Annotated in this window: 54 protein-coding genes and 1 pseudogene (2 of these 55 running past the window's edge); 19 read left to right on the top strand and 36 right to left on the bottom strand. The window is 71.5% G+C overall.

Annotated features, from left to right (window positions below; translation table 11 throughout):
* On the top strand, positions 1-1,837 hold the end of the coding sequence (locus AC0665_RS18240; RefSeq protein ID WP_478705341.1) for a glycosyl hydrolase. The gene continues 2,123 nt to the left of window position 1, outside the view; 1,837 of the gene's 3,960 nt are visible here — the last part of the coding sequence; its start codon lies beyond the left edge, outside the window; it ends in the stop codon at positions 1,835-1,837.
* A 43-nt stretch (positions 1,838-1,880) separates the two neighbouring features.
* Here AC0665_RS18240 and AC0665_RS18245 read toward each other — a convergent pair whose 3' ends face one another.
* Positions 1,881-2,909, bottom strand: coding sequence for a LacI family DNA-binding transcriptional regulator (locus AC0665_RS18245; protein WP_478610361.1), 1,029 nt, complete (start codon positions 2,907-2,909; stop codon positions 1,881-1,883).
* Between the two features lie 177 nt (positions 2,910-3,086).
* On the bottom strand, positions 3,087-3,518 hold the full coding sequence (locus AC0665_RS18250) for a helix-turn-helix domain-containing protein (RefSeq protein ID WP_478705342.1): 432 nt from the start codon (positions 3,516-3,518) through the stop codon (positions 3,087-3,089).
* A 77-nt stretch (positions 3,519-3,595) separates the two neighbouring features.
* Between AC0665_RS18250 and AC0665_RS18255 the strand changes: the two genes are divergently transcribed.
* Genes AC0665_RS18255 through AC0665_RS18265 form a run of 3 tightly spaced genes read left to right on the top strand, consistent with a single transcriptional unit; the run spans position 3,596 to position 6,288 of the window.
* Positions 3,596-4,447: a class I SAM-dependent methyltransferase gene (locus AC0665_RS18255; RefSeq protein WP_478705343.1), complete on the top strand. Its 852-nt coding sequence runs from the start codon at positions 3,596-3,598 to the stop codon at positions 4,445-4,447.
* A 51-nt stretch (positions 4,448-4,498) separates the two neighbouring features.
* Positions 4,499-5,209, top strand: a complete 711-nt coding sequence (locus tag AC0665_RS18260; protein WP_478705344.1) for a ThuA domain-containing protein — start codon at positions 4,499-4,501, stop codon at positions 5,207-5,209.
* The gene (locus tag AC0665_RS18265) at positions 5,179-6,288 is read left to right on the top strand and encodes a Gfo/Idh/MocA family protein (protein ID WP_478705345.1); all 1,110 of its coding nucleotides are present in this window, start codon (positions 5,179-5,181) and stop codon (positions 6,286-6,288) included. Before AC0665_RS18260 ends, AC0665_RS18265 begins: the two co-directional genes overlap by 31 nt.
* Positions 6,289-6,290: 2 nt before the next feature.
* Here AC0665_RS18265 and AC0665_RS18270 read toward each other — a convergent pair whose 3' ends face one another.
* On the bottom strand, positions 6,291-7,769 hold the full coding sequence (locus tag AC0665_RS18270) for a glutamate-cysteine ligase family protein (protein WP_468405642.1): 1,479 nt from the start codon (positions 7,767-7,769) through the stop codon (positions 6,291-6,293).
* 265 nt (positions 7,770-8,034) lie between these two features.
* Here AC0665_RS18270 and AC0665_RS18275 point away from each other — a divergent pair, with 265 nt between their 5' ends.
* Together AC0665_RS18275 and AC0665_RS18280 are read left to right on the top strand one after the other, a co-directional pair.
* A complete protein-coding gene (locus AC0665_RS18275) occupies positions 8,035-8,913 on the top strand; it encodes an SDR family oxidoreductase (RefSeq protein ID WP_478610365.1) in 879 nt (292 codons plus the stop codon).
* Positions 8,914-8,978: 65 nt separating this feature from the next.
* Positions 8,979-9,707: a maleylpyruvate isomerase family mycothiol-dependent enzyme gene (locus AC0665_RS18280; RefSeq protein WP_478705346.1), complete on the top strand. Its 729-nt coding sequence runs from the start codon at positions 8,979-8,981 to the stop codon at positions 9,705-9,707.
* Between the two features lie 31 nt (positions 9,708-9,738).
* Here AC0665_RS18280 and AC0665_RS18285 read toward each other — a convergent pair whose 3' ends face one another.
* Entirely contained in the window at positions 9,739-10,134 is a 396-nt protein-coding gene (locus AC0665_RS18285; RefSeq protein ID WP_468405636.1) for a MarR family winged helix-turn-helix transcriptional regulator, read from the bottom strand.
* An 86-nt stretch (positions 10,135-10,220) separates the two neighbouring features.
* Between AC0665_RS18285 and AC0665_RS18290 the strand changes: the two genes are divergently transcribed.
* Both AC0665_RS18290 and AC0665_RS18295 read left to right on the top strand, forming a co-directional pair.
* Positions 10,221-11,702, top strand: coding sequence for an MFS transporter (locus AC0665_RS18290; protein WP_478705347.1), 1,482 nt, complete (start codon positions 10,221-10,223; stop codon positions 11,700-11,702).
* Positions 11,703-11,900: 198 nt separating this feature from the next.
* The gene (locus AC0665_RS18295; RefSeq protein WP_478705348.1) at positions 11,901-13,148 is read left to right on the top strand and encodes an ABC transporter substrate-binding protein; all 1,248 of its coding nucleotides are present in this window, start codon (positions 11,901-11,903) and stop codon (positions 13,146-13,148) included.
* A 22-nt stretch (positions 13,149-13,170) separates the two neighbouring features.
* Here the strand turns inward: AC0665_RS18295 and AC0665_RS18300 are convergent, their stop codons facing one another.
* From AC0665_RS18300 to AC0665_RS18315, 4 genes are read right to left on the bottom strand one after another with little or no spacing between them, the layout of a single operon-like run.
* The gene (locus tag AC0665_RS18300; protein WP_478705349.1) at positions 13,171-13,911 is read right to left on the bottom strand and encodes an ABC transporter ATP-binding protein; all 741 of its coding nucleotides are present in this window, start codon (positions 13,909-13,911) and stop codon (positions 13,171-13,173) included.
* 2 nt (positions 13,912-13,913) lie between these two features.
* Positions 13,914-14,792, bottom strand: a complete 879-nt coding sequence (locus AC0665_RS18305) for an ABC transporter ATP-binding protein (RefSeq protein WP_478705350.1) — start codon at positions 14,790-14,792, stop codon at positions 13,914-13,916.
* On the bottom strand, positions 14,782-15,774 hold the full coding sequence (locus AC0665_RS18310) for a branched-chain amino acid ABC transporter permease (protein ID WP_478705351.1): 993 nt from the start codon (positions 15,772-15,774) through the stop codon (positions 14,782-14,784). The genes AC0665_RS18305 and AC0665_RS18310 overlap by 11 nt, the downstream gene beginning before the upstream one ends.
* Positions 15,775-15,784: 10 nt before the next feature.
* Complete coding sequence (locus tag AC0665_RS18315; RefSeq protein ID WP_478509092.1) at positions 15,785-16,780, bottom strand: branched-chain amino acid ABC transporter permease; 996 nt, start codon at positions 16,778-16,780, stop codon at positions 15,785-15,787.
* A gap of 112 nt (positions 16,781-16,892) precedes the next feature.
* Here AC0665_RS18315 and AC0665_RS18320 point away from each other — a divergent pair, with 112 nt between their 5' ends.
* Positions 16,893-17,813 (top strand): SAM-dependent methyltransferase, encoded by a 921-nt coding sequence (locus AC0665_RS18320; RefSeq protein WP_478705352.1) that lies wholly within the window; start codon positions 16,893-16,895, stop codon positions 17,811-17,813.
* A gap of 97 nt (positions 17,814-17,910) precedes the next feature.
* Here the strand turns inward: AC0665_RS18320 and AC0665_RS18325 are convergent, their stop codons facing one another.
* From AC0665_RS18325 to AC0665_RS18335, 3 genes and pseudogenes are all read right to left on the bottom strand, one after another.
* A complete protein-coding gene (locus AC0665_RS18325; RefSeq protein ID WP_363117799.1) occupies positions 17,911-18,576 on the bottom strand; it encodes a response regulator transcription factor in 666 nt (221 codons plus the stop codon).
* Between the two features lie 169 nt (positions 18,577-18,745).
* Positions 18,746-19,989: pseudogene (locus AC0665_RS18330) on the bottom strand (sensor histidine kinase).
* Between the two features lie 94 nt (positions 19,990-20,083).
* Positions 20,084-20,779 carry a TetR/AcrR family transcriptional regulator gene (locus tag AC0665_RS18335; RefSeq protein ID WP_478610374.1) on the bottom strand — a complete coding sequence of 232 codons (696 nt, stop codon included), beginning with the start codon at positions 20,777-20,779 and terminating at the stop codon, positions 20,084-20,086.
* Between the two features lie 171 nt (positions 20,780-20,950).
* On the opposite strand from AC0665_RS18335, the gene AC0665_RS18340 reads away from it, so the two are divergent.
* Positions 20,951-21,400: a nitroreductase family deazaflavin-dependent oxidoreductase gene (locus AC0665_RS18340; RefSeq protein WP_468405614.1), complete on the top strand. Its 450-nt coding sequence runs from the start codon at positions 20,951-20,953 to the stop codon at positions 21,398-21,400.
* On the opposite strand, the gene AC0665_RS18345 is transcribed toward AC0665_RS18340, so the two are convergent.
* Positions 21,401-22,642: a geranylgeranyl reductase family protein gene (locus AC0665_RS18345; RefSeq protein WP_468405612.1), complete on the bottom strand. Its 1,242-nt coding sequence runs from the start codon at positions 22,640-22,642 to the stop codon at positions 21,401-21,403.
* A gap of 190 nt (positions 22,643-22,832) precedes the next feature.
* Here AC0665_RS18345 and AC0665_RS18350 point away from each other — a divergent pair, with 190 nt between their 5' ends.
* Both AC0665_RS18350 and AC0665_RS18355 read left to right on the top strand, forming a co-directional pair.
* On the top strand, positions 22,833-24,188 hold the full coding sequence (locus tag AC0665_RS18350; protein ID WP_468405610.1) for a M20/M25/M40 family metallo-hydrolase: 1,356 nt from the start codon (positions 22,833-22,835) through the stop codon (positions 24,186-24,188).
* A gap of 60 nt (positions 24,189-24,248) precedes the next feature.
* Positions 24,249-24,953, top strand: a complete 705-nt coding sequence (locus AC0665_RS18355; protein WP_468637733.1) for an MBL fold metallo-hydrolase — start codon at positions 24,249-24,251, stop codon at positions 24,951-24,953.
* A 132-nt stretch (positions 24,954-25,085) separates the two neighbouring features.
* Here AC0665_RS18355 and AC0665_RS18360 read toward each other — a convergent pair whose 3' ends face one another.
* The 12 genes from AC0665_RS18360 to AC0665_RS18415 form a co-directional block, all read right to left on the bottom strand.
* On the bottom strand, positions 25,086-26,171 hold the full coding sequence (locus AC0665_RS18360) for an ABC transporter ATP-binding protein (protein ID WP_478509100.1): 1,086 nt from the start codon (positions 26,169-26,171) through the stop codon (positions 25,086-25,088).
* 26 nt (positions 26,172-26,197) lie between these two features.
* Entirely contained in the window at positions 26,198-27,298 is a 1,101-nt protein-coding gene (locus AC0665_RS18365; RefSeq protein WP_478705353.1) for an ABC transporter ATP-binding protein, read from the bottom strand.
* Between the two features lie 26 nt (positions 27,299-27,324).
* Positions 27,325-28,317 carry an ABC transporter permease gene (locus AC0665_RS18370; protein ID WP_478705354.1) on the bottom strand — a complete coding sequence of 331 codons (993 nt, stop codon included), beginning with the start codon at positions 28,315-28,317 and terminating at the stop codon, positions 27,325-27,327.
* A gap of 78 nt (positions 28,318-28,395) precedes the next feature.
* Positions 28,396-30,072, bottom strand: a complete 1,677-nt coding sequence (locus AC0665_RS18375) for an ABC transporter substrate-binding protein (RefSeq protein ID WP_478705355.1) — start codon at positions 30,070-30,072, stop codon at positions 28,396-28,398.
* Between the two features lie 76 nt (positions 30,073-30,148).
* Entirely contained in the window at positions 30,149-31,180 is a 1,032-nt protein-coding gene (locus AC0665_RS18380; RefSeq protein WP_478509104.1) for an ABC transporter permease, read from the bottom strand.
* A 307-nt stretch (positions 31,181-31,487) separates the two neighbouring features.
* The gene (locus tag AC0665_RS18385; RefSeq protein ID WP_468405596.1) at positions 31,488-32,531 is read right to left on the bottom strand and encodes an NUDIX hydrolase; all 1,044 of its coding nucleotides are present in this window, start codon (positions 32,529-32,531) and stop codon (positions 31,488-31,490) included.
* A gap of 142 nt (positions 32,532-32,673) precedes the next feature.
* On the bottom strand, positions 32,674-32,874 hold the full coding sequence (locus AC0665_RS18390) for a hypothetical protein (protein WP_363117786.1): 201 nt from the start codon (positions 32,872-32,874) through the stop codon (positions 32,674-32,676).
* Between the two features lie 72 nt (positions 32,875-32,946).
* The gene (locus AC0665_RS18395; RefSeq protein WP_468405594.1) at positions 32,947-33,177 is read right to left on the bottom strand and encodes a hypothetical protein; all 231 of its coding nucleotides are present in this window, start codon (positions 33,175-33,177) and stop codon (positions 32,947-32,949) included.
* Positions 33,178-33,328: 151 nt separating this feature from the next.
* The gene (locus AC0665_RS18400) at positions 33,329-35,722 is read right to left on the bottom strand and encodes an ATP-binding cassette domain-containing protein (protein ID WP_478509107.1); all 2,394 of its coding nucleotides are present in this window, start codon (positions 35,720-35,722) and stop codon (positions 33,329-33,331) included.
* A 98-nt stretch (positions 35,723-35,820) separates the two neighbouring features.
* Positions 35,821-36,237, bottom strand: coding sequence for a VOC family protein (locus AC0665_RS18405; protein WP_468405590.1), 417 nt, complete (start codon positions 36,235-36,237; stop codon positions 35,821-35,823).
* A gap of 10 nt (positions 36,238-36,247) precedes the next feature.
* Positions 36,248-36,691, bottom strand: a complete 444-nt coding sequence (locus tag AC0665_RS18410) for a helix-turn-helix transcriptional regulator (protein ID WP_468405588.1) — start codon at positions 36,689-36,691, stop codon at positions 36,248-36,250.
* Between the two features lie 249 nt (positions 36,692-36,940).
* Complete coding sequence (locus AC0665_RS18415; protein WP_478610380.1) at positions 36,941-37,894, bottom strand: ROK family protein; 954 nt, start codon at positions 37,892-37,894, stop codon at positions 36,941-36,943.
* Positions 37,895-38,092: 198 nt separating this feature from the next.
* On the opposite strand from AC0665_RS18415, the gene AC0665_RS18420 reads away from it, so the two are divergent.
* Both AC0665_RS18420 and AC0665_RS18425 read left to right on the top strand, forming a co-directional pair.
* The gene (locus tag AC0665_RS18420; RefSeq protein ID WP_468637743.1) at positions 38,093-39,157 is read left to right on the top strand and encodes a LacI family DNA-binding transcriptional regulator; all 1,065 of its coding nucleotides are present in this window, start codon (positions 38,093-38,095) and stop codon (positions 39,155-39,157) included.
* Between the two features lie 7 nt (positions 39,158-39,164).
* Entirely contained in the window at positions 39,165-39,980 is an 816-nt protein-coding gene (locus AC0665_RS18425; protein ID WP_478610381.1) for a hypothetical protein, read from the top strand.
* On the opposite strand, the gene AC0665_RS18430 is transcribed toward AC0665_RS18425, so the two are convergent.
* Positions 39,926-41,836: a serine/threonine-protein kinase gene (locus AC0665_RS18430; RefSeq protein WP_478610382.1), complete on the bottom strand. Its 1,911-nt coding sequence runs from the start codon at positions 41,834-41,836 to the stop codon at positions 39,926-39,928. The two genes, AC0665_RS18425 and AC0665_RS18430, sit on opposite strands and share 55 nt — an antisense overlap.
* Before the next feature lie 161 nt (positions 41,837-41,997).
* Positions 41,998-43,299: a DUF6986 family protein gene (locus AC0665_RS18435; protein ID WP_468405578.1), complete on the bottom strand. Its 1,302-nt coding sequence runs from the start codon at positions 43,297-43,299 to the stop codon at positions 41,998-42,000.
* A 193-nt stretch (positions 43,300-43,492) separates the two neighbouring features.
* Here AC0665_RS18435 and AC0665_RS18440 point away from each other — a divergent pair, with 193 nt between their 5' ends.
* On the top strand, positions 43,493-44,398 hold the full coding sequence (locus AC0665_RS18440; RefSeq protein ID WP_478610383.1) for an endonuclease/exonuclease/phosphatase family protein: 906 nt from the start codon (positions 43,493-43,495) through the stop codon (positions 44,396-44,398).
* A gap of 54 nt (positions 44,399-44,452) precedes the next feature.
* On the opposite strand, the gene AC0665_RS18445 is transcribed toward AC0665_RS18440, so the two are convergent.
* The 4 genes from AC0665_RS18445 to AC0665_RS18460 all read right to left on the bottom strand — a co-directional run bounded on the left by AC0665_RS18445 (position 44,453) and on the right by AC0665_RS18460 (position 47,463).
* Positions 44,453-45,415, bottom strand: a complete 963-nt coding sequence (locus tag AC0665_RS18445) for an electron transfer flavoprotein subunit alpha/FixB family protein (protein WP_478610384.1) — start codon at positions 45,413-45,415, stop codon at positions 44,453-44,455.
* A gap of 52 nt (positions 45,416-45,467) precedes the next feature.
* A complete protein-coding gene (locus AC0665_RS18450) occupies positions 45,468-46,256 on the bottom strand; it encodes an electron transfer flavoprotein subunit beta/FixA family protein (protein ID WP_468405572.1) in 789 nt (262 codons plus the stop codon).
* Between the two features lie 219 nt (positions 46,257-46,475).
* Positions 46,476-46,967 (bottom strand): flavin reductase family protein, encoded by a 492-nt coding sequence (locus AC0665_RS18455; RefSeq protein WP_468637746.1) that lies wholly within the window; start codon positions 46,965-46,967, stop codon positions 46,476-46,478.
* Between the two features lie 82 nt (positions 46,968-47,049).
* Positions 47,050-47,463: a TlpA family protein disulfide reductase gene (locus tag AC0665_RS18460; RefSeq protein ID WP_478509331.1), complete on the bottom strand. Its 414-nt coding sequence runs from the start codon at positions 47,461-47,463 to the stop codon at positions 47,050-47,052.
* Between the two features lie 78 nt (positions 47,464-47,541).
* On the opposite strand from AC0665_RS18460, the gene AC0665_RS18465 reads away from it, so the two are divergent.
* Entirely contained in the window at positions 47,542-47,958 is a 417-nt protein-coding gene (locus AC0665_RS18465) for a DUF4395 domain-containing protein (RefSeq protein ID WP_478610385.1), read from the top strand.
* 188 nt (positions 47,959-48,146) lie between these two features.
* Positions 48,147-48,875, top strand: coding sequence for a lysophospholipid acyltransferase family protein (locus tag AC0665_RS18470; protein ID WP_468637748.1), 729 nt, complete (start codon positions 48,147-48,149; stop codon positions 48,873-48,875).
* A gap of 18 nt (positions 48,876-48,893) precedes the next feature.
* Here AC0665_RS18470 and AC0665_RS18475 read toward each other — a convergent pair whose 3' ends face one another.
* The 5 genes from AC0665_RS18475 to AC0665_RS18495 form a co-directional block, all read right to left on the bottom strand.
* Positions 48,894-49,595 carry a B3/B4 domain-containing protein gene (locus AC0665_RS18475; protein ID WP_478610386.1) on the bottom strand — a complete coding sequence of 234 codons (702 nt, stop codon included), beginning with the start codon at positions 49,593-49,595 and terminating at the stop codon, positions 48,894-48,896.
* A 12-nt stretch (positions 49,596-49,607) separates the two neighbouring features.
* Complete coding sequence (locus tag AC0665_RS18480) at positions 49,608-50,180, bottom strand: transglutaminase-like domain-containing protein (RefSeq protein ID WP_468405562.1); 573 nt, start codon at positions 50,178-50,180, stop codon at positions 49,608-49,610.
* 99 nt (positions 50,181-50,279) lie between these two features.
* Positions 50,280-51,350 carry a threonine aldolase family protein gene (locus AC0665_RS18485; RefSeq protein ID WP_468637974.1) on the bottom strand — a complete coding sequence of 357 codons (1,071 nt, stop codon included), beginning with the start codon at positions 51,348-51,350 and terminating at the stop codon, positions 50,280-50,282.
* Positions 51,347-52,093 carry an SDR family NAD(P)-dependent oxidoreductase gene (locus tag AC0665_RS18490; RefSeq protein WP_468406369.1) on the bottom strand — a complete coding sequence of 249 codons (747 nt, stop codon included), beginning with the start codon at positions 52,091-52,093 and terminating at the stop codon, positions 51,347-51,349. Before AC0665_RS18490 ends, AC0665_RS18485 begins: the two co-directional genes overlap by 4 nt.
* A 41-nt stretch (positions 52,094-52,134) precedes the next feature.
* A complete protein-coding gene (locus AC0665_RS18495; protein ID WP_478610387.1) occupies positions 52,135-53,532 on the bottom strand; it encodes a DUF6421 family protein in 1,398 nt (465 codons plus the stop codon).
* Positions 53,533-53,782: 250 nt separating this feature from the next.
* On the opposite strand from AC0665_RS18495, the gene AC0665_RS18500 reads away from it, so the two are divergent.
* The gene (locus AC0665_RS18500) at positions 53,783-54,466 is read left to right on the top strand and encodes a glycerophosphodiester phosphodiesterase (protein WP_478705356.1); all 684 of its coding nucleotides are present in this window, start codon (positions 53,783-53,785) and stop codon (positions 54,464-54,466) included.
* Here AC0665_RS18500 and AC0665_RS18505 read toward each other — a convergent pair.
* On the bottom strand, positions 54,463-55,002 hold the full coding sequence (locus AC0665_RS18505) for a GNAT family N-acetyltransferase (protein WP_478509115.1): 540 nt from the start codon (positions 55,000-55,002) through the stop codon (positions 54,463-54,465). The genes AC0665_RS18500 and AC0665_RS18505 overlap by 4 nt on opposite strands.
* 71 nt (positions 55,003-55,073) lie before the next feature.
* Here AC0665_RS18505 and AC0665_RS18510 point away from each other — a divergent pair, with 71 nt between their 5' ends.
* On the top strand, positions 55,074-55,168 hold the start of the coding sequence (locus AC0665_RS18510) for a VOC family protein (protein WP_478610388.1). Its footprint extends 298 nt past the window's final position; 95 of the gene's 393 nt are visible here — the first part of the coding sequence; it begins with the start codon at positions 55,074-55,076; its stop codon lies off the right edge, out of view.

The raw sequence follows: 55,168 nt of genomic DNA on the forward strand, positions 1-55,168 counted from the left end.
TGGGACGGCGGCCCGGGTGCTCGACCTCTCGACCGGCTGGCAGGGCCGGCTGGTCCCCACGATGGACAACACCTGGGGCGATCTGGCCCTCCCGCCCGCGTCGTCCGTGGCGGAGCCGCAGCTCTGGACCATGCGGTGGAGCGAGGGCGGGGCGTGGGAGCGGTCCCGGGTCACGTACGGCAACCGGGTCCGGATTCTGCCCCCGGTGCCGCTGGCCCGGCTGCCCGAGCCGCTGGACGCGGCGGCTGCCCAGCGGGTCCTGGCCGGTGACCTGCCCCTCGTGCCGCCGGACTCGGCCTGGGAGGCCGCGGTGTACTCGTCGAGCCGTGGGCACCCGGACCAGGGCGGGTTGCTGGGCACGAAGGGCCTGGTGGGCGAGGAGTTCGTACGCGTCCCAGTGCCGGTCGGCGCGACGGCCGCCCGGGTCCGGACGATCGTCGCGACCGGCCGTCGGGGTCCGGCCTCGCTGCATGTCGGCGCGGAGGCGGTCAAGCGGGTGTGGTGGAACGGGCAGCCGCTGAAGCCGGACGGTGGCGGCTGTGTGGCATCCGCCGCGGTCGTGGTCCACGACCGCGATGTCCTGGAGTACGAGCTGTCGGACGCCCAGGACCGGCCCTCGACGATCTCGGCCACCGCCGCCACGGCGCTCGGCAGCTTCTTCTGCCTGACCGGGCTGGGAGGTCCGGGGCCGCGCCCCCGGTTCATGCGCCCGCCCGGCGGGGTCCGGGCCGACGGCCGGGTGACCTGCCGCGCACGGTTCGCGGTCCGGCCCGGCGACGCACGCGCCGTGCTCGTCGTGGGTGCCGCCTGTGCCGTGACCGTGCTGCTCGACGGGGAGGTGCTGGCGCGGCAGGAGAAGGCGGAGTACTACGAGGCGGACTGGGGAGCCGTGCCGGTGTTCTTCCGTCACGAGACCCAACTCGGGGCGGGCGAACACACGCTGGAGGTCGTGACCGACAGCGATGACGCCCGGGACGCCGTGTTCGTCGACCTGGTGGCCTACTCGGGGTCCGGGGCGACGACGGCTCTGGTCAGTGGGGCCGGCTGGGAGGCCGAGACGGGGGCGTGGCGGGGCCGGACCGTCGAGGACGACCGCAGGCGGGGCGAGTTGCAGCACTGCCACGCCGCCGTACGGCCGCATCCGCTGCCGGACACCGCTTGGCTCAACGGCCGTCCGGAGCTGGGAGCTCCCGTGTGGCCGTCGCGCTGCACCGATGACGTCCACGAGGTGCCGCAGCGTTTCCGGTTCACCGTCCCGCCCGGAACGGTGTCGCTGGAGCTGCCGTTGGCATTGCCCGCGCGGGTGCGGGTCGGAGACGACGAGGAACGGTCCTTGTCCCATGGACGGTTGGCGCTTCGGGCGCCGCTCCCGGCAGCCACGGCGGTCGAGGTCGTCACCGAGCCCACGGCGTTCCTGCGGGGTGGTTCGGCCTGGCGTGGGCCGGTGCGGGTGCGGACCGTGCCGGCACCGCTGCGGCTGGGCGACTGGCGCGAGCAGGGCCTGGGCGGCTGGAGCGGGGGCGTGACGTACACGCGGGTGGTGGAGGTGCCTGCCGGGTGTGATCCGGTGCTGGATCTCGGGCGGGTGCGGGGCAGTGTGGAGGTGGCGGTCGACGGGGACTTCGCCGGTGAGGCGTTCTGCGCGCCCTACCGCTTCCCGTTGCGCGGTGCCGCCGGGCGGACGGTCCGGCTGGAGGTGACGGTACGGGGGACGCTGGCGCCGTATCTCGCCGAGGCCACTCCGACCGCCTGGGCCTTCCCGTCCCAGTTGCCTTCGGGTCTGTTCGGGCCGGTGACGCTGGAGATTCCGGCCCGGGGCCGGGATCTGCCGTCCTAGGAGGACCGGTGGTGAGGCGTCCGCGACGCCATCACCGTCCGCGCTACGGGGTCTGGTTGCCGGCAGGGGGCCGGGTGGAGTCGCGCCGGACGAGGCCCGGGGCGAAGACGCGGGTCTCGTGCAGGTGGTCCGCGCGGGCCTCGATCTCGTCGAGCAGCATCTCCACGGCCGCACGGCCGAGTTCCTCGACGGGCTGCCGGACCGTCGTCAGCGTCGTCGCCCCGAAGGTCGCCACGTCGAGGTCGCCGTAGCCGACTACCTGCACGTCCTCGGGGATGCGCACGCCCCGCTCGGTGAGTCCCCGGCACAGGCCCGCGGCGAGGAAGTCGTTGGTGCAGAACACCCCGTCGGGCAGTTCCTTCAGGCCGCGGGCGATCTCCGTGCCGTGGGCGACGGTCATCCGCTCGGCGACGACCTGGCCGAGCCGGGCCTCGCGCCGGCTGCGCACGGCCTGCCGGGCGCCCTGGTAGCGGTCGGCGCACTGCCGTATGCCGCGCTCGCCGTTGACGACGAGCAGGTCGCGGGCACCGCTGTCGAGGAGGTGCTGGACGGCGATGCGGCCGCCGGCGATGTCGTCGACGGAGGCCGAACAGCCTTCCCGGTCGGGCATCGCGCGGTCGGCCAGGACGAGCGGGATGCCCCGCTCGCGCAGCCGGGCCAGCCGGCCGGGGTCGGCGCTGAGCGGCACGACCACGACACCGACGGCCCGCTGCTCGACGAGCATGCTGAAGTAGCCCTGCTCCCGTTCCGGGTCGTCCCCGCTGTGGCACAGCACGAGGGAGTAGCCGTGGTCGTAGGCCGCGTCGGCGGCGCCTCGCGCGATGCGCGCGTAGAAGGAGTTGGTGACGTCGGGCAGCACCAGCCCGATCGCGGAGGCGCGCCCGGTGCGCAGGCCGGCTGCTCCCGGGTGGGGGACGTAGTCGAGCGCGGCGACGGCGACGCGGACACGCTCGGCGGTGCGGGCGTTGACCCGCTCGGGCCGGTTGAGCACGTTCGAGACCGTGGACACCGAGACACCGGCGGCGGCCGCGACGTCCTGGATGCGAGCGGGGCGTACCGGAACGGCGTCCACCCCCTCGCTGTTGCAGCCGTGCGACCAGGCACGACGGTGACCTTCTCGGGCGCCGAAAGTATAACGCGGCCGGGTGTGGAACGTTTTTTGCACGGCCGGCGCAGGGGCCGGCAGACGAACGGTCGGCGATCAGGACTGCGCCATCCCGGTCACCGCGCCGCTCGGCGCCGGCGGCCGTCAGCGCCGCTCGGGAACCCGCCGTTCCGGCGCCGCGACCGTGCCGGAGGCCGCCGCGTCGAGCAGACGCCGGAAGGTGGGGCACTCGAGGTGGCGCGGTGCCGGGCAGGCGGCGGCGTGCCGCAGGGAGTCCCGCAGGACGCCCAGTTCGCGGATCCTGCGGTCCAGTTCGTCCGCCTTGGCCGACAGCATCCGCCGGTCGATGTACGGCTGCCCGTCCGGCGCGAACATCCGCGCGATCTCGTCGAGCGAGAACCCGGCCGTCCGTCCCAGCGCTATCAGCGCCAGCCGCTCCAGGACACCGGGGTCGTACTGACGCCGCAGGCCGCGCCGGCCGGTCGGGGTGATCAGCCCTTTCTCCTCGTAGAACCGCAGCGTCGAGGCGGGCGCTCCGGCGCGGTGCGCCACTTCCGCGATGTCCAGATCTGTCATTGTCTTGACCTCAAGTCGACTTGAAGTAGAACGCTGTCATCCCGTCCCGACGAAGGCAAGCAGAGGGAGAGACCACGATGGATGCCTCACGCAGGTCCTACGACGAGCAGGCCGCCCGCTGGAACGGGCCCGCCGGCCATGCCTGGGTGGATCTCCAGGGGCTGCTGCACGGCATGTTCAGGCCCTTGGAGGAGTTGCTCGTCGACGCGGTGGCCACCGAGCACCCGGCACGTGTGCTGGACGTGGGCTGCGGTACGGGCAGCATCACCCGGGCCGTCGCGCGCCGGACCGGTCACTGCGTCGGGGTCGACATCTCCGGCCCGATGATCGGGGAAGCCCGGGCGCGTGCCGAGCGGGAGGGCGTCGCGGCGTCCTTCATCCAGGCCGACGCGCAGGAGTACGCGTTCGGGCCCGCCGCGTTCGACGCGGTCATCTCGCGCTTCGGGGTGATGTTCTTCAGCGACTCGGTGCGGGCCTTCACCAATATCCGGAGCGCGGTCGAGGACGGGGCGGGGCTGCGGTGCCTCGTGTGGCGGGGCGCCGAGGAGAACCCGTTCATGACAACGGCCGAGCGGGCCGCGGCCCCGTTCCTGCCGGAGCTTCCCGCCCGGCGGCCGGACCAGCCGGGCCAGTTCGCCTTCGCCGACCCGGAGCGCGTGCACCGCGTCCTGTCGGACAGTGGCTGGTCTGGGATCGACATCCAGCCGGTCGACGCGGTCTGCACCCTGCCCGAGCGGGACCTCGTCACGTACTTCACCCGGCTCGGTCCGCTCGGCACGGTCCTGCCCGAGGCCGACGCGCGGACCCGGGCGGAGATCGTCGAGGTGGTCCGGCCCGCCTTCGACCCGTTCGTGGAGGGCACGGAGGTCCGCTACACCGCGGCCTGTTGGATGGTCTCCGCACGGGCCGCCGACGCGAAACTTTCGTGACGTCCTGGCCCCTTCTCCGGGCGCGTGCGACCGGCGCATAGTGAGATCACGATGACGCAGAAGAGAGCGCTGGTGGTCCGGGGCGGCTGGGAGGGGCACGAGCCGGTCGAGGCCACGAACCTGTTCCTGCCCTTCCTCCGGAGCCAGGGGTACGCCGTCCGGGTCGAGGAGTCGACCGCGGTCTACGCGGACGCCGCCGAGATGGCCGGCACCGACCTGGTCGTGCAGTGCGTGACGATGTCGGAGATCACGCCCGCGCAGGTGGCGGGGCTGATCTCCGCGGTCGTGGCCGGTACCGGCTTCACCGGCTGGCACGGCGGCATCGCCGACTCCTTCCGCGCCTCCTCGGACTATCTGCACCTGGTGGGCGGCCAGTTCGCCACGCACCCGGGCAAGGAGCCGTGCGAGCGCCGGGGTGAGGCGGCGGACAACTTCCTGCCCCACACCATCTCCCTCACCGAGGCCGGCCGGGCGCACCCGATCACGGCCGGCATCGAGGACTTCGCGCTGGAGACCGAGCAGTACTGGGTGCTGCACGACGACCTCATCGACGTCCTGGCCACCACCACGCATCCCGTCCGGCCGTGGCAGCCCTGGCACCGGCCGGTCACCTCACCGGCGGTGTGGACCCGCCGGTGGGGCGCGGGGCGGATCGTGGTGACGACCCCGGGGCACAGCGTCGACGTGCTGGAACACCCCCAGGTCCGCACCATCATCGAGAGGGGCATGCTGTGGGCGACGCGCACCGCGTCGGGGTCGTAGGGCTCGGCGTCATCTCCCGCGCGTACCTGGACACCCTCGTGGGCCGTCCCGGTGTGCGGGTCACCGCGGTCGCCGACCTCGACGCCTCCCGGTCGGCCGCGGCCGCCGCCGAACTGCCCGGTGCCCGTGCGCTGCCGGTCGAGGAACTGCTGAGCAGCCCGGACGTGGACACGGTGCTGAACCTCACCACCCCGGCGGCGCACGCGGAGATAGCCCTCGGGGCGATCCGGCACGGCAAGAACGTCTACGGGGAGAAGCCGCTGGCGGCGGGCCTGGAGGACGCCCGCGCCGTGCTGGACGCCGCCGCGCGGGCGGGCACCGGGGTGGGCTGTGCTCCGGACACCGTCCTGGGTACGGGAGTTCAGACCGCGCGGGCGGCCGTGGAGGCGGGCAGTATCGGGCGCCCCCAGTTCGCCTCGGCCGTGATGGTGACCCCGGGTCATGAACGCTGGCACCCCCACCCCGACTTCTACTACACGGCGGGCGGGGGGCCGCTGCTGGACATGGGCCCCTACTACCTCACCTCACTGGTGCATCTGCTGGGTCCGGTGCGGGCGGTGATCGGGGCCGCGGGGCGGCTGCGCGCCGAGCGGGTCATCGGCTCGGGTCCGCGCGCGGGCCGGCGCATACCGGTCGAGGTGGACAGCCATGTCTCCGGAGTGCTGGAGCACGTGGGCGGGACCCTGACGACCCTCACGACGAGCTTCGACGGGGTGGCCACCACGGCCGCCCCGATCGAGGTGCACGGGGAGAGCGGCACCCTCGCGGTCCCCGACCCGAACCGCTTCGACGGCGAGGTGCGCCTCCACGCCCTCGGCGACGACCGCTGGCGTCCCCTGCCGGTGTCGGCGGGCTACGTGGACGGCGCACGCGGTGTCGGCCTGCTCGACTTCGTCACCGCCGACGGTGAGCGGGCGCCGCGCGCGAACGGTGAACTCGCCCTGCACGTGCTGGAGACGATGACGGCCCTGCTGCGTTCGGCGGCCGAGGGGCGGCGCATCGAGCTGACGACGTCGGCGAAGGTGCCCGCGTCCGTGCCGTTGACGCCCGCCGCGCGGTGGCAGGGCCGGCCGGACTGACGTCAGTCCACGGGCCAGGTGTGCGCGGGCGCGTTCATGTGCATGTAGTCCATGTACGTGCCGGTCATCTGCCGCAGTGCCTCCCGGCGGTCGGAGATGCCGGCCTTCTCCAGGTGGTGCACCATCTCGGCCTGCCACAGGGCGCCGTTGCGGCCGGTGACGCAGCGCTGCTCGATGATGCCCAGCAGGGGCTCGCGCCACGCGGCGTCCATGCCGGTCAGCTCCAGGCCCTTGTGGGCCAGGGGCAGCAGACGCCGCAACACCAGCTCCGTGACCGGCACTTCGCCGACACCGGGCCAGTACAGGCGGGCGTCGATGCCGTCGCGGGCGGCGGTGTGCAGGTTCTCCTCGGCGACCGAGAAGGACATGCGCGTCCACACCGGCCGGTCCTCGTCGACCAGCGCGCGGGTCAGGCCGTAGTAGAAGGCGCCGTTGGCGATGATGTCGGCCACGGTGGGGCCGGCGGGCAGCACCCGGTTCTCGATGCGCAGATGCGGACCGCTCTCGGTGACGGCGTAGATGGGGCGGTTCCAGCGGTAGATGGTGCCGTTGTGGAGGGTCAGTTCGCCCAGCTGGGGAACGCCGCCGCTGTCCAGTTCCCGCTGCGGGTCCTCGTCCTCGCACAGCGGCAGCAGCGCCGGGAAGTAGCGCACGTTCTCCTCGAAGAGGTCGAAGACGCTGGTGATCCAGCGCTCCCCGAACCACACCCGGGGCCGGACGCCCTGGGCCTTGATCTCCTCGGGCCGGGTGTCGGTGGCCTGCTCGAACAGGGGGATGCGGGTCTCGCGCCACAGTTCCTTGCCGAACAGGAAGGGCGAGTTCGCCGCGAGGGCGATCTGCACGCCCGCGATGGCCTGGGCGGCGTTCCAGTAGTGCGGGAACTCCTTGGGGTCGACCTGGAGGTGGAACTGGGTGCTGGTGCAGGCGGCTTCCGGGGTGATGGTGTCGGCGTACGTCGACAGGCGTTCCACTCCGTCGACCCGGATCCGCAGGTCCTCGCCCCGGGCCGCGAAGATCTGCTCGTTCAGGAGGCGGTAGCGCGGATCGCCGGAGAGGGCGGACTCGCTGACGTCGGACTCGCCCAGCGTCGGCAGGATGCCCACCATGATCAGGTGGGCGCCGACCGCGGCGGCACGGTCCTCGGCGTGGTTGAGGGCGTCCCTGATCTCCTGTTCCCAGGCCCCGGGGCCGCCGGCCGTGAGCTGCCGGGGCGGGATGTTGATCTCCAGGTTGAAGCGGCCGAGCTCGCTGGACCAGGCGGGGTCGGCGATCGCCCGGAGCACGTCGGTGTTGCGCATCGCGGGCAGTCCGGCGTCGTCCACCAGGTTGAGCTCGATCTCCAGGCCGACCTGGGGGCGCTCGCTCTCGAACCCCGACTCGTGGAGCATCCGGGCGAGCACCTCGAGGTCGGTGTGCATCTTCTCCCGGTACCGACGGCGGTCCTCCCGGGTGAACACCAGGGCCGGCACGTCACGTCCCATCTGCCCTCCTGCGCTCTTTCGGCGGCGGGGTCCGCGTCCCGGCGGACCGGTTACGTCCCAGAGTCGCACCTTGTCCCCGACCCCGCACCCACCTGACCCGACTTTGTGCCGTCGATAAACAAACCGGGGACGGGCGCGGCGGCCCGACGGGCGGCCCGGGGCTGAAGAGGGGAAGCTGCCGGGGGATGCCGGTGATCCTGTGGGTACCCGTGGCGGTGCCCGTCATGATCACCGGGCCGTACGCCATGCAGAAGGAGGCAGACTCGTGACCGAACAGCAGCACCCCGGCGAGCAGCACCCGACCCCGGAGTTTCCCTCCCAGGACCAGCCGCACCCCGGTTGGACGGGGCCGATGGACCCGCCGCCGGACCACGGTGAGGAGTCCTACCGGGGCAGTGGCCGGCTGGCCGACCGCAAGGCCGTGATCACCGGCGGTGACTCGGGGATCGGCCGCGCGGTCGCCCTGGCGTTCGCGCGGGAGGGAGCGGACGTGCTCTTCACCCATCTGGAGGACGAGAAGGACGACGCCGCCGAGACGGTCCGGCTGGTCGAGGAGGCCGGACGGCGTGCCGTGCCCGTCGCGTGCGACGTGCGCGAGGAGGAGAACTGCCGGGCACTGATCGAGCGTGCCGTGCGGGAGTTCGGCCGGATCGACGTCCTCGTGAACAACGCGGCGTACCAGATGTCCCAGCCCGACGGCATCGAGGCGATCACCACGGAGCAGTTCGACCGGGTGCTGCGCACCAACCTGTACGGCATGTTCTGGCTGTGCAAGATGGCCCTGCCGCACATCCCGGAGGGCGGCAGCATCATCAACTCCACCTCGGTGCAGGCGTACAAGCCCAGTCCGCATCTGTTGGACTACGCGACGACGAAGGGCGCGATCGTCACCTTCACGCAGGGGCTGGCGCAGATGCTGATCGAGAAGGGCATCCGGGTCAACGCGGTGGCGCCGGGCCCGGTGTGGACGCCGCTGATCCCGGCGACCCTGCCGGACACCCAGTCCTTCGGGAAGCAGGCCCCCATCGGGCGGCCCGCGCAGCCGGCGGAGATGGCCCCGGCGTACGTCTTCCTCGCCTCGCAGGAGGCGTCGTACATCACCGCCGAGATCGTCAACGCGACGGGCGGGACACCGCTGCCGTAGCCATCGGGGGCCGCCGCCGGAAAACCCCGGGCTTTCAGTGAGCTCCATGCGGCAGACTCGGCGCCATGGAGACCGCCGAGTTCCTTCAGACGCTGGAGACGGAAGGCCGGTTGCTGGCCGCGGCCGCCGAGGAGGCGGGGACGGAGGCGAAAGTGCCCACGTGCCCCGCGTGGCAGGTGCGCGACCTGTTGCGGCACACCGGCGCGGTGCACCGCTGGGCCGCCGCGTTCGTCGCGGAGCGGATCACCGAAGGCCGCCCGCCGGCCGAACCCACCGACCTCGACGGCGCGGAGCTCATCGCCTGGTACCGCGACAGCCACCGCCACCTCGTCGCCACGCTGGCCGGCGCCGCGCCCGACGTGGAGTGCTTCACCTTCCTGCCCGCGCCGTCCCCGCTGGCCTTCTGGGCCCGACGGCAGGCGCACGAGACTGCCGTGCACCGGGTCGACGCCGAGTCCGCGCGCGGCGGCGACCCGACGGCCCTCACGCCCGCGTTCGCGACGGACGGCATCGACGAACTCCTGCGCGGCTTCCACGCCCGCCCCCGCAGTCGGGTACGCACCCCCGAGCCGCGGGTCCTGCGGATCCGTGCGGAGGGCACAGGCGCGGTGTGGACCGTGCGGCTGTCGCCGGAGCCGCCGGTGACCACGCGGGACGCCTTCGGGACCGCCGACTGCGAACTGTCGGGCCCGGCCGACCGGTTGTACCTGGCGCTGTGGAACCGCGCTCCCCTGCCGGACGCCACGGGTGACCGGGCGCTCGCCGCACTGTGGCGGGAGACGTCGGCGATCTGAGCGACCCGCCGATGGACCCGCCGACGGGAGATCAGCCGTCGGTGAGCATCCGCGCCAGCACCGCGCGCTGCACGGGAAGGACCTCACCGTGCAGCGCGCGCCCCTTCGGCGTGAGGCAGACCCGCACGCCGCGCCGGTCCTCGGCACACATGCCGCGCTCGACGAGCCCCTCCTTCTCCAGCCGGGCGATCAGCCGCGACAGCGCGCTCTGGCTGAGATGGACCCGCTCGGAGATCTCCTGCACGCGGTAGGACGGGACGCCGTTCGGCGTCCGGCACCCGGCGAGGACGTCCAGCACCTCGAAGTCGCTGGCACACAGGCCGTGGGCGTGCAGCGCGCGGTCCAGTTCGCACTGCGTGCGCGCGTGCAGCGCCAGAAGGTCCCGCCACCGTTCCACGAGCGTCCGCTCGGCCTGCTGAGCCGCCATGCGCCGCACCGTAACAGAGAACACGGATCAATGCACCTGAATTAATTGCGCTTGCATCTCATGCATGCGCATGTACTCTCTCGGTCATGACCTCTCCGCTCATCTCCCCTGCGGTCGAAGGACGTTGGACTCCACGACTGTGGGGCACCCTGCTCGTGCTCTGCGCCGCGATGTTCCTGGACGCCCTGGACGTGTCCATGGTCGGCGTCGCCCTGCCGTCCATCGGCGCCGACCTCGGCCTGTCGACCTCGGCGCTGCAATGGATCGTCAGCGGCTACATCCTGGGCTACGGCGGTCTGCTGCTCCTCGGCGGACGCGCCGCCGACCTGCTGGGCCGGCGACAGGTGTTCCTGGTCGCGCTGGCCGTCTTCGCGCTCGCGTCACTGCTCGGCGGGCTCGTCGACTCCGGGCCGCTGCTCATCGCCAGCCGCTTCATCAAGGGCCTGAGCGCGGCCTTCACCGCGCCCGCAGGGCTGTCGATCATCACCACGACCTTCCCCGAAGGCCCGCTGCGCAACCGGGCCCTGGCCATCTACACCACCTGCGGCGCGACCGGCTACTCGATGGGCCTGGTCTTCTCCGGACTGCTCACCGAGGCCAGCTGGCGGCTCACCATGCTGCTGCCCGCGCCCATCGCGCTGATCGCCCTGCTCGTGGGCCTGAAGCTGCTGCCGCGCACCGAGCGCGAGCGCGGCCAGGGCGGCTACGACATCCCCGGCGCCGTCCTCGGCACCGCCTCGATGCTGCTGCTCGTGTTCACCGTCGTCGAGGCGCCCGAGGCGGGCTGGGGCTCGGCCCGGACCATCCTGTCCTGCGTCGCCGTCGCGGTGCTCCTGGCCGCCTTCGTCGCCGTCGAGCGCCGCAGCCCCAGCCCGCTGATCCGGCTCGGCGTGCTCCGCTCCGGACCTCAAGTGCGGGCCCAGCTGGGCGCGTTGACATTCGTCGGCAGCTACATCGGCTTCCAGTTCCTGGTCACCCTGTACATGCAGCAGCTGCTCGGCTGGTCCGCGCTGCACACCGCCCTGGCCTTCCTGCCGGCGGGCGCGCTCGTGGCGCTGTCCGCGACGAAGGTCGGAGCCGTCATCGACCGGTTCGGCACGGCCCGGCTGATGGTGCTCGGCTTCGCGCTGATGGTCACCGGGTACGTGCTGTTCCTGCGCATCGACCTCGACCCGGTCTACGCGGCGGTGATCCTGCCGACGATGCTGCTGGTCGGCTCCGGCTTCGCGCTCACCTTCCCGTCCCTCAACGTCCAGGCCACCAACGGCGTCGACGAGCACGAGCAGGGCATGGTCTCCGGACTGCTCAACACCTCGGTCCAGGTCGGTGGCGCGATCTTCCTCGCCGTGGTGACGGCGGTGGTGACCGCCAACTCCCCCGAGGGCGGCACCCCCTCGCCGCAGGCCGTGCTCGACAGCTACCGGCCCGGTCTGGTGGTCGTGACGCTCATCGCCCTCGCCGGTCTGCTGATCACCCTCACGGGCCTGCGGCCCCGCCGGGACCGGCCGTCCGTCGTGGTCGCCAAGTCCACCCCGAAGGAGGCGGAGCGCGTCACCGTGGGCGACTAGGGAGCGTTTCCAGGCCTGATCCCGACGCCCTGCGTGACCCGAGAGGGGAGCGCAGGGCCGAGTCGGGCAGCACAATCAATCGAAAAAGTGTACGTTTCATACTTTTCCGGACTCCACATGGGCTCTACGCTCGTGTACAGATGGCGGGCGGAGGGCCGGCCAGTCGACCACCGCCGCCTGTAACGAGCGGAGGCGGAGATGAAAGCGTCGATACGGCGGTCCGCGATCTTCGCAAGCGCGGCTGCTCTCGCGATAGCCGTCTGCGGTACGACGGGCACTGCCCAGGCCGAGCCGGGCGATGGCGAGCTCCAGTTCGGCTACGTCCTGCCGGAGACGGGACAGCTGGCCTACCTCGGCCCACCCCAGATCGAATCGTTGAAGTTCGCGATACAGAAGATCAACGACGCCGGCGGTGTTCTTGGCAAGCCCGTGCCGAGGGTGGTCTCCAGTGACGAGGCGGGCCAGGAGGCCGTTGCCGCGCAGTCGGCGGACCGGGTCCTCGCGGCAGGCGTGGACGCGATCGTCGGCGCCGCCGCTTCCGGCATGTCGCTGGCGTTCATCGACCGGGTGACCGGAGCGGGCGTCGTGCAGTGTTCGGGGTCGAACACCGCTCCCACCTTCACCGACTACGAGGACGACGGCTTCTACTTCCGTACCGTCCCGAGCGACGCGTTGCAGGGGCCCATCCTGGCGGATGTCGTCCGCGACGACGGCCACGACCGGGTGGCCCTGGTCGCACGGGCGGACGACTACGGACGCGGCCTGATGGAGGCCACCCGCAAGACGCTGGAGGACCGCGGCGCGACGGTGACGCTCGCCGAGACCTACGACCCGAAGGCGACCAACTTCGACCAGGTCGTCCAGCAGGTGGAGAACTCCAGGCCGGACGCCGCCGTGGTGATCGCCTTCGAGGAAGGCACCCAGATCCTGCAGGGCATGATCGAGTCCGGACTCGGGCCCGACCGGATCGGCGTCTACGGCGCCGACGGACTGCGCAGCGAGGAACTGCCCTCGCTGGTCGCCCCGGGCCAGCCGGAGAGGCTCTCCGGGATGAAGGGGACCGCGCCGGCCTCGGCGGAGAACGAGCAGTACGTGAAGGAGCTGAAGGAGTTCGCGCCGAAGCTGAAGGAGCTGCAGTTCGCACCGCAGGTGTTCGACTGCGTGACGACGATCGCTCTCGCCGCCGAGAAGGCGGAGTCCGACGACCCGGGCGACTACGTGAAGGAGATGAACGGGATCACCAGGGACGGCGAGAAGTGCAACTCGTTCGCCGCCTGCAAGGAGCTGCTCGCCGACGGCAGGAACATCGACTATGACGGTGTGAGCGGGCCGCTCGACTTCACCGACAAGGGCGAACCCGGCCAGGCGGCGATCGAGGTGTACGGCTACGACGACGCGGGCAAGTTGCAGACGCTGCGCACCGAGACCAGCAAGGCCGAGGAGTGACCGGGAGGACCGGCAGCGGGAGTCAACGGACGCGGGCGAGCGTGCCGAGGTAGAGCTCGATCACCTTCTCGTCGTGCAGCAGGGCCGTGCCCGTGCCGGTGTACGCGTTGCGGCCCTGGTCGAGGACATAGCCGCGGTCACAGAGCTGGAGGCACCTGCGGGCGTTCTGTTCGACCATGAGCACGGCGACGCCCGCGCTGTTGATCATTCTGCACCGGTCGAAGACGTGGTCCTGATGGAGCGGTGACAGACCGGCCGACGGCTCGTCGAGCAGCAGTAGCCGCGGCTCCATCATCAGGGCGCGGGCCATCGCCAGCATCTGGCGTTCGCCGCCGGACATCGCGCCGGCCTTCTGCTTGCGGCGGTCGGCCAGCACGGGGAAGAGCTCCTGGACCGCCGCGACCCGCCGCGTGTGGTCCTTGGGCCGCAGATAGACCCCCATCCGCAGGTTCTCCTCGACGGTCAGCGTGGGGAACACGTTCTGAAGCTGCGGTACGTAGCCCACCCCCCGCCGCACCAGCTCGTGCGCGGGCCGGCCGGTCACGTCCTCGCCGCGCAGCCGCACGGTCCCGCCGCGCACCCGCAGCAGCCCGAAGACGGCCTTGACCAGCGTCGACTTGCCGGCGCCGTTGGGGCCGATCACACCGACCACCTCGCCCGGCCGCACCTCGACGCTGCATCCGCGCAGCACGTCGACACCGGGGACGTAACCGGCGACGAGGTCGTCGGCCGCCAGCACCGGTGCCTGCTCCTCGGCGGACATCGCTACTCCTCCTTCCCTTTCCCCTTCTCCTCGGTCGCCTCCGGCTCGTCGTGCCGCTTGCCCAGGTAGGCGTCCACGACGGCGGCGTTCCGGCCGATCGTGTGCGGTGGGCCCTCGGCCACCAGGCGGCCGTCGGCCATGACGGCCACCCAGTCGCTGATGCCCATCACCACGTCCATGTCGTGCTCGACGAAGCACACCGTCAGCCCCTCGTCGCGCAACCGCGTGATGTGGCCGAGCAGCGACTGGGTCAGCGCGGGGTTCACCCCGGCCATCGGCTCGTCGAGCAGGAGCATGACCGGCCGGGTCATCAGCGCGCGGGCCAGTTCCAGCAGTTTGCGCTGGCCGCCGGAGAGCGTGCCGGCATGGTCGTCGCGCAGGGGCCCGAGCCGGAACCGGTCCAGCAGTTCGTCGGCCCGGCGCTCGAACTCCCGCTCCTCCCCGCGCCACAGCGGTCGCAGCAGCGCGGGCAGTACCCGCTCGCCGCGTTGCCCGGGCGCGGCGAGCAGCAGGTTCTCCAGCACCGTGAGCCGGGCGAGCGCCCTGGAGAGCTGGAACGTCCGGACCATTCCGCGCCGCGCCACCCGGTGCGCCGGCGCGCCGGTGAGCGGCTGTCCGTCGAACGACCACCGGCCGCCGTCTGCCCGGTCGAACCCGCTCACGACGTTGAACAACGTGGTCTTGCCGGCGCCGTTGGGCCCGATGAGCGCCGTGATGGCCCCGCGCTGCACCTCCAGGTGCTCGACCCGCACGGCGACGAGGCCGCCGAAGGTGCGGGTCACCTGGTCCAGGACCAGCAGGGGATCGGGCTTGCGCACCCCCGGCTCGGGATCGGTCGTGGAGAGCCGGCCCGGGTGGGGCACGGCAGGGTCAGCGGCCACTGAGCAGCATCTCCTTCCGGCTGCCGAGGATGCCCTGCGGCCGGAACGCGACCAGCAGGATCAGGGCGACCCCGACCAGGGCGAAGCGCACCGCGCCGACCTCCGACGTGCTGATGAGGTCCGGCGAGATGTACTCGGCGTCGATGGCCTGGCGGAGCGCGCTGTCGAGGAAGCTGAGGACGAACCAGAACAGGATCGAGCCGACGACCGGCCCGAGGATCCGCCCGGCGCCTCCCAGCACGAGCAGCGTGTACAGGAAGAACGTGACGCCCGGGTCGTAGTTGTCCGGGTTCACGGACTGCACCTGGATCGCCTGCATCATGCCCGCGACCGCCCCGATGACGCCGCCGAGCACGAGGCTCTGCATCTTGTACGCGTAGACGTTCTTGCCGAGGCTGCGCGCGGCGACCTCGTCATCACGGACCGACCGGATGACACGGCCCCACGGGCTGTGGATCAGCAGGGCGAGCAGACTGCCGACCACGAGCACCAGCGCCCATCCGACGATCATCACCCAGAGGTCGCGGGAGCTGAACCTCACGAGCCACACGCCGTAGGTGCCCGGCTCGATGGGGCTGAGGTCGTAGAAGTCGTTCGCGAACCTCTGCAGCCCGAACACCCCACCGGTGACCGGTTCGGCCCAGCTGGAGCGGTAGAACAGCCGTAGCGTCTCCCCCGCCGCGATCGTGGTGATCGCGAGGTAGTCGGCGCGCAACCGCAGGGTGGGCAGACCGAGGAGCAGGGCCAGCACGATCGCGCAGGCGATTCCCCCCAGGACACCGAGCCACATCGGTCCGTCGTAGGTCGACACGGTGATGGCGAGCCCGTAGCCGCCGACCAGCATGAATCCGACCTGGCCGAAGTTCAGCAGCCCCGTGTAACCGAAGTGCAGGTTCAGCCCCATCGCGGCGAGGGCGTACACGGCGGCGATGGGGCCGATTCCCGAGCGCAGGGCGTCGGAGACGACGGCCGAGAAGTCCATGGCGCACCCCTCACCCGACGCGTTCGGCCCGGCCGAGAATGCCCTGCGGCCGGACGAGGAGGACGAGGATGAGCACGAGCAGCGCCCAGGCGTACTGCAGGTCGACCGGGAACCACAGGGTGGACATCTGGGCGACGACGCCTATGACCAGGCTGCCGACCATCGCGCCGTAGGCGGAGCCGAGGCCGCCCAGGATGATCCCCGCGAACATGAGCAGAAGAAGCTTGAAGCCCATGTCCCAGGTGACGATCTCGACCAGGCCGAAGAAGACCCCGCCGAGCGCGGCCAGACCGCCGCCGAGCATCCACACGAACAGCACCACCCGCTGCACGTCGATGCCCGACGCCTCCGCGAGGTCACGGTTGGCGGACACGGCCCGCACGGCCGTGCCGATCCGCGTCTTCTGCAGGAGCGCGGCGATGCCGAGCAGCACCAGTACGGAGAGGAGGGTGACGGTGAGGTCCCGCGGGGTGATGCCGGCCGACCCGAGGCCGATCGTGTTCTGGATGTCGTACTGGGCGTAGGAGGCGGGCCGGGTCCCGTACAGCACGAGTACGGCGTGGCGCAGCAGCAGCGAGAGCCCGATGGTGACGATGAACATGTTGATCAGCCCGGTGCCCCGCGCCCGCAGCGGGCGCCAGATGCCGCGCTCGACCGCCCCGGCCAGCAGGGCGCCGAAGACCACCGCGGCGAGGGCGGCGGGGATCAGGTGCCAGCCTGGACCGGCCGCGGAGACGTTGAGGAAGAACGCGAAGGTGGCGCCGATCGTGACGAACTCACCGTGCGCGAAGTTGATCAGGTGGATGGTGCCGAAGATCAGCGAGAGCCCGACCGACGTGATCGCGATGATCACCCCGAACTGGATACCGTCGATCAGCGCCTGCAGAGCACGCGCGCCGAACGTGGGACCGCGCGGGACTTCCTCACCCTGTGCCCGGGCGGGGATCGCGGGCACCATCACGAGGACCAGGGCGAGGGCCGGCACGAGCATCCGCTGATAGCGCACGGTGGTTCCGGTACGTCACGAACGTCCCTTACGGAATCAGTGTAGGCGCAGGTCGGGGCGGTGACACGGTCGGTGGGCCCGGTGCGTGTGCCCAGGGAACGGAGGGTGCGAAATGGGCGACAGCGGTGACCTCGCGAGTGCGTACAACGACGACAGTGTGCTCTTCCGGGTGCTGCGACACCTCGGCTGGGACAGCCTGGTCGACATCGGCTACTTCACGCTGCCCACCCTGCCGCTCGTGGTCCTGGCCGGGCCGGCGCCCTTTCAGCGCCGGCTGGCTCGCCGGTCGCTGGCGTTGCTGGACGCCCGGCCCGGACAGCTCGTCCTGGATGCCGGATGCGGTCGCGGTGACACCACTGCGCGGTTGGGCGCGGCGGGATGCCGGGCACTGGGGGTGGACATCCAGCCCGCGCAGGTCGACCAGGCGCGTCGCCGCTTCGGCGGCTGTTCCGGCGCGCGCTTCGCCGTCGCCGACGCCACGGCTCTGCCACGGCAGGCAGCGGAGATCGCGCTGACGGATGGTTCCTTCGACCGGGTGCACTGTCTGGAGGCCGCCTTCCACTTCGGCCATGAGGGCCGTAGGTCATTCCTGAGCGAAAGCTTCCGGCTGCTCCGCCCAGGAGGCCGGCTCGTCCTCGTGGATGTCACTTCCCGTACCGATCAGCCGATCGGGACCCTCGACCCGAACGGCCTCGTACGCGGGACCTGGCGCTTCGACGACATCGAGCCGTGCGAGCGGTACCCGCTGATGGCCTCCGCCGCCGGCTTCACCACGCGCCGGATCCTCGACTGGACCACCCCCGTACTCCACCGGGCAGCCCAACTCTGCGCCCTGTTCGTCGGCGCCGCGTCCACCCGGGCCGGCCGACAGGCCCTGTGCGTGCGGTGGCCCGGCCTCAGAACACTCGACGCACAGGACTGGGGCGAGGTCATCACCGTCGTACGAGCCCACCGGGCCATCGGGCGCGTCACTCGCTACATGGCGTACGTCCTCGACAAACCCGCGGACGGCGGCGCCGTCGTTGTCCCCTAGATCCACGGACATCCGGTCGGCGGCAACTGCCGCACGCTCGGGGCAGGGAGAACGCCTCCCGGGTGGTCAGTGTGCCGGTCCGTTCCCAGAAGGCGGGTCAGCCCAGCCAGCCCGGCCGCACCAGCCCCGACTCGTAGGCGAGGACGACCAGTTGGGCACGGTCCCGGGCGCCGAGTTTCACCATCGTGCGGCTGACGTGGGTCTTCGCAGTGAGCGGGCTGACGACCAGGCGGCGGGCGATCTCCTCGTTCGACAGGCCGATCCCGACCAGAGCCATCACCTCCCGCTCCCGCTCGGTGAGCCGGCTCAGGGCGCCGGCCGCCGCCGGTTCCTTGGAGCGGGAGGCGAACTCGGAGATCAGCCGCCGGGTCACTCCGGGCGACAGCAGCGCGTCACCCGCGACCACCGCCCGTACGGCCCGCAGGAGTTCGTCCGGCTCGGTGTCCTTGACCAGGAAGCCCGAAGCGCCGGAGCGGATCGCCTCGAAGACGTACTCGTCGAGCTCGAAGGTGGTCAGCATGACGACCCTGACGTCTTCGAGATCCGGATCGCCGGTGACCTGCCGGGTCGCGGCGAGGCCGTCCAGGGCTGGCATGCGGATGTCCATCAGGACGACGTCGGGCCGCAGTTCACGGATCCGGCGCACGGCCTCCGCACCGTCGGCGGCCTCCCCGGCCACCTCGATGTCGGGCTGCGCGTCGAGCAGTGCCCTGAACCCCGCCCTCACCAGTGACTGGTCGTCGGCGAGCAGTACGCGGATCACGACTCCTCCTGTACAGGTCCGGCTCCCGTGCCGACGGGCGCCCTCGGTGGTGGTACGGCAAGCACCCGGGACTCCCCGTGCGGAGTGCCGCCCGGGGCGACCGCCCGCTCCCGCGCCCCGGGGAGCCCGCGCCCCCTCATGGCGGGGCCGTCCCCGCACCGTACGCGCATCAGGAGTCCTCCCCGACCGGCCCGGTGGCGGTTTCGGCGGACGCCCTCAGAGGCAGTGCGGCGAGCACCCGGAACCCCCGTCCGGGCGGGGGCCCGCCTCGACGGTGCCGCCCAGGGCGGCCGCCCGCTCCCGCATCCCGGCGAGCCCGTTGCCGCTGCCGCCCGCGTCGGCGCCGGTCGCGGGTCCGTCGTCGTCCACGCGCAGCCGCAGCACGCCCGCCTCGTGGTCCAGGCGCACCCGCGCGTGCCGTGAACCCGAGTGCCGGACGACATTGGTCAGGGCCTCCTGCACGATCCGGAAGGCGGCGAGGTCCGTACCGGGGGCGAGGCGCGGCGGCTTCCCCTCGACGTCCACCGTGAGACCGGCGCTCGCGGCCTGCTCGACCAGTTCGGGCAGGCGGTCGAGCCCGGGCGCCGGGGCGCGGGGCGCGTCGCCGGGGGCGCGCAGGGTGTCCAGCACCTGGCGCACCTCGCCGAGCGCCTCCTTGCTCTGGTCCTTGATCGTGGTGAGGGCCGTGCGGGCCTGCTCGGGGTCGGTGTCGAGGAGTGCCAGCCCGACCCCGGCCTGCACGTTGATCACGGAGATGCTGTGGGCGAGGACGTCGTGCAGCTCCCGCGCGATCCGCAGCCGCTCCTCGTCGGCCCGCCGCCGCGCGGCCTCGGCACGCTCGGCCCGCTCGCGGACCCACTGCTCGCGCCGGACCCGGAACAGCTCCGCCACCGCCGCGATCGCCACCACCCAGGTGGCGACGACGATCTGCTCCCCCCACGAGGCGGCGGAGTCCCCGGACGGCGGCAGCCACCGGAAGAGCCAGTGGGCCACCAGCACGTGCCCGGCCCAGAGCATGCCCATCGCGGCCCACGCCGCCCGGCGGTGCCCGGTGACGATGGCGCCGAAGCAGGCCAGGGCCACGGTGAAGAACACCGGCCCGTAGGGATACCCGGCCCCGAGATAGACCATCACGGCGGCCGCCGTGCCGAACACCACGGCCACCGGATACCGCTTGCGCCACAGCAGCAGCGCTCCGGCCACCAGCAGCAGCACCCGTGCGAAGAGGTCGAGGTGGGCCCGCTCACCCTGCTGTTCGTGGGCGGCGACGTTCGACCCGGCCAGCACGAGCGCGGTCACGAGGACCGTGGATCGCCAGGGCCAGCGGGGCGCCCGCCCTTCCCACCGGTCCCACCGGGTGGGTCCGTGCCGCCACCACCGCCGCGGACCGCCCCGCGCACGCTGCTCGTCCATACCGGCCACGCTAGACGCCCCGCGCCCACGCCCGCGTCACCCCGGCGTGGTGATCACGCGTACTCCCCGGGAAGTACGCGAGCCGACCGGCGGCTCACGCGGGCCCGGGCTCCAGACCCACCCCGCGGGCGAGTTGTCCCACCGCGTGCCGGAAGAACGCCTCCCGGTCCTCCACCACCCGGTTGAACTGGCCGAAGAGCTCGAAGCCGACCAGCCCGAACAGCTGGGCCCAGGCCGCGACGAGTGCCGTGACGACCTCCGGCGGGACGTGGGGGGCGAAATGGGCGACCATCCGTTCGGCCTCCGGTCGGAGGTCGTCCGGGAGCGGGGGGCGGTTCGGGCCGGGAGAGCGGTGGGCGTCGCGGGCGATGCCGATGAGCAGCAGGCCGACGCGGCCGGCGGCGCGGACGGTGGTGTCGGGTGCCGTGTAGCCGGGGACGGGCGTCCCGTAGATCAGCGCGTACTCGTGTGGGTGCTCCAGTGCCCAGCTCCGCACCGCCTCGCAGACCGTGACCCAGCGCTCGAAGGGACCTCCGGCCGCAGCGCCGTGGGCGGCCTCGGCCCTGTCGCCCAGGGAGTCGTAGGCGTCGATGATGAGTGCCGTCAACAGGTCGTCCCGGCTGGGGAAGTAGCGGTACAGCGCGGAGGAGACCATGCCGAGCTCCCTGGCCACGGCCCGCAGGGAGAGCCGGGCGGCTCCCTCGGCGGCGAGCTGTCTGCGGGCCTCGTCCTTGATGGCCGCGGTGACTTCGATCCTGGCCCGGGCGCGGGCGCCGTGTGCGGTGCTCATGACCGGCAGTCTCCCACGGAAGCAGAGCACTGCACACAAAGGAGAGCAGTGAACAAAAAAGAGAGCAGTGCTCTTGCGCAGGTGGGCCGACCCCGTACAGACTGAGTCCGGCAGGAGCGAGAGCGGTGCTCACACAAGAGAGCACCGCTACGCCATCGACGAGGGGGCCCCATGTCCACGCACGTCCGGAAGCCCGGCTGGTTCACCGTCAACGTCTTCAACCGCCTCGTGGCCTGGCTGACTCGCCGCGGCATCAGCGTCTGGGGCTCCCGTGTCCTCGCCGTCCGCGGTCGCAAGAGCGGTCAGTGGCGCACCACCCCGGTCAACCTGCTGACCTTGGACGGCAAGCAGTACCTGGTCGCCCCCCGCGGCCATGTGCAGTGGACGCACAACATGCGCGCCGCGGGCGGCGGCGAACTGCGCCTGGGCAAGCGCGTGGACACCTTCACGGCGGCCGAGGTGGGCGACGACGACAAGGCCCCCGTCCTGCGCGCCTACCTCAAGCGCTGGAAGGCGGAGGTCGGGGTCTTCTTCAACGGAGTGGGCCCCGACTCCCCCGACGAGCAGCTGCGCCGCATCGCCCCCGACCACCCGGTCTTCGAGATCACGCCGACGGGCTGATCACTCCTGCGGGCCGGCCTCGCCGCCCGCCGCGGGGCGGCGGTCCAGCGTGGCCAGGGCACGCTGGGCGATCGGGTGCGTGCGGACGATCTCGCCCAGCGACGTCGAACCCCGCGTGATGTCCCTGAACGCCTTCCAGGCCGGGCGCAGGCCCGTCAGCCCGGCGTGGAACAGCCCGGGGCGACGCATGAACACCGTCAGCAGCCGCTTGCCGACGCTCATCTCCACTCCGAGGCCGGCCTTGACCGCGAACGCGTAGTTGAGAGCCTGCCGGCGCGTGTCCACGGCGTCGTGCGCCTCGGCGATCCGTACCGCCCACTCCCCCGCGAGCCGGCCGGAGCGCAGGGCGAAGGAGATGCCCTCACGGGTCCACGGCTCCAGCAGCCCCGCCGCGTCACCGCACACCAGGACCCGACCGCGCGACAGCGGCGAGTCGTCGGCACGGCAGCGGGTCAAGTGGCCCGAGGAGATGCTCGGTTCGAAGCCCGCGAGGCCGAGGCGGCCGATGAAGTCCTCCAAGTACCGCTTGGTCGCGGCACCTTCGCCACGGGCCGAGATGACCCCGACCGTCAGGGTGTCGCCCTTGGGGAAGACCCAGCCGTAACTGCCGGGGATGGGCCCCCAGTCGATGAGCACCCGGCCCTTCCAGTCCTCGGCGACGGTCTCCGGCACCGGGATCTCGGCCTCCAGCCCGAGATCCACCTGGTCGAGCTTGACCCCGACGTGCGCCCCTATCCGGCTGGCACTGCCGTCCGCCCCGACGACGGCCCGTGCCAGCACCACCTCGCCGCCTTGGAGGACCACCGCCACGGTGCGCCGGTCCGGCACCGACGAGCCGTGCTGCTCGACCCGCTGGACGGTGACACCCGTGCGCAGCTCTGCGCCCGCCTTCTGCGCGTGCTCGACGAGCTGCTGGTCGAACTCGGACCGGTTGATCAGGCCGAAGAGCATCTGCCGGGAGCGGCGCGTCCGCGTGAAACGGCCGTTGTGGGAGAACGTCACCGCGTGCACCCGGTCCCTGAACGGCAGCTCGAAGCCGGGCGGCAGGGCGTCGCGCGAGGGTCCGATGATGCCGCCGCCGCAGGTCTTGTAGCGCGGCAGCTCTGCCTTCTCCAGCAACAGCACACGTCTGCCCGCCACCGCCGCCGCGTACGCGGCCGAAGCGCCCGCGGGTCCCGCGCCCACCACGACGACGTCCCACACCTGCCGCACGTCGTCCGCCGAAGAGTTCTCGCTGCTCACGATGGTCTGATGCTCCCGATCAAGCCGCCTGCCGCTGTCTCCCGCATCCTACGGCGGCGGTCACCGCAGGCCGCTGTGGGAGGATCGGCGGCGTGGGTGGCCCTTACCAGGGGCCTCGCCCGCACCACACGATCACCGCGTACCGAGAGGTACGCACCCGTACAACGTCGCACCCACGAGGAGCGTGCCCATGTCGTCGAATCCGGTCGCCGAGACCGTCGCCTCGCTGATGCCCAGGGCGAAGGAGGAGCTCGCCGAACTGGTGGCCTTCCGGTCGGTGGCGGACTTCGACCAGTTCCCGAGGAGCGAGAGCGAGGGCGCCGCCCGCTGGGTCGCCGACGCGCTCGCCGCCGAGGGTTTCCAGGACGTGGCCCTGCTCGACACCCCCGACGGCACGCAGTCGGTCTACGGCTTCCTGCCGGGGCCCGAGGGCGCGAAGACCGTCCTGCTCTACGCCCACTACGACGTGCAGCCGCCCCTGGACGAGACCGCCTGGACGACCCCGCCCTTCGAGCTGACCGAGCGGGACGGGCGCTGGTACGGGCGCGGGGCCGCCGACTGCAAGGGCGGCCTGATCATGCATCTGCTGGCGCTGCGCGCGCTCAAGGCCGACGGCGGTGTGCCCGTCCATGTGAAGGTGATCGCCGAGGGCTCGGAGGAGATGGGCACGGGCGGCCTGGAGCGGTACGCCGAGGAGCACCCCGGCCTGCTGGAGGCGGACACCATCGTCATCGGCGACGCGGGCAACTTCCGCGTCGGCCTGCCGACCGTCACCACCACCCTGCGCGGCATGACCATGATGCGCGTCCAGGTGGACACGCTCGCGGGCAATCTGCACTCGGGCCAGTTCGGCGGTGCCGCGCCCGACGCGCTGGCCGCCCTGATCCGCGTGCTGGACTCGCTGCGCGCCGAGGACGGTTCGACGACCGTCGAGGGCCTCGCCGGGGGCACGGCCTGGGAGGGGCTCGAGTACACCGAGGAGCAGTTCCGGCAGGACGCCAAGGTGCTGGACGGCGTGGAGCTGATCGGCTCCGGGGCGGTCGCCGACCGCATCTGGGCCCGTCCGGCCGTCACGGTCATCGGCATCGACTGCCCGCCGGTCGTCGGCGCCACCCCGTCCGTGCAGGCGAGCGCCCGGGCGCTGATCAGCCTGCGCGTGCCGCCGGGCGTGGACGCGGGCGAGGCGACCAAGCTGCTCCAGGCGCACCTGGAGTCGCACACGCCGTGGGGCGCGCGGGTCAGCACCGAGCAGATCGGCCAGGGCCAGCCGTTCCGGGCCGACACCACCAGCCCGGCGTACCGGGCCATGGCGGCCGCGATGGCGGTGGCCTACCCGGGCCAGGAGATGCAGTACGCGGGGCAGGGCGGATCCATTCCGCTGTGCAACACGCTGGCCACCCTCTACCCGCGTGCGGAGATCCTGCTCATCGGGCTGAGCGAGCCGGAGGCGCAGATCCACGCGGTGAACGAGAGCGTCTCCCCCCAGGAGCTGGAGCGCCTGTCGGTGGCGGAGGCGCTGTTCCTGCGGAACTACGCGGCGAACTGACCGCTCTGCTCGCAGCAGAAGGCCCTCGCCCTCGGGCGGGGGCTTTTCTACCGTCCTCCCATGGACCTCATCGAGTTGCTCCCCCGGCTGCACCTGCTGCGCTTCCCGGTCGGCCAGGCCTATCTCTGGCGCGACGGCGGCGAACTGACGCTGGTCGACGCCGGCCCGGCGGGCTACGGCAACCGGATCGCCGAGGCGGTGACCGCGCTGGGCCGGCACCCGAGGGACGTACGGCGGATCGTGCTCACCCACTTCCACGCGGATCACGCGGGCGGGGCGGCCGAGTTCGCCGCGCTCAGCGGTGCCGAGGTGCTGGCGCACCGGCTGGACGCGCCCGCCGTACGGGGCGAAGCAGCGGGCCCGGAGCCGTTGTTCGAGGACTGGGAGCGGCCGCTGCACGAGCAGGCGCTGACGCTGCTGCCCGAGGGCGACCACCCCAGGCCCCGGGAGGTCACCGAGGTGTCCGGCGGCGAGGTGCTGGACCTCGGCGGCGGGGCGCACGTCGTGCACGTGCCGGGGCACACGCACGGCAGCATCGCACTCCATCTCCCGGAGCACGGCGTTGTGTTCACGGGTGACACGGTCGCCGCGTCACCCGCCGACGGCACGGTGATGCCGGGAGTGTTCAACCTCGATCGCGGGCAGGTCCTGGCCGCGTGCCACAAGCTGGCGGAGCTCGGCCCGGAGGTGGCCTGCTTCGGTCACGGCGATCCGGTGACGCGGCAGGCGGCGCGAGCCCTGCGGAGCGCGGCGCTCAGGACCTGATCGGGATCGCGAGCAGGATCGGGATCGCACCCGCCGTGTTCAAGGATCACCGCCGATCCGCAACCGGCTGAGGTGGTTCCATGCCGTCAGGGGTCGCCGTGAAGCGGGTCGCCGGCACCTCGAACGGTCCGCCTAACCGAGGGCCGGGTCCAGGACGATGTCCTCCTCGCGCGCGGTGACGGACGGCTCCTCGGGGAAGTGGCAGGCGGTCAGATGACCCGAGGGGCTGCCGTCCACCCGCACCAGCGGCGGTTCCTCCGCGGCGCACTTGTCCTGCGCCTTCCAGCAGCGGGTGCGGAAGCGGCAGCCGGAGGGCGGGTCGATCGGGGACGGCACGTCACCGGCCAGCCGGATGCGTTCGCGCCGGTCGACGGCGTCCGGGTCGGCCTCGGGTACGGCGGACAGCAGGGCGTGTGTGTAGGGGTGCCGGGGGCGGGTGTAGAGGGACTCCCGGTCGGCGACCTCGACGATCTTGCCGAGGTACATCACGGCGACCCGCTCGGAGAAGTGCCGTACGACGGCGAGGTCGTGGGCGATGAAGACGAAGGCGATGCCGAACTCCCGCTGGAGGTCCTGGAGCAGGTTGACGACCTGCGCCTGGATGGAGACGTCCAGGGCGGAGACCGGCTCGTCGGCCACGATCAGCTTCGGCCTGAGGGCGAGGGCCCGGGCGATGCCGATGCGCTGGCGCTGGCCGCCGGAGAACTCGTTGGGGTAGCGGTTGTAGTGCTCGGGGTTGAGCCCGACCGTCTCCAGGAGCTCCTGGGCGCGCTTCTTGTGACCCTGGGGCGGGTTGATGCCGTTGAGCCGCATCGGGGTCTCGATGATGGTGCCGACGGTGTGCCGGGGGTTCAGCGAGGAGTACGGGTCCTGGAAGATCATCTGGAGGTTGCGGCGGGCCTCCCGCATCCGCCCGGGTGACCGGTGCGTGATGTCCTCGCCGTCGAAGACGACGGAGCCGCCGGTGGGTTCGAGCAGCCGGGTGATCAGCCGGCCCGTGGTCGACTTGCCGCAGCCGGACTCCCCGACCAGCCCCAGCGACTCACCGGGTCCGACCGAGAAGTCGATGCCGTCGACGGCCCGGACCGCCCCGATCTGCCGCTGGAAGATGATGCCCTGCCGGATGGGGAAGTGCTTGTGCAGACCGCGTACCTCCAGGAGGTTCTCGCCCGGGGTGCGGTCGGTGTTCTGCCCGGTGAGGGGCTCGGTGGTGCTCACGGCATGTTCCCTTTCGTCCGCCGCCGTCACTGCGCGGCCCGTGCGGCCGCCGCGTCCCGGTCGTCCGGACCGGCCCCGCCGCGGATCTCCCGCTTGGCGTCGTCGCTGAGATGGCACGCGGCGAGGTGGTGCGCGCTGCCGGAGACGAGGCGCAGCTCGGGCCGTTCCGCCGTGCAACCCCCCTGCGGGACCCAGCCCTTGTAGGCGCAGCGCGGGTGGAAGGCGCAGCCGTCCGGCAGGTTGATCAGGCTCGGCGGGCTGCCGGGGATCGGGTTGAGCCGTTCGCCGACATCGCCGCTGAGATGCGGCATCGACTGCAACAGCCCCCAGGTGTAGGGGTGCTGGGGCTGCTTGAGCACATCGCGGGTCGTGCCGTACTCGATGCGGCGACCGCCGTACATCACCAGGATGTCGTCGGCGACGTCGGCGACCACGCCGAGGTCGTGCGTGATGATGACGACGGCGGAGCCGAACTCCTCCTGGAGGTCGCGGATCAGGTCCAGGATCTGCGCCTGGACGGTGACGTCCAGGGCGGTGGTGGGCTCGTCGGCGATGAGCAGGGCCGGGTCGCACACCAGCGACATGGCGATCATGGCGCGCTGGCGCATGCCGCCGGAGAACTGGTGCGGGTAGTCCCTGACCCGGCGCTCGGGCTGCGGGATGCCGACCCGCTTCAGCATCTCCACCGCTCGCTCCCGGGCCTCCTTCCTGGAGACCTTGTGGTGGACCCGGTAGGCCTCGGCGATCTGGGAGCCGACGGTGAAGAAGGGGTGCAGCGCGGACAGCGGGTCCTGGAAGATCATGGAGACCGTCCGGCCGCGCAGGGCGCGCATCCCGGCCTCGGGCAGGGCGACGAGTTCCCTGCCGTCCAGCCAGATCTCGCCCGAGACCTGGGCGCGGGTGCCCTTGTGCAGTCCGAGCAGGGCCAGTGAGGTCACCGACTTGCCGGAGCCGGACTCGCCGACGATGCCGAGGGTCCTGCCCTTCTCCAGGGTGAAGGAGACGCCGTCGACGGACTTGACGAGGCCGTCCTCGGTCGGGAAGTGCACCCTCAGGTCGCGTACGTCGAGGAAGGGCGCGGGCGCGGGTGTGACGTCCACGGGCTGCGGTGAGGTCGATACGGACACGGGTGTTCCTAAGGACGAAGAAGGGCTCAGGCCAGGCGCACGCGAGGGTCGACGAGGCCGTACACCAGGTCGACGACGACGTTGGCGAGGACGACGAACGTCGCGGCGAAGAGCGTGGTGCCGAGGATGACCGGCAGGTCGGAGTTCTGCACGGAGTCGACCGCGAGCTTGCCGATGCCGTTGATGCCGAACACCGACTCGGTGATGACCGCGGAGCCGCCGATGAGGGATCCGACGTCCATGCCGAAGATAGTGATGATCGGGGTGATGGCGGCGCGCAGTCCGTGCTTGAGGACGACGGTGGCGGCCGGCAGGCCCTTGGCGCGGGCGGTGCGCATGTAGTCCTCGGCGAAGACCTCCAGCATGGAGGAGCGGGTGAGCCGGGTGTACATGGCGAGGTAGACGATGACCAGGGTGGTCCACGGCAGGAGCAGCCCCTGAAACCAGGCGGCCGGGTCCTCGGTGATCGGCGTGTAGCCGGAGGTCGGCAGGATCTGGAACTTGTCGACGAAGAGGTACAGCAGGAGCAGGCCGATGAAGTAGATCTGCACCGACACGCCGAACAGGGCGAGTCCCACCGCCGCCTTGTCGGCGGCCCGGCCCCTGCGCACCGCCGCGACGGTGCCGAGGCCGACGCCCAGGACCAGGAAGGCCACCGCGGCACCGACCCCGAGGGAGAGGTCCGCCGGGAAGTCCGAGAGCAGCGTGGTGAGGACCGGGGTGTCGGTCTGGAAGGAGACGCCGAGGCAGGGCGCGCCGCAGTGGATGCGCACGCTCTGGTCGCCGAAGTCGCGTCCGGCGAACAGCCCCTTGAGGAACTCCCAGTACTGGGTCAGATAGCTCCGGTCCAGGCCCAGGGAGTGCTTGATCTCCGCGAGCCGGGAGGGTGAGCAGGTCTTTCCGCAGGCCAGCAGGGCGGGGTCGGACGGCAGCGCGAAGAAGATGAAGAAGGTGATCGTGGTGATCACCAGCATGATCACGGTCGCTGCCAGCAGGCGTCTGATGAGGTAACGAAACATGAGGTGCCGGGACCTGACGTGAGTGGGATGCCCGCCGGCGGCCGGGGCCGCCGGCGGGGTGTGGTGGAGACGGTTCCGTCAGTGCTTGATGTAGACGTGGACCAGGCTCGGCTCGGCGAGGATCGTGTCGGAGATGACTCCGCCGACCTTGGAGCCGGACATGTCGCTGAAGTTCATGTACATCAGCGGGACCACGGCGGCGTCCTTGAGGATCTGCTCGTCCATCTGGCCGTAGGCCGCGTTGCGCTGTCCGACGTCGGTCATCCTGGCGGCCTTGTCGATGAGGGAGTTGACCTTGGGGTCGTTCAGGTAGGAGAGGTCCTGGTTCGACTGCGGGTTCTTCGCGATGAGGCGGCCGTCGAAGAGGGTGGGCAGCACCGTGGAGGCGTTGGGCCAGTCGGCGATCCAGTCGCCCCAGGTCAGGTCGTACTGGTTCTTGGTGTTGTCGATGGTGCTGAAGTAGTTGGCCGCGTCGATGGGGGTGATGTTGACGTGGATGCCGATGCGTCCCAGCGCGGTCTTCACGGCGTCGGCGAAGTGCTCCTGGGTGGGGGTGTTCTCCACAGCGATCGACATGGTGGGCTTGGGGTCGCCCGCCTGCTTCATCAGTGCCTTGGCCTTGGCGAGGTTGCCGGCCGGGTTGGCGCTGTACAGGCTGAACTTCTTGTAGCCGCCGATGCCGGGGCTCAGCATCGTGGTGGCGTAGTCGCCGTACGCGGAGCCGCCGAACGCGCCGCGCACCGTGGTCTTGTCGATGGCGTACTCGATCGCCTGACGGACCTTCAGGTCCTTCACCCGGGTGGTGTTGATGGCCAGGTAGTTGATGCCGGGCGCCGGGATCTTGTAGTAACGGCTCTTCAGCGAGGGGTCGTTGGCCAGCTGGGACAGGTCGGAGCCCGCGATCGGCCACTGCTGGATCGACGTCTGCGCGGTGCCGGCGTCGGCCTTGATCTGCTGGTCGATGGCCGACTCGTCCTGGCCGAACTTCACGTCCATCTCGTCGACGTTCTGCTGCCGGATGGGGTCGGTCGACTGCGACCAGTGGGTGTTGCGGGTGAGGACGAGTTCCTTGTTCTTGGTGTACGACTTGATCATGTACGGGCCGTCGGACCAGACCTTGGTGTCGTAGGTCGAGCCGGTGTCGTGGGCCTTCGGCACGGCCGCCCAGCCGGTCATGGCGGTGGTCTCGTTGAAGTCGGCCACCGGCTGGTTGAGGTGGAAGACGATCGTGTACTTGTCCGGCGTCCGGATGGAGTCGAGCTGCTTGCCCTGGTACGGGCCCTTGTAGTCGGCGCCGCCGACGAGCCACTGGGCCGCGTAGGGCGGGCCGCCGTTGATGTCGGAGGAGAAGAACCGCTCGACTCCGTACTTGACGTCCGGTGCGGTGACCTCGGTGCCGTCCTGGTACTTGACGCCGTGCTTGAGGTGGAAGGTCCAGACGGTGGCGCCCTTGGAGGGGGTGCCGGTGTCGGTGGCCAGGTCGCCGACGAGTTTCGGCTTCGAGCCGGTCTCGTCCCAGCCGGTCAGGTTCCGGACGATCTCCTGGTCCATGCTCGAGCCCTCGGTCGTGTAGACGCGCTGGGGATCGAGGTGGTCGAAGTCCGCCTTGTCGAGGACGGTCAGGGTGCCGCCCTTCCCGGGGGTGCCGCTGCCGCCGGTGCTGGAGGACCCTCCGCACGCGGTGGCTCCGAGGGCGATCGCCACGGCGGTTGCCGCGAGAGCGACCGTGCGGGATCTGCGCGTTCTGCGCGTCATGGGGGAAACTCCGTTCTTGCTACGGGCTCGGCGGGCGTTCGTGGGACCGCCGGGCCGATATGTCGGGGGTGGCTTGTCAGCCGCGCCGGGCGCGGGGGTCCAGGGCGTCCCGGACGCCGTCCCCGAGGAGGTTGAGCGCCAGGACCAGCAGGAGGAGCAGGACGCCGGGCACGAAGAGGTACATCGGGTCCTGGAGGAAGAACTGGGAGGCGTCCGACAGCAACGCTCCCCAGTCGGGGTTCGGCGGGATGACACCGACACCCAGGTACGACAGCGCCGCCTCGGTGGTGATGTTCTGCGGGACGGCGAGCGCGAAGGAGATCAGGATCGGCGCCCACAGGTTGGGCAGCAGCTGCCGGAAGAGGATGTGCCGCCGGCCGGCGCTCATCAGCCGCGCCGCGTCGACGAACTCCCGCTCGCGCAGGGACAGTACCTGTCCGCGGACGAGCCGGGCGGTGTAGGCCCAGGCGAACACGGCGATGTTGAGGACCAGGACGAGCAGCCGGAGGTTCTCGTCGGTGCCGCCGTGGCTGTTGGTCTGCAGGGCGTTCTGGATCACCGGGGTGAGCGCGATGATGAACAGCAGCTGCGGGAACGCCAGCATCACGTCCATGATCCGGGACAGCAGGGAGTCGACCCAGCCGCCGAAGTAGCCGGCGGCCAGCCCCGCGACGACGCCGACGGCGGTGGACAGCAGCGCCGAGGCGAATCCCACGTAGAGGGAGGTGCGCAGGCCGTAGACGATGCGGGCGAACAGGTCGTAGCCCGTGCCCGGTTCGACGCCGAGCAGGTGCTGGGCGCTGACGCCGCCGAGCGATCCGTAGGGGAAATTCCCCGTGTCCGGATTGATCGCCTTGTTGTCGGGGGTGATCGGCCCCCAGCCGGTCAGCGCGGTGAGGACCGGTGCGAGGAGCGCGATCGCGATGAACAGGAGGGTGGCCGCCAGGGCGACCGTGGTGACCTTGTCCCGCCTGATCCGACGCCAGGCCATCCGGGCCGGTGAGCGGCCGGCGACAGCCGTGCCGCCGGGTCTGGAGTCCTGCGTCGACGGTTCGGTCAGCAGCGTGGTGCCGCCGCCGGTGTCGACCGGCTGGTGTTGCGTGGTCATCGTACGGACATCCCGGATCTGCCCCTGGGGCAAGGAAATTGGGTGGCGGTCGTTGCTTCCGCCGTGAGACTCTGCGGACTTTCGCAACGGCGTGCGAGTCCGGTCAAGCCGCGCAGGGGCGAGAAAAGGGATTGTTTGCGGACATGGAAAAGTGTTGACGAGAGCGGGGAATGCGATTACCCGGCGCGTGAAGGTCTGCGGGAGATTCCTTGGGCAGCGATTGGCCGTGGCTCCGCCGCCGTTTCCCCTCGCTTTTCCCTCGGAATTCCCCGCGCCGGGTAAAGAGAGCCGTGCGTGAAACCGGTCGTCAGCCGACGGGTACCCCGGCCTCCAGATAGAACGCCGCTCCGCGCTCCTTGGCCCTCAGGGCCCAGCGCAGCCGCTCGTAGCGCACCGGGGGCAGCAGACCGGCGGCCTCCTCCTCGGTGACGAACCGCCAGGCGCGCAGCTCCGGACCGGGCAGCAGCAGCCGGCCCGCCTCACGGGAGTGCAGGAGGCCGCCGTCGAAGAGCAGCCGCAGACCGCCGAACCCGGGGGGCACAGGACGCTCCCAGTCGACGACGAGCAGGCGCGGCACCTCGTCGAGGTGGATGCCGGTCTCCTCGGCGACCTCGCGCATCCCTGCGCGTGCGGGTGCCTCACCGCGTTCGACGACGCCGCCGGGGAACTCCCAGCCGGCCTTGTACGTGGGGTCGACGAGCAGGACCCGGTCCTGCTCGTCGAAGAGGAGCACTCCGGCGGCGAGCGTCTCGGCGGTCGGCTCGGGCGTCTGCACGATGTCGCAGACGGGCGCGGCACCGCTGGAGACGGCCTCGGCGATGCGGACGGCCGTCTCGTAGGGCGTGAGGTCGCTGGTGTCGACCGGGTGGGCGTCGGCGGTCAGCCAGGAGGCGAGGGCGGCGCGGTAGGGCTCGATGTGGTCGGAGGACCACCGGCGTATTCGTATCTCGCCGTCGGGCAGGTCCCGCGGTACGTCGCGGCTCGCCGTGCGTTCCCGCAGTATCGTTTCGGCCGGAGTGAGCAGGATGTGACTGACCGGAATCCTGCGTGCGGCCAGGCCGCCGAAGATCTCGTCGCGGTACTCCTGGCGCAGCAGGGTCATGGGCACGATGAGGGTCCCGCCGAGTTCGGCGAGCATGGCGGCCGCCGTGTCGATCACGAGCCGTCGCCAGATCGGCAGGTCCTGGAAGTCGCCGGCTTCGGCGAGGCGTTTGGGCGGCAGCAGGTGGGCGAGCGTGCCGCCGATGACCTCCGGGTCGAAGAGCGTGCTGTTCGGGATCAGTTCGATCAGCTCCCGTGCGGCGGTCGTCTTCCCCGCACCGAACGCGCCGTTGATCCAGACGACGGTCACAGGTCCCCCTCTTCTGTTGGCCCCCTGAGGCTTGCCCGCTCCACCCTGCCACGGAAACCAGCCGCAGTTGAGGGCGCATGACGACGGCGCCGGCGCCCCCTGTGGCGGGAGCACCGGCGCCGTGCGGGCGGGCCGTGGGCCGTCAGCCCTTCTTCTTCTGCTGGCTGCCGTCCTCCCGGTCCAGGGACAGGCTGTCCTTGGCGACGGTCTCGTCGAGGGTCTTGAGGGTCTCGTCGACGCTCAGGGTGCCCAGACCGTCCCCGAGGGCGTGCGACGGGGTGACCGCCGCGACGACGAAGCCGGTGGCGAGGGAGGCGATGGCGAGCATGCTGCGCTTCTTCATGCCCGACTCAACTGCCGGACCCGCTCCGGGGTCACGCGGCCGCGTACGACCGGGCGACACAGGGCGTCACCCTCAGTCGCCGTCCCGGTCGGCGGCCCACTCCCCCGGGCCGCCGCCTCGCCACTCGATGAGCCCCGTGGCCGCCACGTACGTCTCGTCCGCGTCCTCGATCCCGGCCCGCCGCAGGAACTCGGCCACGTCGAGGGGGCCGTAGGCGATGCCGAGGAACTGGTCGTCCACACGGACCCGACGGCCGCCGTCCGCGGCGGGCGGGTAGACCACGACGGGTTTCACGGACGCCATGGCACCAGGGTGCGCGGGGAGTGCGCCGGCCGCGCGCCGGGCTGGGCCGTTCGGCCCGGGGCCCTTGCGGCGCGCACGTGGCGCGGGCCGGCACCCGGGGACGCCGGCGGTGCGGGACGGCGCCCTTCCCGGTGCCGTCCCGGCGGCTCGCTCAGGCGCCCACGTAGGCCGCCAGGTGCTCACCGGTCAGCGTGGAGCGGGACTCGACGAGGTCGGCCGGAGTGCCCTCGAAGACGATCCGGCCGCCGTCGTGGCCCGCGCCGGGGCCGAGGTCGATGATCCAGTCGGCGTGCGCCATGACCGCCTGGTGGTGCTCGATCACGATGACCGACCTGCCGGAGTCGACGAGCCGGTCCAGCAGGCCCAGCAGCTGCTCCACGTCCGCGAGGTGTAGGCCGGTGGTCGGCTCGTCGAGGACGTACACGCCGCCCTTCTCACCGAGGTGCGTGGCCAGCTTGAGCCGCTGGCGCTCCCCGCCGGACAGCGTGGTCAGCGGCTGGCCGAGCGTGAGGTAGCCGAGCCCGACGTCGACGAGCCGCTCCAGGATCCGGTGCGCGGCCGGGGTGCGGGCCTCGCCGCCGCCGAAGAACTCCTCGGCCTGCGTCACCGGCATCGCCAGCACCTCGCTGATGTCACGGCCGCCGAGCCGGTACTCCAGCACCGACGCCTCGAACCGCCGGCCCTCGCACTCCTCGCACGGGGTGGCGACGCTCTGCATGATCGCCAGGTCGGTGTAGATGACACCGGCACCGTTGCAGGCGGGGCAGGCGCCCTCGGAGTTGGCGCTGAACAGCGCCGGCTTCACGCCGTTGGCCTTGGCGAAGGCCTTGCGGATCGGGTCCGCCAGCCCGGTGTACGTCGCCGGGTTGCTGCGCCGCGAGCCGCGGATGGGGGTCTGGTCGATCGCCACCACGCCCTCGTCGGCGGGGATCGAGCCGTGCACGAGGGAGCTCTTGCCCGAGCCGGCGACGCCGGTGATCACGGTGAGGACGCCGAGCGGGATGTCGACGTCGACGCTGCGCAGGTTGTTCGCCGAGGCGCCCCGGATCTCCAGCGCGCCGGTGGGCTTGCGGACGGCCGGCTTGATCTTGGCCCGGTCGTCGAGGTGCCGGCCGGTGACGGTGCCGCTGCCCCGCAGCCCTTCCAGGGTGCCCTCGAAACAGACGGTGCCGCCCGCCGTGCCGGCGCCGGGGCCGAGGTCCACGACGTGGTCGGCGATGGCGATCGTCTCCGGCTTGTGCTCCACGACCAGCACGGTGTTGCCCTTGTCGCGCAGCCGCAGCAGCAGGTTGTTCATCCGCTGGATGTCGTGCGGGTGCAGGCCGATGGACGGCTCGTCGAAGACGTACGTGACGTCGGTGAGCGAGGAGCCGAGATGGCGGATCATCTTGGTGCGCTGCGCCTCGCCGCCGGAGAGCGTGCCCGAGGACCGGTCGAGCGAGAGGTAGCCGAGGCCGATCTCCACGAACGAGTCCAGGGTGTGCTGGAGCTTGGCGAGCAGCGGCGCCACCGACGGCTCCGCCAGGCCCCGTACCCACTCCGCCAGGTCGCGGATCTCCATCGCGCAGGCGTCGGCGATGTTGACCTCGCCGATCTTCGAGGAGCGGGCCAGTTCGCTGAGCCGGGTGCCGTCGCACTCCGGACACCGGCTGAAGGTGACCGCCCGGTCGACGAAGGCCCGGATGTGCGGCTGCATCGACTCGCGGTCCTTGGAGAGGAAGGTCTTCTGGATCTTCGGGATCAGTCCCTCGTAGGTGAGGTTGACGCCGTTGATCTTCACCTTGGTCGGCTCGCGGTACAGGAAGTCGTGCCGCTCCTTCTTGGTGTACTCACGGATCGGCTTGTCCTTGTCGAAGAAGCCCGACTCGGCGATGACCCGCACCACCCAGCCGCCCCCTGTGTAGGTGGGGATGGTGAAGGGGTCCTCGGAGAGCGACTTGGAGTCGTCGTAGAGCTGGGTGAGGTCGATGTCGGAGACCGTGCCCCGGCCCTCGCAGTGCGTGCACATGCCGCCGGTGCGGCTGAAGGACACCTTCTCGGTCCTGGTCTTGTCGGCCCCCCGGTCCACCGTGAAACCCCCGCTCGCCGAGACCGAGGCGGTGTTGAAGGAGAACGCGCCGGGCGGGCCGATGTGGGGCCTGCCGAGGCGGCTGAAGAGGATCCGCAGCATCGCGTTGGCGTCGGTGGCGGTGCCGACCGTGGAGCGGGGGTCGGAGCCCATGCGCTGCTGGTCGACGGCGATGGCGGTCGTCAGCCCGTCCAGCACGTCGACATCGGGCCGGGCCAGGTTGGGCATGAATCCCTGGAGGAAGGCGCTGTAGGTCTCGTTGATCAGGCGCTGCGACTCCGCCGCGATCGTGTCGAACACCAGCGAGCTCTTGCCCGAGCCGGAGACGCCGGTGAACACCGTGAGCCGGCGCTTCGGGATCTCGATGCTGACGTCCTTGAGGTTGTTCTCGCGTGCGCCGTGCACGCGGATCACGTCATGGCTGTCGGCAACGTGCGGCCCGGGCGACTGTCTGTCCGTCGTCGTGGCCTTGCTCATGGTGTCTCCATCTGTCGGGCGGCGCTGCCGCGCTCGGACGATCTCGTTGCCCCGCGCCGCTCCCGGGGAGCGGCGCGGGCCGTGCGGTGCGGTGACTGCTACGACGCCTTCAGCTGCTGGATGCGGACCATGTTGCCCGCGGGGTCGCGGAAGGCGCAGTCGCGGACGCCGTAGGGCTGGTCCACCGGCTCCTGGACCACCTCGGCGTCGCCCGCCTGCACCCGCTCGAAGGTGGCGTCGACGTCGGTGGTGGCCAGGACGATGCTGGCGTAGGTGCCCTTGGCCATCATCTCGGCGATGGTGCGGCGCTCGTCCTCGGTGACGCCGGGGTCGGCGGCCGGCGGGTGCAGCACGATGCTGGTGCCGGGCTGGCCGACGGGGCCGACCGTGATCCAGCGCATGCCCTCGTATCCGACGTCGTTTCTGACTTCGAAGCCGAGGGTGTCGCGGTAGAACGCCAGGGCGGCGTCCGGGTCGTCGTGCGGAAGGAAGCTGGCGTGAATGCGAAGGTCCATGGCTCTCACGCTAGTTTCGGCCCGAGGCCGGCGCTTCTCGATTCCTGACCGGTCTGGTCACCTGCTTGGCCACGCAGGAGGGAATGCCCGCCGTGGCCCGGGCCGCCTCACGCCGGTAGGCACTGGGCGGCATGCCCACCAGCTCGGTGAAACGGGTGCTGAAGGTGCCCAGTGACGCGCAGCCGACCTCGAAGCACACCTCGGTGACGCTGAGGTCGCCCCGGCGCAGCAGCGCCATGGCGCGCTCGATGCGCCGCGTCATGAGATAGCTGTACGGCGACTCGCCGTACGCCTGCCGGAACTCACGGCTGAGATGCCCCGCCGACATGTGCACCCCCCGGGCGAGCGCCTCGACGTCCAGAGGCTTCGCGTACTCACGGTCGATGCGGTCCTTCACGCGACGCAGCCGGGCGAGGTCACGCAGGTGCTGTGCCGTGGTGGGTCTGCTGCTCACAAGCGCGATCGTGCCACATCGCACGCACGTGCGGCCGATTTCCACCTAAACGGACCGGACCGGTCCGTATCCCCCGGAGGGTGGCCGTCCCGCCGGTCCCGCTGCACCCCACATCACCGGCGGGTGGCCGTCCCGCCGATCCCCGCCGCACCCCGGATCACCCGCGGAGGGCCGAACCACCGGCCCCCACGGCGTCCCGCATCACCCCACCACAGGCTGAACGTTCCTGCTTGATCGGCCGCCCCGGTCTCACACCCCGGCCGCCGCCGCGTCCGTCCGTTTCGCCAGGGCTGCCGCCGCCGCGCCCACCAGGCCGGCGTCCGTGCCCATCTGCGCGGGTGCCACGGTCAGCTCCCGGACGAAGGACAGGGTCGCGTAGTCGCCCAACGCCTTGCGCAGCGGCGTGAAGAGGACGTCGCCCGCCTTGCCCACTCCCCCGCCGATCACGGCGATGTCGATCTCCACGAGCGTGGCGGTCGCGGCGATCCCGGCGGCCAGGGCCTGGGCGGCGCGTTCGAAGGAGGCGACGGCGACCGGGTCGCCGGAGCGGGCCGCGGCGGCCACCGCGGCGGCGGACGTGTCTCCGTCGGGGCCGGGCCGCCAGCCGTTCTCCAGGGCGCGCCGGGCGATGTTGGGGCCGCTGGCGATGCGCTCCACACAGCCGTGCGAGCCGCACGGGCACAGATCGCCGTCGAGGTCCACGCTGATGTGCCCGATGTGACCGGCGTTGCCGGTGGGTCCCGGGTGCAGCCGGCCGCCGAGCACCAGACCGCCTCCGACGCCCGTGGAGACGACCATGCACAGTGCGTTGTCGTGTCCCCGGGCGGCGCCCTGCCAGTGTTCGGCCGCCGTGATCGCCACACCGTCGCCTATCAGCTCGACGGGCAGGTCCCCGGCCGCGGCCCGGACCCGCGCCACCAGCGGGTAGTCGCGCCAGCCGGGCACGTTCACCGGACTCACCGTGCCCGCGGAGGCGTCCACGGGCCCGGCGCTGCCGATCCCGACGGCCGTGGCCCGTCCCCACAGCGGCGACGCGGTGAGCTCGCCGAGCACCTCCTCCACGGCCCGCATCACGGTGTCTCCGTCCTCCCGGGCGGGCGTGGGCCGCTGCGCGCGGGCCAGAATCCGGCCACGGCCGTCCACCAGGGCGCCGGCGATCTTGGTGCCGCCGATGTCGAGCGCGGCCACGAGGTCGGTGTGCATCAGAGTCGGATCTCCCCGTCGGACATGCGTGAGAAAAAAGCCGAGAAAGCCGTCAAGCAGGGCACGCAGCGGACCGGTCCCGCGACAGCGCGCGGGGCCGGAGAGTGCGGTGGACAGTCTCCCCCGAGCCTGACAACGTTGTCCAGGCTCTATGCTCGACGCCACATCCTCATACAAACCCAGGATCGACGCACCCCCGTGGACGACAGGACAGGACACCGCACCGTGCCCCAGACCCCCCTCCGATCCGCCACGCGCTACGGCACCCGGCCGACCATGAAGGACGTCGCGGCACGCGCCGGAGTCGGCCTGAAGACGGTCTCCCGTGTCGTGAACGGGGAGCCGGGGGTCACCCCGGAGACGGAGCGGCGGGTGCAGGAGGCGATCGACGCCCTCGGCTTCCGCCGCAACGACAGCGCGCGGGTGCTGCGCAAGGGCCGCACGGCGAGCATCGGCCTGGTCCTGGAGGACCTCGCCGACCCGTTCTACGGGCCGCTGAGCCGCTCGGTCGAGGAGGTGGCCCGCGCACACGGCGCCCTGCTGATCAACGGCTCCAGCGCGGAGGACCCCGAGCGCGAGCAGGAACTGGTGCTGGCCCTGTGCGCGCGCCGGGTGGACGGACTGGTGGTGATCCCGGCCGGGGACGACCACCGGTACCTGGAGCCCGAGCTCAAGGCGGGCGTCGCCACGGTGTTCGTGGACCGGCCCGCCGGGCACATCGACGCCGACGTGGTCCTGTCGGACAACTTCGGGGGCGCCCGCGACGGCGTCGCCCACCTCATCGCCCAGGGGCACCGACGGATCGGCTTCATCGGCGACATGCCCCGCATCCACACCGCCGCCGAGCGGCTGCGCGGTTACCGGGCCGCCATGGAGGACGCGGGCATACCCGTGGCGGGCTCCTGGATGTCCCTCGGCGTGACCGGCCCCGAGCGGGTGCGCAGGGCGGCCGAGGAGATGCTGAGCGGCCCGGACCCGGTCACGGCGATCTTCGCGGGCAACAACCGGGTGACGGTCACCGTGATCCGGGTGCTCGCCGAGCAGACCCGCCCGGTCGCCCTGGTCGGCTTCGACGACATCGAGCTCGCCGACCTGCTCCAGCCTGGCGTCACGGTCGTCGCCCAGGACGCGGCGGACATCGGCCGCACCGCGGCGGAACGTCTCTTCCGGCAGCTGGACGGCTCCCTCGTCACTCCCGAGCGCATCGAGCTGCCGACCCGGCTGATCACCCGCGGCTCGGGCGAGATCCCCCCGGCGGACTGAGCGGCCCATGGACGACGGCACCGATCGCACACTGCGGGCACTCGGCCTGGCCGAGGCGCCGCGCGAGCATCCGCTGCTGTATCCGGGGGCGTGGCCCGCCGGCTCCGGGATCCTCGACGGGGACCGTTTCCTGCCGCCGGAGCGGCTGGTGTACGAGGACCGCACCCCGGTCGTCGCCATCGGTTCCAACGGCTGTCCGGGGCAGCTGCGCCACAAGATGACGGAGTTCGGCATCGAATCACCGCTGCCGATGGTGAAAGCCCGGGTGACGGGCATCGACGCCGGTGTCTCGGCGCATGTGAGCCGCATGGGATACGTGTCGGCCTCGCCGGTCGGCGCCCCGGGCACCGTGCGGGAGTTGTTCGTCCTGTGGCTGGACGCCGGGCAGCTAGCGGTGATCGACGCGAGCGAGGGCGCGCCGGTGCCGGGCGGCAACTTCGACCGGGCCTGGCTGCCGTCGCCCGATGTCCGCTTCGACCTCGCGGACGGCACTCGTCTGCCCGGGGCGTACGCCTACGTCAACCGGCACGGCGTCCTCCACGACGGCACGGGCGTCCCGCGCACGCACCCCGGTGAGCGGGAGCTGCTGACCGAGCTGCTCGTCGGGCTGCCGCGGCTGCGGGAGCTGTTCGGCGTGGTGCCCGAGGAGTTCTGCGCGCGGGCCCGTGGAGACCGGCGGCTGTGCGAACGGGGCACACGGCTGTTCATCGAGGAGAAGCTGGTGACGGCCTCCGGGCTCGAGCGGTACGTGGCCGCGTCGGCGCGGGTTCAGCAGACCGGGAGCCCGGGAACCGGCGCGTCGTTGTCGCCGCCCTTGATGTAGACGTCGCTGACGTAGACGTCGGTGTTGCCGCTGTCGTCGTCGGTCTTCGCCCACCAGACGTTGGTCCACTGCCCGGACGTCTCGCGGCGGCCCAGGTTCTGCTGGCAGTGGAAGTAGTTGGTGCCCGCGTTGAGGATCCCCACCTTGGTGCCGGAGGCGGTGTAGGAGTCGGCGGTCTTCCAGACCTGGCAGTTGTACTTGCCGCCCCCGATGGCGTGGCAGGCCGGGGCCGGGGTGGTCGAGCCGCCGCCCGGCGTACCGCCGTCCGCGGAACCGCCGCCGGTGGTGGTGCCGCCCCGGGAGGTGCCGCCGTCCGAGGTCCCCGCGCCGCCGCCCGCGCCGGCCGTCTTCCCGGGGGCGGCGGTGGTGGCCCGGCCGGTGGGCTCGGGGTCCTTCTCGTCGGCGGGCTTCTTCGACGGGGTCCCGTCCTTGTCGTCGCCCTGCCGCGTGGCCCGCGGGGCGTTCGAGCCGTCGTCCGGACCACCGGGCTCGGCGGAACGGGCGCCGGCACCGGCGTCGGTCCGGGCGCCGGTCTTCTCGTCGCCGGGGTCGCCGAGCAGGGCGGCCGTCGTACCGGCGGCGGCGAGGACGACGGCGACGGCCGCGGCGGCGAGGACGACACGTGCCCTGCGGCGGGGCGTGGCGCGATCGGCGTTCACGGGGGTGGTCGAGACGGACGGGCCCGGGGCGCCGCCGATGGGGGCCGGTCCGAAGCCCTGGGGGCCGGTGCCCGGGCTCTGCGGTCCGTGCCCCACCGGCGTGGGGTGCCCGGAGCCCTGGCCGTGCGCGGCGGGTCCGGTGTGTCCTGGCCCGGCATGGGCCGCCGCCCCGAAGGCGCCGGCCGTGCCGAAGCCCGGGGTGTGCGTGCCCTCGTGCGGCCCGGCGGCGCCGGACTGGGGCGGACCGGACCCCGGCGGTACCGACGGAAGGCTGCGTTCCGTCTCCGGGGGCGGCGGGGCCGCGCTGCCCACCGAGGCGGAGGTCGGCTCCTCCGCGCCGCCCGAGTCCGCGATCGCCTGGAGCATGTCCCGGGCCTGCTCGGCCTCCGGGCGGGACTCGGGCCGCTTGTCCATCAGCCGCTGGAGGACGGGCGCGAGCGGCCCGGCGCGGCGGGCTTCCGGCAGCGGCTCGCTCACGATCGCGGTGAGCGTGGAGAACGTCGACGTGCGGCGGAAGGGCGAGGCTCCCTCGACGGCCGCGTACAGCGTGGCGCCGAGCGCCCAGATGTCGGAGGCGGGGCCGGGGTGGGCGCCCTGGGCGCGCTCGGGGGCCAGGTAGTCGAGGGATCCGACGAGTTCGCCGCTGCGGGTCAGGCGCGTGGCCGAACCGTCGCCGGGGTCCTCCATCGTGGCGATGCCGAAGTCGGTGAGGACGACCCGGCCCGAGCGGTCGAGCAGGATGTTGCCGGGCTTCACGTCCCGGTGCAGGACGCCCGCGCGGTGGGCGGCGGCCAGCGCGTCCATGACCTTCGCGCCGATGCCGGCGGCCTCCGCCGGGTCCAGCGTGCCCCGCTCACGCAGGACGTCGTCCAGGGACGGCCCGTCGACCAGTTCCATGACGATGATCGGGCGGCCGTCGACCTGGGCGATGTCGTGCACGGCGATGACGCCGTGGTGGCGCACCCGGGCCGCCGCACGCGCCTCGCGCCGCATCCGCAGGTGCAGATCGGCCAGTTCGGGACCGGCAGCGTCCGTGTAGGTGCGCAGTTCCTTGACCGCGACCTCACGGCCGAGGACCTCGTCGACCGCCTTCCACACGACGCCCATGCCGCCGCGTCCCAGCGCCGCCGTGACGCGGTAGCGGCCCGCCAGCAGCCGACCGGCCCCGTCCGTCTGCCCGTGCTCCCCCGTCGACACCGCTGCCCCGTTCCTGTGACCCCACCGGATGCACTGACTCCGTCAGTCGTGGCGTACAGATTACGGGGCGGCGGTGACGGGACCAGCGGCCGGCCACGGCTGTGACAGGGCCGGTACGTGCCCGCGGTGCCGGTGTGCGCAGGCCACCGGGCGGGAGGACGTCAGGCGGAAGCCGTCAGGTCCCCGCGCCGCGGCACGGCGAAGCCCTCCAGGTCCCTCCGGGTCAGGCCGGATAGGCGGGCGACCTCTCCCATGTCCAGCGCTCCGCAGTCCAGGCCGCGCAGCAGGTAGCCGCTGAGGGCCTTGGCGGTGGCGGGCTCGTCCATGACGTCGCCGCCGGTCTGGTTGGCGTAGCGGGACAGGCGGGCCGCGGCCTGCTCGAAGCCCTCCCGGTAGAAGGCGAAGACGGCCGCGTAGCGGGTGGGGATGTGGCCGGGGTGCATGTCCCAGCCCTGGTAGTAGGCACGGGCCAGGGCGCGGCGGGTGAGGCCGTAGTGCAGGCGCCAGGCGGCGTGGACCTTCTCGGTGGGGCCGACGGGCAGGACGTTGGTGGAGCCGTCCGAGACGCGTACCCCCGTGCCGGCCGCGGCGACCTGCATGACGGCTTTGGCGTGGTCGGCCGCGGGGTGGTCGCTCGCCTGGTGGGCGGCGGAGACGCCGAGGCAGGCGCTGTAGTCGAAGGTGCCGTAGTGCAGCCCCGTGGCGCGGCCCTCGGCGGCCTGGATCATACGGGCGACGGTGGCGGTGCCGTCGGCGGCCAGGATGGACTGGCTGGTCTCGATCTGGATCTCGAAGCCGATCCGGCCGGGCTCGAGGCCGTGCGCCTTCTCGAAGGCGTCCAGCAGCCGTGCCATGGCGGTGACCTGTTCGGCGTAGGTGACCTTGGGCAGGGTGAGCACCAGCCCGTCCGGCAGGCCGCCGGCCTCCATCAGGCCGGTGAGGAAGATGTCGAGGGTGCGGATGCCCCGGGCGCGTACGGGCGCTTCCATGCACTTCATGCGGATGCCCATGTAGGGGGCGGCGGTGCCGTCCCGGTAGGCCTCGGCGACGATGCGCGCGGCGCGGGCGGCGGCCTCGTCCTCCTCGGCGTCGGGGCGGTTGCCGTAGCCGTCCTCGAAGTCGACGCGCAGGTCCTCGATGGGCTCGCGCTCCAGCTTGGCCCGCACCCGGGCGTGGACGGGTTCGGCGAGCTCCTCCGTCAGGCCGAGGACGGCGGCGAAGGACGCGGCGTCCGGCGCGTGCTGGTCGAGGGCGGCGAGGGCGCGGTCGCCCCAGGAGCGCACGGTGTCCGGGGCGAAGACGTCGCCGGGGACGTAGACGGTGTGGACGGGCTGGCGGGTGCCGGGGTCTCCGGGATAGCGGCGCTCCAGCTCGGCGTCGACCGGCGCGAGGGAAGCGTCGATCTCCTCGCTGACGGCGCCCGCGAGGCTCGTCGCCACCTTCTCCTGCTGGCCCTGACCCATTCCGAGACCCTCCTGTTTTCCACTGTACGGAATCAACAATCCGTAGAGCGAAGCTATCGGCCGACCTTCGGCCTGGTCAACACCGTCGTGCCGTCGGATTCCCCGTCCTGCGCGCTGATCACCGCGGACCCGCCCTCCTCTTCCGTACGGAGAAGGCAAGCTTCATCCTGACGTGCAAGGGGAGGGAGACCACGTGCCGAACGAGGCCGGATTGACGCGCCGCCACGGGCTCAAGGCAGCGGCGGTCGCCGCCGTCGCGGGACCGCTGCTCACCACCGCGCGTCCCCCACAGCGCGCCTCCGCCGGCGAGCACGAAGGCGCCCTGAACGTCATGACGTTCAACGTACGGATGGCGACCGTCGTCGACGCGACACCGCGCTGGACCGTACGCCGACCGGTGATGCGGGAACTGCTGCGCCGTGAGCGACCGCACGTCATCGGCACGCAGGAAGGGCTCTACCGGCAGGTGCGCATGATCGAGAAGGATCTCGGCGAGCACTACGACTGGATCGGCACCGGACGCGGGGGCGGCAGCAAGGACGAGTTCATGGCGATCTTCTACGACACGCGCAGACTCGACCCGATCGAGTTCGATCACTTCTGGCTGTCCGACACCCCGTACACGATCGCCTCGAACACCTGGGGCGCGGACTGGCTGCGCATGGTGACCTGGGTCCGTTTCGCCGATCTCGCCGACGGGCGACGCGAGTTCTACGTCCTCAACACCCACCTGGACAGCGTCAGCCAGTACGCCCGGGAACGCTCGGCGGGGCTCATCGGCGAGACGATCGCCGGGTGGGACCGGTCGTTGCCGGTGATCGTCACCGGCGACTTCAACGCGGACGCCCGCGCCAACCGGGTGCACGACCTCATGCTGGACATCGGCCTGGTGGACGCCTGGGACGCGGCGGCCTCACGGGGTCCGGCCTACGGCACGTACCACGGCTACCGGGGGCCGAGGCCCGGGGGACGGCGCATCGACTGGATCCTCACCACGCCCGGGGTGACCACGCACCGGGCCCGGATGAACACCTTCAGCGTGGACGGGACCTATCCGAGCGACCACCTGCCGGTGCAGGCCTCGATGACCCTGGGATGACAACAGGCCCCCGCGACCGTTCCCGGTCACGGGGGCCTTCGCCGGCCTGGGCCGTCAGCCCTTGCGGGCCTTGATCTCCTCGGTGAGGGCCGGGACGACGTCGAACAGGTCGCCGACGACGCCGTAGTCGACCAGGTCGAAGATCGGGGCCTCGGCGTCCTTGTTGATCGCCACGATCGTCTTCGAGGTCTGCATACCGGCACGGTGCTGGATCGCGCCGGAGATGCCGTTGGCGATGTACAGCTGCGGCGAGACCGACTTGCCGGTCTGGCCGACCTGGTTGGTGTGCGGGTACCAGCCGGCGTCCACCGCGGCACGCGAGGCGCCGACGGCCGCGCCGAGGGAGTCGGCGAGGGCCTCGATGATCGCGAAGTTCTCCGCGCCGTTGACGCCACGGCCACCGGAGACCACGATCGCGGCCTCGGTCAGCTCCGGACGGCCCGTCGACTCACGCGGCGTACGGCCGGTGACCTTGGTGCCGGTGGCCTGCGCGGAGAAGGTGACGTTCAGGGTCTCGACGCTGCCTGCGGCCGGGGCGGCCTCGACGGCGGCGCTGTTGGGCTTGACCGTGATGACCGGGGTGCCCTTGGAGACACGGGACTTGGTGGTGAAGGAGGCGGCGAACACCGACTGCGTGGCCACCGGGCCCTCGTCGCCGGCCTCCAGGTCGACGGCGTCGGTGATGACGCCGGAGCCCAGACGCAGCGCCAGACGGGCGGCGATCTCCTTGCCCTCGGCGGAGGACGGGACCAGCACGGCGGCCGGGGAGACGGCCTCGTGCGCGGCCTGGAGGGCGTCGACCTTGGGGACGACCAGGTAGTCGGCGTACTCGGCGGCCTCGTGCGTGAGGACCTTGACCGCACCGTGCTCGGCGAGGGCGGCGGCGGTGTCACCGGCGCCGTTGCCCAGCGCGACGGCGACGGGCTCGCCGATGCGGCGGGCGAGGGTCAGCAGCTCCAGGGTGGGCTTGCGGACGGCGCCGTCCACGTGGTCGACGTAGACGAGAACTTCAGCCATGGGACTTCTTCTCTCCTGCTTGCGAAAGATGAGGGACGGTCGGCGATCGGGCTCAGATGAACTTCTGGCCCGCGAGGAACTCAGCGAGCTGCTTGCCGCCCTCGCCCTCGTCCTTGACGATCGTGCCCGCGGTACGGGCCGGGCGCTCGGTCGCGCCGTCGACGACCGTGTAGGCGCCCTCCAGGCCGACCTCTTCGGCCTCGATGTCCAGGTCGGACAGGTCCCAGGACTCCACCGGCTTCTTCTTGGCCGCCATGATGCCCTTGAAGGACGGGTAACGCGCCTCGCCCGACTGGTCGGTCACGGACACGACCGCCGGCAGGGAGGCCTCCAGGTTCTCGGACGCGGCGTCGCCGTCGCGGCGGCCCTTGACCGTGCCGTCCTCGACGGAGACCTCGGAGAGCAGGGTGACCTGCGGGACGCCCAGGCGCTCGGCGAGCAGCGCGGGCACGACGCCCATGGTGCCGTCGGTGGAGGCCATGCCGGAGACGACCAGGTCGTAGCCGGCCTTCTCGATCGCCTTGGCCAGGATCAGGGAGGTGCCGATGGCGTCGGTGCCGTGGATGTCGTCGTCCTCGACGTGGATCGCCTTGTCCGCGCCCATGGACAGCGCCTTGCGCAGCGCGTCCTTGGCGTCCTCGGGGCCCACCGTCAGGACGGTGACCTCCACGTCGTCGTCGGAGTTCTCGGAGATCTGCAGCGCCTGCTCGACCGCGTACTCGTCGAGCTCGGAGAGCAGACCGTCCACGTCGTCCCGGTCGACGGTCAGGTCATCGGCGAAGTGCCGGTCGCCAGTGGCGTCGGGCACGTACTTCACAGTGACAACGATCCTCAAGCTCACGCCGGCTCTCCTACTGCATCGTCATTTCTCGGCTGCCTCTTGCAGGCAGCATAGGCGCCTCAAGCGGCCGATCCCGGTCGGGGCGACCCACGCTCCGAGCGAAATATTACTCGTCAGTACACCCAGTTCGTTCCCGCTAAGCAAGCGCTTTGAACTGTGACCTTCGCAACGCAGCGTAACCGGAACTCGACGGTCACGCAGCACGGGGGGAGGCCCGGTTCAGTCGCGCAGACGCTGGAAACGACCCTGGTGATAGAGGAGCGGACGTCCGGTGCCGGCGGGGTCGCCGTGCACGACCTCGGCGAGCACGATCCGGTGGTCCCCGGCGGGTACGCGCGCGACGACCCGGCCCACGAGCCAGGCGAGCACGCCGTCCAGGACGGGGACGCCCTCGGGCCCCTCCCGCCAGACGGTCGGCGGGCCGAAGCGGTCGGCCCCGCTGCGGGCGAAGGTGGCGGCCAGCTCCTGCTGGTGCTCGCCGAGGATGTGGACACCGACGTGGTCCGCCTCGGCCATCACGGGCCAGCTGGAGGCGCCGGTGCCGACACCGAAGGACAGCAGGGGCGGCTCCGCCGAGACGGACGTCAAGGAGGTGGCGGTGAACCCCACCGGTCCCGCCTCCCCACGGGCGGTGATGACCGCGACTCCCGCCGCGTGCCGCCGGAAGACCGAGCGCAGGAGGTCGGGCGTGGCGAGGACGTCGGCAGGCATGGGGTCAGGCTGACGATAAATGGTGCGCGCAGTCAAGTGCGCTCCGTCATGTGGGAGATGGCTCACCCAGGGCCTCACACCGTCACACCGCCTCACCCAGCGCGGCGATCACGTCGGCCTTGCGCGGCTGCCCGGTGGCCCGCCGCACCACTCGCCCGTCGGCATCCAGGACCAGCACGGTCGGCGTCTTGAGGATGTCCAGCCGCCGCACGAGGTCGAGGTGGGCCTCGGCGTCGATCTCGACATGCCTCACGCCCGGTACCACGGCGGCGACCTCGCCGAGGACCCGCCGGGTCGCCCGGCAGGGCGCGCAGAACGCGCTGGAGAACTGCACGAGCGTGGCCCGCTCGCCGAGGTCCGCGCCCAGCTCCGCCGGATCGAGCCGCTTGCCGTCGTCGCGCCCGCGCACCCGCACTCTCCCGCTCCGCCGCCGTTGCAGCACTCCGTAGGCGCTCGCCGCCGCGAGCACCACCACGCACACCACCAGTCCGGTCATCACCTGCTGCAAGCGTTCACGAGACCGCAAAGATTCCCGCCCCCTCCACCGGGCCGTGCTGCGGAATGCTTGGTTCCCATGGACATCGATGTGAGGGGGCCGCGTTTCGGCGCCGCCGTCACGGCCGCCGTCCTGGCGGTCGTTCTGGTCACCGGGAGCGTCTGGCTGCTGGCCTGGCAGACGTTGGCGTTCCTGCTGGGCGCGGCGGGCGGAGCGGGACGCTCCCCGTACGGCCTGCTGTTCGCCAGGGTGGTGCGGCCGCGGCTCGGGCCGCCAACGCAGTTCGAGGCGCCCGAACCGCCGCGGTTCGCCCAGGCGGTGGGGCTGCTCTTCGCCGGGCTCGGACTCGTCGGCTTCGCCCTGGGCCCGGGCTGGCTGGGGCTCGCGGCGACCGGCGCCGCACTCGCCGCGGCCTTCCTCAATGCGGCGTTCGGGTACTGCCTGGGCTGCGAGTTGTACCTGCTCGTACGGCGGGTGACGCCCCGCGTGGAGTAATGGGGGCGCAAAAGCACGAGGTGGGGACCGGCGGGGGACGTGACGAGAATCTCGCCGCCCATGGGCACGAGGACTGGCTACCCGGCCGTTCTTGGGGCACCATCTGCGACAAGCCGTAAACCTACGGCTGCGTAACTTCTCCACTGGGAATCCCTTCCCAGGCAGAGCAGGAAGGGTCCGAACCGCCCATGGCAGAGCTCGTCTACCGTCCCGTCGTCGGTTTCGCCCGCACGCTGTTCAAGGTGTGGGACCTCAAGATCGACTGTCAGGGTTCGGAGAACATCCCGCGCTCGGGCGGCGCCGTGTTGGTGAGCAATCACATCAGCTACCTGGACTTCGTCTTCGACGGCCTGGCCGCGCTGCCGCAGAAGCGCCTCGTGCGTTTCATGGCGAAGGAATCCGTGTTCCGGCACAAGGTCTCCGGCCCGCTGATGCGCGGGATGAAGCACATCCCCGTGGACCGCAAGCAGGGCGAGGCGGCCTACGCGCACGCCCTGGACTCGCTGCGCTCGGGTGAGATCGTCGGGGTGTTCCCCGAGGCGACCATCTCCCAGTCGTTCACGCTGAAGAGCTTCAAGTCGGGCGCCGCGCGCCTGGCCCAGGAGGCCGGCGTGCCGCTGATCCCGATGGCCGTGTGGGGCACGCAGCGGCTGTGGACCAAGGGCCAGCCGCGCAACTTCAAGCGCAGCCACATCCCCATCACGATCCGCGTGGGCGAGGCGATCGAGGCCTCCCGCGACAAGTACGCGGGCGCCATCACCCGCCAGCTGCGCGAGCGCGTCCAGGAACTCCTCGAAGCCGCCCAGCGCGCTTACCCGGTGCGCCCCAAGGGCCCGGAGGACACCTGGTGGATGCCGGCCCACCTCGGGGGCACGGCTCCCACACCGGAGCAGGTGCGCGAGGCCGAGGCGCACTGACGCCCGGCCGGGCGCGGCTCAGGCGGAGGGCTCCACAGCGCGTACGGTGATGTCCGCCCCCGGGCTGAACTTCTCCAGCAGCTCGGCGAGTTCGGCCCCGGCCGCGGTCACCTCCGCCACCGGCATCGGGGGCAGGCTCTCCAGCAGGAAGATGCCCGACGTCGTCTCCTCGGTGAGCCGGGTGCGCGGGCCCTGCCGCCAGTTCCAGCGGCGGCAGGTCACGCCCGCGTCGTCGCGCCACACCACTTCGCCCGCGTCGGGGTGCTCGACACTCTCCTCACCGCCGGCGACGGTCACGAAGTCCTCCTCCCCCGTGGCGCGGATCAGGCGCATACCGCCCTCGATGCGGTCGAGGTCCTCCCCGCCGACGGGGATCAGATGGGCGACGGAGACGGCGTTGTAGAGGTCGACCAGCAGGTTGATGCGGGGCAGCCCGGCGTCCGAGAGGGCCCGCCGGGCCAGCGCCTCCGCGGAGTTGCGGGTGCGGGACGGCTTCGAGCCAAACGCCGTGTAGGTCCGGCGCCATGCGGCCATGTGCGGGTCCTCGTGCGGGGCGCGGCCTTCCAGCCGTGCGGTGAGCCGGCGCGCCGCGTCGTCCAGCAGAGCCGAACCGGCTTCGCTGCTCGGCCCGTTGACCAGGCCGTGTGCCTCGATCGCGAGATGCCTGAAGCCGGGCGCGAGGGTGCGTACGTCGTCGGACACGGTCAGCGTGAGCGTCATGGTCGCCTTGCCTCAGAGTGCGGTGGGGAGCGTCTGCCAGAGGTGCGGCCGGTCGCGCGCTGCCGTAAGGGCGTCCAGCACGACCGGATGCGGTGCAGCATACAAGACTGGGTAGTCCAGTTCATTGGACGCATGATCGGGCGTGAAGGCGAGCCGCTCACCGTCGAGGGAGAACCGGGCGTCCACGCCGGGCTTGTTGCCCCGGGGGTCCTGCCGGTGCCAGGCGCCGTTGAACCGCACGGCGACCAGACCGTGCAGCACGTCGAACTTCTGATAGCAGAGCGCGGTGGGGATGTCCTCGGCCCGCAGCAGCGCGGTCAGCGCGTGGGCCTTGGCGTAGCAGATTCCGGTGCGCTGTTCCAGGACGTCGGAGGCGCGCCAGGTGACGCGGAGATCACCCGAGTCCTGCGAGTGCGGGATCGTGTCGCGCACGAACTCGAAGGCCGCGCGCGCATACTCATACGAGTCCTGCACCCCGTCGGCCAGCTTCGCCGCCGTCGCCCGCACCAGCGGGTGATGATGGTCGATCGCCTCATCAGCGGCCAGATACGCGGAGAGGTCGGGAGTTTCCTGGATCAGCTGCATGCAGGCAGAGCGTAGGGAGGGACCACGCCACGGTCAATCCCTTTACGCTCTGCCGCATACATATGCAATCGCCGGTGCTGGATCGCCGGCGCGACGGCCCTAGCGGGCCATCTCTTCCTTCAGCGCCGCCAGGAACGCGTCCACGTCCTCCTCGGTGGTGTCGTAGGCGCACATCCAGCGGACGTCACCCGCGGCCTCGTCCCAGAAGTAGAAGCGGAACCGCTTCTGGAGCCGCTCGCTCACGTCGTGCGGAAGCCGGGCGAACACCGCGTTGGCCTGCACCGGGTAGAGGATCTCCACGCCGTGCACGGCCCGCACGCCCTCGGCGAGGCGCTGGGCCATCTCGTTGGCGTGACCGGCGTTGCGCAGCCACAGATCCCGGGCGAGCAGGGCTTCCAGCTGCACCGACACGAAGCGCATCTTGGAGGCGAGCTGCATGGACAGCTTGCGCAGGTGCTTCATGTGGCGGACGGCGTCCTGGTTGAGCACCACGACCGCCTCGCCGAACAGGGCGCCGTTCTTCGTGCCGCCCAGGGACAGGAGGTCGACCCCCGCGGCGTTGGTGAGCGTGCGCATCGGGACGTTCAGGAAGGCGGCGGCGTTGGCCAGCCGCGAACCGTCCAGGTGCACCTTCATGCCGTGCGCGTGGGCGTGCTCGCACAGGGCCCGTATCTCGTCCGGCGTGTAGACCGTGCCCAGTTCGGTGGCCTGGGTGATCGAGACGACCTGCGGCATCGCACGGTGCTCGTCGTCCCAGCCGTAGGCCTGGCGGTCGATCAGCTCGGGGGTGAGCTTGCCGTCGGGCGTCGGGACGGTGAGCAGTTTCAGGCCGCCGACCCGCTCGGGCGCGCCGCACTCGTCGACGTTGATGTGCGCGCTCTCGGCGCAGATCACCGCGCCCCAGCGGTCGGTGACCGCCTGGAGCGCGACGACGTTCGCGCCGGTGCCGTTGAAGACCGGGAAGGCCTCGGCGGTGGGCCCGAAGTGGCTGCGGACCAGCCGCTGGAGGTTCTCGGTGTACGCGTCCTCGCCGTAGGCGACCTGGTGCCCGCCGTTGGCCAGTGCCAGGGCGGCGAGGACCTCCGGATGGGCTCCGGCGTAGTTGTCGCTGGCGAAGCCCCGGACCTCGGGGTCGTGATGACGGCGGGCGTCGGTCTTCGGCGGGTTCACGGCTTCTCGGTGAGCCACAGACGTTTTCCGTTCACTTCTGCGGCGGGCTTCTCCCAGACCTCGGTGATGGCCTCGGCCAGGTCCTTGACGTCGGTGAAGCCCGCGAACTTCGCGTTGGGCCGGTCGGCGCGCATGGCGTCGTGGACCAGCGCCTTCACCACCAGGATCGCAGCAGCCGACGTCGGCCCCTCGGGACCCCCGGCCTTGCGGAAGTAGTCCGCCATGGCCAGCGTCCACGCCTCGGCCGCCGCCTTGCCGGCCGCGTAGGCGGCGTTGCCCGCGGTGGGCTTGGTGGCGCCGGAGGCACTGATCAGCACGTACCGGCCGCGGTCGCTGCGCTGGAGCCCCTCGTGGAACGCCAGCGAGGTGTGCTGCACGGTGCGCACCAGCAGCATCTCCAGGAAGTCCCAGTCGTCGAGGCTGGTCCGGGTGAAGGTCTCGCTGCCGCGCCAGCCGCCGACGAGGTGGACCAGGCCGTCGACGCGCCCGAAGTCCTTCTCGATGCGGGTGGCCCAGTCGCGGGTGGCCCCCAGGTCCAGCAGATCGACCGTGTCACCGGTGACGGTGGCACCGCCGGTGGCGTAGCTCGCCGCGTCGACCGCCTCGGCCAGCCGCTCCGGATCGTTGTCCGAGCCGATGACGGTGGCTCCCGCCTCGGCCAGCCTGAGCAGCGCGGCCCGGCCGGCGGGTCCGCCCGCTCCGGCCACCGCGATCACCGCACCGCTGAGCGCCCCGTTCCCCATGTTCTTCGCCTCCTGAGCAGTGTTCTCGGTACGCCGATCGCTCACGCGGCGATCCGCTCGGCGCTGTCCGCCGTGATGCCCTTGGTGGAGGCGATCACGTTCTTCAGCTTCTTGGACAGTGCCTCATAGAACATGCTCAGCGGAAACTCGTCCGGAAGCACGTCATCGACGAGCTTGCGCGGCGGCTGCGTCGTGTCCAGGGCGTCGGGGCCCTTGGCCCACTTCGAGCCCGGGTGCGGGGCGAGGTAGGTGGAGACGAGCTCGTAGCCGGCGAACCAGTGGACGAGCTTGGGGCGGTCGATGCCGTCGCGGTACAGGTCCTCGATCTCGGCGCAGAGCTGGTTGGTGACCTGCGGGGCGCGCTCCCAGTCGATGGTGAGCCGGTTGTCGGTCCAGCGGACGACGTCGTGCTTGTGCAGGTAGGCGAAGAGGAGCTGGCCGCCGAGGCCGTCGTAGTTGCGCACGCGCTCGCCGGTGACCGGGAAGCGGAACATGCGGTCGAAGAGGACCGCGACCTGCACGTCACGGGCCTGCGGGACGCCTTCCCCGGCCAGCTTCACGGCCTCCTTGAAGGCGGTGAGGTCGCAGCGCAGCTCCTCCAGGCCGTACATCCAGAACGGCTGGCGCTGCTTGATCATGAACGGGTCGAAGGGCAGGTCGCCGTGGCTGTGGGTGCGGTCGTGGACCATGTCCCACAGGACGAACGCCTCTTCGCAGCGCTTCTGGTCGTGGACCATCGCGGCGACGTCCTCGGGCAGCTCGAGGCCCAGGATGTCGACGGCGGCGTCGGTCACGCGGCGGAACCGGGCGGCCTCGCGGTCGCAGAAGATGCCGCCCCAGGTGAACCGCTCCGGGGCCTCGCGCACGGCGATGGTCTCGGGGAACAGGACGGCCGAGTTGGTGTCGTAGCCGGCCGTGAAGTCCTCGAACGTGATGCCGCAGAACAGCGGGTTGTCGTAGCGGGTGCGCTCCAGCTCGGCCAGCCAGTCCGGCCAGACCATGCGCAGCACGACCGCCTCGAGATTGCGGTCCGGGTTCCCGTTCTGCGTGTACATGGGGAAGACGACGAGGTGCTGGAGGCCGTCCACACGGTTCGCGGCGGGCTGGAAGGCCAGCAGCGAGTCGAGGAAGTCGGGCACCTCAAAGCCGCTGTCGGCCCATCGGGTCAGGTCCTTGACCAGGGCCTCGTGATAAGCGGCGTCGTGCGGCAGCAGCGGGGAGAGCTCCAGGACGGCGTCGGCGGCCCGGCGTACGGTGAGCTCGGCCTCGGCGGGGTCGGGTGCGCCCTCGGCGTCGAAGTCGATCGACCCGTCCTTGGACTGCCATGGCCGGATCCGCTCCACGGCATCCTTGAGCACGGGCCATGCCGGGTGCTCCACCACCCTGGCCACGGGAGGAAGACCTTCCTCCGAACCCACCTGCACAAGAATTTCCGTCATGTCCCACCTTCCACGGGAGAATCTCACGTATGCAGACCGTATACACACGAGGTTCCTCCCAGCAAGGGCGGACCCGGGAAATTATCCTGCCTGACCCAGTGCTTCACCGCACTTTTTCCTGTCCGCCACGCTTCTGCCCGGATGTGCCGCAACCATGCCCTCACTCTCTGCACAGGGCGGGTTCAGGCGATACGGTCAAGGGGGCCCTCAGGCCCCCCAGTGCCGCCTGTCGACGGAAGAGAGTCGCGTCTTGAACTTCCTCACCATCGGTCACCGCGGAGTCATGGGTGTGGAGCCCGAGAACACCCTCCGGTCCTTCGTCGCCGCCCAGGAGGCGGGCCTCGACGCCATCGAGCTCGATCTGCATCTGAGCAAAGACGGCGCGCTCGTCGTCATGCACGACACCGATGTGGACCGCACGACCGACGGCACCGGCCCGATCGCCGAGAAGACCCTCGCCGAGCTGCGGGCCCTGGACGCGGGCCGGGGCGAGCGGGTCCCCGTCTTCGAGGAGGTCCTGGACGCGGTCCACACGCCGCTCCAGGCCGAGATCAAGGACGCGCAGGCGGCCCGGGCCCTGGCCGAGGTGATGAACCGGCGCGATCTGGCCGACCGGGTGGAGGTGTCCTCGTTCCACGACGAGGCGATCGCCGAGATCAAGCCCCTGGTGCCGGGCGTGCGCACGGCGCTGATCGCCAGCCGCTACGGCACGGACATCGTCGACCGCGCCGTGCAGGCCGGCGCCGAGACCGTCTGCCTGAACATCCGCCGGCTCACTCTGGAGATCGTCGAGCGGGCCCGCAAGGCCGACCTGAGGATCATCGGCTGGGTCGTGAACACACAGGACCAGCTGCGTCTGGTCCGGGCGTTCGGGCTGGACGGCGCGACCACCGACCACCCCGACATCAAGCGCACGGGCCGCTTCACGGCCTAGGCGAGCTCTTTGACCAGCAGCTCGAACTGCAGGTCCTCGCGCTGCGGAATACCGAAGCGCTCGTCGCCGTACGGGAACGGCGTCATCCGTCCCGTGCGGCGGTAGCCGCGCCGCTCGTACCAGGCGATGAGGTCATCGCGCACGGAGATCACGGTCATGTGCATCTCCGTCACGCCCCAGATCTCGCGGGCCTGCCGCTCCGCCTCCGCGATGATCACCTTGCCGAGTCCCGCGCCCTGGAGCCGGGGACTGACGGCGAACATCCCGAAGTAGGCGTGCTCGCCCCGGTGTTCCAGCTGGCAGCAGGCGACGATCCTGCCGTCACGCTCCACCGTCACGAGCCGGCTGTCGGGCGACGCGATGACCGCCAGCACCCCCTCCGGGTCGGTCCGCTGCCCTTCGAGGATGTCCGCCTCGGTGGTCCACCCGGCCCGGCTGTCGTCGCCCCGGTACGCCGACTCGATCAGCGCGACCAGCTCGTCGACATCGGCGTCGGTGGCGTCGCGGAAGGTCAGTGGCGTGGCGGCGGTCTCCATGGCGTACGTCTCCGTCTTTCGGGCGCGGCTCGGGCAGGGACGAGCGTAACCCCGCCACTAGGCTCCGCTGCATGGTGCATGTACTCAGCAGCAGGATCCTGCTCCGCCCGGCCGACCCCGAGCGGTCCCGTGCCTTCTACGGCGAGCAGCTGGGCCTCGCCGTGTA

This window comes from Streptomyces sp. NPDC043685 (assembly GCF_056436585.1).

Excerpts from the sequence above, each read along its gene's own strand:
- AC0665_RS18250 (WP_478705342.1), bottom strand. The coding sequence starts at position 3,518 with ATGACAGATCTGGACATCGCGGAAGTGGCGCACCGCGCCGGAGCGCCC.
- AC0665_RS18255 (WP_478705343.1), top strand. The coding sequence starts at position 3,596 with ATGGATGCCTCACGCAGGTCCTACGACGAGCAGGCCGCCCGCTGGAAC.
- AC0665_RS18260 (WP_478705344.1), top strand. The coding sequence starts at position 4,499 with ATGACGCAGAAGAGAGCGCTGGTGGTCCGGGGCGGCTGGGAGGGGCAC.
- AC0665_RS18270 (WP_468405642.1), bottom strand. The coding sequence starts at position 7,769 with ATGGGACGTGACGTGCCGGCCCTGGTGTTCACCCGGGAGGACCGCCGT.
- AC0665_RS18280 (WP_478705346.1), top strand. The coding sequence starts at position 8,979 with ATGGAGACCGCCGAGTTCCTTCAGACGCTGGAGACGGAAGGCCGGTTG.
- AC0665_RS18285 (WP_468405636.1), bottom strand. The coding sequence starts at position 10,134 with ATGGCGGCTCAGCAGGCCGAGCGGACGCTCGTGGAACGGTGGCGGGAC.
- AC0665_RS18290 (WP_478705347.1), top strand. The coding sequence starts at position 10,221 with ATGACCTCTCCGCTCATCTCCCCTGCGGTCGAAGGACGTTGGACTCCA.
- AC0665_RS18295 (WP_478705348.1), top strand. The coding sequence starts at position 11,901 with ATGAAAGCGTCGATACGGCGGTCCGCGATCTTCGCAAGCGCGGCTGCT.
- AC0665_RS18300 (WP_478705349.1), bottom strand. The coding sequence starts at position 13,911 with ATGTCCGCCGAGGAGCAGGCACCGGTGCTGGCGGCCGACGACCTCGTC.
- AC0665_RS18310 (WP_478705351.1), bottom strand. The coding sequence starts at position 15,774 with ATGGACTTCTCGGCCGTCGTCTCCGACGCCCTGCGCTCGGGAATCGGC.
- AC0665_RS18320 (WP_478705352.1), top strand. The coding sequence starts at position 16,893 with ATGGGCGACAGCGGTGACCTCGCGAGTGCGTACAACGACGACAGTGTG.
- AC0665_RS18335 (WP_478610374.1), bottom strand. The coding sequence starts at position 20,779 with ATGAGCACCGCACACGGCGCCCGCGCCCGGGCCAGGATCGAAGTCACC.
- AC0665_RS18340 (WP_468405614.1), top strand. The coding sequence starts at position 20,951 with ATGTCCACGCACGTCCGGAAGCCCGGCTGGTTCACCGTCAACGTCTTC.
- AC0665_RS18350 (WP_468405610.1), top strand. The coding sequence starts at position 22,833 with ATGTCGTCGAATCCGGTCGCCGAGACCGTCGCCTCGCTGATGCCCAGG.
- AC0665_RS18355 (WP_468637733.1), top strand. The coding sequence starts at position 24,249 with ATGGACCTCATCGAGTTGCTCCCCCGGCTGCACCTGCTGCGCTTCCCG.
- AC0665_RS18370 (WP_478705354.1), bottom strand. The coding sequence starts at position 28,317 with ATGTTTCGTTACCTCATCAGACGCCTGCTGGCAGCGACCGTGATCATG.
- AC0665_RS18375 (WP_478705355.1), bottom strand. The coding sequence starts at position 30,072 with ATGACGCGCAGAACGCGCAGATCCCGCACGGTCGCTCTCGCGGCAACC.
- AC0665_RS18380 (WP_478509104.1), bottom strand. The coding sequence starts at position 31,180 with ATGACCACGCAACACCAGCCGGTCGACACCGGCGGCGGCACCACGCTG.
- AC0665_RS18390 (WP_363117786.1), bottom strand. The coding sequence starts at position 32,874 with ATGAAGAAGCGCAGCATGCTCGCCATCGCCTCCCTCGCCACCGGCTTC.
- AC0665_RS18395 (WP_468405594.1), bottom strand. The coding sequence starts at position 33,177 with ATGGCGTCCGTGAAACCCGTCGTGGTCTACCCGCCCGCCGCGGACGGC.
- AC0665_RS18400 (WP_478509107.1), bottom strand. The coding sequence starts at position 35,722 with ATGAGCAAGGCCACGACGACGGACAGACAGTCGCCCGGGCCGCACGTT.
- AC0665_RS18405 (WP_468405590.1), bottom strand. The coding sequence starts at position 36,237 with ATGGACCTTCGCATTCACGCCAGCTTCCTTCCGCACGACGACCCGGAC.
- AC0665_RS18415 (WP_478610380.1), bottom strand. The coding sequence starts at position 37,894 with ATGCACACCGACCTCGTGGCCGCGCTCGACATCGGCGGCACCAAGATC.
- AC0665_RS18425 (WP_478610381.1), top strand. The coding sequence starts at position 39,165 with ATGGACGACGGCACCGATCGCACACTGCGGGCACTCGGCCTGGCCGAG.
- AC0665_RS18435 (WP_468405578.1), bottom strand. The coding sequence starts at position 43,299 with ATGGGTCAGGGCCAGCAGGAGAAGGTGGCGACGAGCCTCGCGGGCGCC.
- AC0665_RS18445 (WP_478610384.1), bottom strand. The coding sequence starts at position 45,415 with ATGGCTGAAGTTCTCGTCTACGTCGACCACGTGGACGGCGCCGTCCGC.
- AC0665_RS18455 (WP_468637746.1), bottom strand. The coding sequence starts at position 46,967 with ATGCCTGCCGACGTCCTCGCCACGCCCGACCTCCTGCGCTCGGTCTTC.
- AC0665_RS18460 (WP_478509331.1), bottom strand. The coding sequence starts at position 47,463 with ATGACCGGACTGGTGGTGTGCGTGGTGGTGCTCGCGGCGGCGAGCGCC.
- AC0665_RS18465 (WP_478610385.1), top strand. The coding sequence starts at position 47,542 with ATGGACATCGATGTGAGGGGGCCGCGTTTCGGCGCCGCCGTCACGGCC.
- AC0665_RS18470 (WP_468637748.1), top strand. The coding sequence starts at position 48,147 with ATGGCAGAGCTCGTCTACCGTCCCGTCGTCGGTTTCGCCCGCACGCTG.
- AC0665_RS18475 (WP_478610386.1), bottom strand. The coding sequence starts at position 49,595 with ATGACGCTCACGCTGACCGTGTCCGACGACGTACGCACCCTCGCGCCC.
- AC0665_RS18480 (WP_468405562.1), bottom strand. The coding sequence starts at position 50,180 with ATGCAGCTGATCCAGGAAACTCCCGACCTCTCCGCGTATCTGGCCGCT.
- AC0665_RS18490 (WP_468406369.1), bottom strand. The coding sequence starts at position 52,093 with ATGGGGAACGGGGCGCTCAGCGGTGCGGTGATCGCGGTGGCCGGAGCG.
- AC0665_RS18495 (WP_478610387.1), bottom strand. The coding sequence starts at position 53,532 with ATGACGGAAATTCTTGTGCAGGTGGGTTCGGAGGAAGGTCTTCCTCCC.
- AC0665_RS18505 (WP_478509115.1), bottom strand. The coding sequence starts at position 55,002 with ATGGAGACCGCCGCCACGCCACTGACCTTCCGCGACGCCACCGACGCC.